The sequence below is a fragment of the Amycolatopsis vastitatis genome, assembly GCF_002234595.1.
Classification (GTDB): domain Bacteria; phylum Actinomycetota; class Actinomycetes; order Mycobacteriales; family Pseudonocardiaceae; genus Amycolatopsis; species Amycolatopsis vastitatis.
Map to the genome: position 1 here is coordinate 1 of NZ_NMUL01000057.1, position 55,814 is coordinate 55,814.

Consider the following 55,814-nt stretch of genomic DNA (forward strand, 5'->3'; position numbering starts at 1 on the left):
CTAACACTGTTTCTCACTCACGACCGGGAGCCGCAGGAGTCGCGGATCACCAGTTTCGTGGGCAGCAGCGCCGGTTCCGGCGCCTCCGCGTTCCCGATCATCGCCAGTATCGCGCCGGCCGCCGCCGTGCCGAAGCCGGGCTTGTCCTGGGCCACCGTGGTGAGGGCCGGGTCCACCAGGGAGGCGACCTCGATGTCGTCGAAGCCCACCACGGCCAGCTCCGCCGGCACCCGCAGCCCGGCCGCGCGGGCCGCGAGCAGTGCGCCGACCGCCATCTCGTCGCTGGCCGCGAACACGGCCGTCGGCGGGTCCTTGCGGGCCAGGAGCCGCCGCATGCCGACGAACCCGCTCTCGCGGTAGAAGTCGCCGCCGATCACGAGGTCCTCCGACACCGGCAGCCCGGCTTCGGCCAGGCCGCGCCGGTAGCCCTCGGTGCGGGCGGCGGCGGGCGCGTTGCCGCGCGGGCCGGTGATCGTCGCGATCCGGCGGTGCCCGAGGGCGGCCAGGTGCCGGACGGCCTCCGCCGCGCCCCCGGCGTTGTCCGAGGTCACGTAGGTCGCGCGCGGTCCGGACAGGGCCACGTCCAGTGCGACGCACGGCAACCCGGACTGGGCGAACGCCGTGAACGCCTCGGCGTCCGTCCCACTGTCGATGAGCACCAGCCCGGCCAGGTGGTGCCGCCGGGTCATGCCGACGTAGGCGATCGGGTCGGCCAGCGACACGCCGGGGTGGCGGTCGCGGGCGTCGTCGCTCGTGGCGAGCAGCAGCAGGTGGTAGCCGTGCGAGCTCAGCGCGGATTTGAGGCCCAGCAACAGGTCCTGCAGGAACGGGTGCCGCCAGCCGGGCCGCCGGTGGTCGGTGTCCCAGACCAGCCCGACCATCGCCGACTGCTGCCGCGACAGCGCCCGTGCCGACTCGTTCGGCGAAAAGTCGAGGTCCCGTGCGACGCGTTCGACGCGTTCGCGCGTCGCCGCGCTGACCGTGGCGGGGCGGTTGAAGACCCGTGACACGGTGGCGACGGAAACCCCGCAGAGCTGTGCGACTTCGCGGGCCGTGACCATGGCAAACCTCCGGTGTTGTAACCGGTTACATCTCTAGCACACGACCTCGGACTGCGTAAACGCCGAACGGCGTTACTATTTCGTTACTTGACGGCGACGGGCTGGGAGCGCTCTCATGGGACCCGCGTTTTCCCGACCGGCCCGCAGAACAACGGAGATCTCATGCGCCCGAAAACGAGGAACCGCCCGATCCGCCTGCTCGCCGCGGCGTGCGCCGCGCTGGCCGCGGTCACCGCGCTGAGCGCCTGCGGGGACAGCGGCGCCACCGGCGGCAAGATCAAGCTGAGCCTCGGCCTGTTCGGCAACTTCGGCTACACCGACCTGATCAAGGAGTACCAGGCAGCGCACCCGGACGTCGAGATCACCGAGCGGACCGCCGCCTACTCCGACCACCACAAGAACCTCGCCGCGCATCTGGCCACCGGCGCCGGCGCCGCGGACATCGAGGCCATCGACACCGGGTACGTCGCCCAGTTCAAGGCGACGCCGGACAAGTTCGTCGACCTCAACACCGTCGGCGGGGACAAGCTCAAGGACCGCTGGCTGAGCTGGAAGTGGGCGGCCTCGCTGGGCAAGGGCGGGCAGCAGATCGGCTACGGCACCGACGTCGGCGGCCTGGCCATCTGCTACCGCCGCGACATGTTCAAGACCGCCGGGCTGCCCGAGGACCGGGACGCCGTTTCCGCGCTCTGGCCGACGTGGCAGGCGTTCTTCGAAACGGGCAAGCGCTTCCAGGCCCAGGCGCCGAACGGCGTCAAGTTCATGGACGGCGGCCCGACCGTGCTCAACGCGATCGTCGGCCAGGCACCGGTCGGCTACTACGACCAGAACGACCAGATCGTCGTGGGCAGCAACCCGGCGCTGCGCCAGGGCTGGGACCTCGTGGCCGACGCGGTCAAGGCGAACCTGAGCGCCGGGCTGCTCTACAGCACGCCGCAGTGGAACACCGGGTTCACCCAGGGCCAGTTCGCGACCGTCACCTGCCCGGCGTGGATGATGACCAAGATCAAGGACCAGGCGCCGGACACCGCGGGCAAGTGGGACGTCGCGGCCGTGCCCGGCGGGGGCGGCAACTGGGGCGGCTCGTACCTGACCGTGCCGAAGTCGGGCAAGCACACCAAGGAAGCGGCCGAGCTCGCCGCTTGGCTGACCGCTCCCGAGCAGCAGGCGAAGGTCTTCACCAGCAAGGGTTTGCTGCCTTCCGTGCCGTCGCTGTACGACGACCAGAAGATCACCGGCTACACCAACCCGTTCTTCAACAACGCGCCGGTGGGCAAGGTGTTCACCGACGCGGCGAAGAAGCTGAACCCGCAGTACCAGGGCCCGAAGGCCGGGGACGTGCAGACCGAGTTCGGCAACGCGATGCAGCGCGTCGAGCAGGGCAAGCAGGACGGCGCGGCGGCGTGGCAGCAGCTGGTCGGTGACGTCGCGAAGATCAAGTGATGACTGCGGTCAAAACGCTGACCTTCGCCGAGCGGCGGCAGAAGTGGGACGTCAAGCTGTCGCCGTTCGGCTTCATCAGCCCGTACTTCCTCATCTTCGGCGTCTTCGGGCTGTTCCCGCTGCTCTACACGGCGTTCGTGTCGCTGCAGAAGCGGAACCTCATCGACGCCGAAGGCGCGCGGTTCATCGGGCTCGGCAACTACGAGCAGCTGCTGTTCCACGACCCGTACTTCTGGAACGCGATGGGGAACACGGTCAGCCTGTGGCTGCTGACCACGATCCCGCAGATCCTGTTCGCGCTCGGCATCGCGCACCTGCTCAACCGGCGGCTGCGCGGGCGGATGCTGTTCCGGATGGGGATGATCCTGCCGAACATCACCTCGGTGGCGGCGGTGACGATCATCTTCGCGCAGCTGTTCGGCCGGGACTTCGGGCTGGTCAACTGGGTGCTGAGCTGGTTCGGCGCCGGGCAGATCGACTGGCAGGCCGGCACGGCCAGCTCGCACACCGCCATCGCGTCGATGGTGGTGTGGCGCTGGACCGGCTACCACGCCCTGATCTTCCTGGCGTCGATGCAGGCGATCCCGTCGAGCATGTACGAGGCCGCCACCCTCGACGGCGCCAAGGGGTGGCAGCAGTTCTGGCGGATCACCGTGCCGCTGCTGCGGCCGCAGATCATCTTCTCCACGGTGATCGCGACGACCGGGAACATGCGGCTGCTCGCCGAGCCGCTGCTGTTCAACCCGGGCACGGCGGCCGCCACCGGCGGGTCGGACCGGCAGTTCCAGACCGCCGCGCTCTACCTCTACGAGCAGGGCTTCACCAAGTACGACTTCGGTTACAGCTCGGCGATCGCGCTGATCCTGGCCGTGGCCACGATGCTCGTCGCGGGCCTGTCGTACCTGGTGACCCGGCGCATCCAGACGGACTGAGGAGCGGACATGACCACCGTGCTGACCCCGGCCGCGCCCGCGCCGCCGTCGGCTTCGCCCGGCCGGATCCGGCGCATCGGCAGACGGGTCGCGAGCCCGTGGACCTACGCCGCGCTGATCGCGATCCTGGCCGGTTCGGCGTTCCCGGTGTACTGGTCGTTCGTCGTCTCCTCGCAGACGACGGAGGCGGTCGGGAGCGTGCCGCCCGTGCTCGTGCCCGGCGGGCACCTGTTCGAGAACATCGCCCGCGTCTTCGACGAGACGGACTTCGCGCTGGCGCTGGGGAACTCGCTGATCGTCGCGGGCACGATCACCGTCTCGGTGGTGCTGTTCTCGACGCTCGCCGGGTTCGCCTTCGCCAAGATGCGCTTCCGCGGGCGGACGGTGCTGCTGCTCGTCGTGGTCGCCACCCAGGCGATCCCGACCGAGCTGGGCGTCGTGCCGCTGTACATGATGATGGCCGACTTCGGGTGGGCCGGTGAGCTGCAGGCGGTGATCGTCCCGGGCCTGGTGACGGCGTTCGGGGTGTTCTTCATGCGCCAGTACTTCGAGCGGGCGCTGCCGCTGGAGCTGCTGGAAGCCGGGCGGATGGACGGCTGCGGCTCGCTGCGGCTGTTCTGGCACGTGGCCCTGCCGGCGGCCCGCCCGGCCGCGGCGGTGCTCGGGCTGTTCACCTTCATGCAGGCGTGGAACGACTTCTTCTGGCCACTGGTGGTGCTCGTGCCGGAGAACCCGACCGTCCAAACCGCACTGTCCACTCTGGCCAGTGGCTACACCACCGACTACACGCTCGTGCTCACCGCCGCGACCATCGGCACCGTCCCCGTCCTGCTCGTGTTCCTGCTGTTCGGCCGCCAGATCGTCGGCGGCATCATGCAGGGCGCGCTCAAGGGCTGACCCACCCGGAGCTCACCGTGACTTCCAGCAGTGACAACCGGGGCTTCGCCCCGGGCCAGGGGCTTCGCCACCCGGACCCCCGAAAAGCGAGTTTTCCGCCCGGCTTCCGCTGGGGCGTGGCCACTTCGGCGTTTCAGATCGAGGGCGCCACCACCGCCGACGGGCGCGGACCGTCCATTTGGGACACGTTCGCGACGCGGCCGGGCGCGGTGGCCGGCGGCGACACCGGGGAACCGGCGGCCGACCACTACCACCGGTGGCGTGCCGACCTCGACCTGCTCGCCGAGCTGGGCGTCGATTGCTACCGGTTTTCGGTGTCCTGGCCGCGGATCCAGCCGGACGGGCACCGCGTGGAGCGCCGGGGGCTCGGCTTCTACCGGCAGCTCGTGAACGGGCTGCGGGAGCGGGGGATCGAGCCGTTCCTGACGCTGTACCACTGGGACCTGCCGCAGGCCCTGGAAGACGCGGGCGGCTGGCGGTCGCGCGACACGGCGTTCCGGTTCGCCGAGTACGCGGCCTTGGTGCACGAGGAGCTCGGCGACGTCGTGGACCACTGGACGACGCTGAACGAGCCGTACCCCTGCGCGGTCGCGGGGTACGGCGAAGGTCGCCACGCGCCGGGAGCCCGGGAGGGGCACGGCGCGCTGGCGGCCGCCCACCACCTGCTGCTCGGCCACGGCCTGGCGGTCCGGGCGATGCGCGAGCAGGCGGCGCTGCCGCACCAGTTCGGCATCGTGCTCAACCAGTCACCGGCGGTCCCGGTGTCGTCTACGGCCGCCGACGCCGCGGCGGCCGCGCGTCAGGACACCCTGCTGCGCCGCCAGTTCACCGACCCGCTGTTCGGCGGCCGGTACGCACCGGGCCTGACGGCGATGTTCGACGGGGTCTCGGACTTCTCGTTCCGCCACGACGACGACCTGTCGATCATCGGCGAGCCTCTCGACTACCTGGGCGTGAACTACTACTACCGCCTGCACGTCGCGGACGCGCCGCACCGCGAGCCGGACCCGGCATCGCGGACGGTGGCGGACATCGGAGTGGACACTTCGCGGCTGCCGGACGTCCCGCGCACGGGCATGGGCTGGCCGGTGGAGCCGGAGGGCCTCACGGAAGCCCTAGTCGGCCTGCACAACCGGTACCCGGGCCTGCCGCCGGTGTACGTCACGGAGAACGGCTGCGTGTACGCGGACCGGAGTGATTTCGCGGACTACGAGCGCATCAGCTTCTTGAACGAGCACATCGAAGCGGCCCGCACGGCCGCGACGGCGGGCGTCGACCTGCGTGGCTACTTCTGCTGGTCCCTTTTGGACAACTTCGAGTGGGCGCACGGGTACAAGCACCGCTTCGGCCTGGTCCACGTGGACTACGAGACCCAGCGGCGCACGCCGAGATCGAGTTACCGCTGGTACCGCGACTTCATCGCGGCCCAACGGCTCCTCGAGTGACTACTTCTTGTACAGGCCCTCGATGTCGTCGGCGTAGTTCTTCGAGACCACGTTGCGCTTCAGCTTCAGGCTCGGCGTGATCTCGCCGCCCTGCTCGGTGAAGTCGTTGGCCAGGACCGTGAACTTCTTGATCGCTTCGGCCTTGGACACGGACTTGTTCGCCTCGTCGACCGCGGCCTGGATCTCCGCGAGCAGGTCGGCATCCGAGGAAAGGTCCGCGACCGTGGCCGACGCCGGCTTGCCGTGCTGGGACTTCCAGGACGGGAAGTACTCCTCGTCCACCGTCACCAGCGCCGCGATGAACGGCCGCTGGTCGCCGACCACCATCGCCTGGCTCACCAGCGGGGACGCCTTGATCGTGTCCTCGAGGCCGGACGGGGCGACGTTCTTGCCGCCCGCCGTCACGATGATCTCCTTCTTGCGGCCGGTGATCTTCAGGAACCCGTCCGCGTCCAGCTCGCCGAGGTCGCCCGTGTGGAACCAGCCGTCGGTGAGCGCTTCCTTCGTGGCCTGCGGGTTGTTGTAGTACGCCCGGAACACGACGTCGCCCTTGAGCATGACCTCGCCGTCGTCGGCGATGCGGACCGACGTGCCGTTGACCGGCTTGCCGACCGTGCCGACGCGGAACGCCGTCTGCGTGTTGACGTTCGCCGCCGCGGACGTCTCGGTGAGGCCGTAGCCCTCGAACACCGGGACGCCGATGCCGCGGAAGAAGTGCGCCAGCCGCGCGCCGAGCGGGGCGCCGCCCGACACGGCCGCGACGCAGCGGCCGCCGAGGGCCGCGCGCAGCTTGCCGTAGACGAGCTTGTCGAACGCCAGGTGCTTGAGCTTCAGCCCGAGCCCGGCACCGCCCTTGTCCTGGGCTTCGCTGTAGGCGACGGCGGTGGCCTCGGCGGCGTCGAAGATCTTGCCCTTGCCCTCGCTGTGGGCCTTCTGCTTCGCCGAGTTGTAGACCTTCTCGAACACGCGCGGCACGGCGACGACGAACGTCGGCCGGAACGTGCCGAGGTCGGCGACCAGGTTCTTCACGTCGGGGGTGTGCCCGAGGGTGACGCGGGCGGTCAGCGCGGTGACGGCGATCGCGCGGGCCAGCACGTGCGCCAGCGGCAGGAAGCACAGCAGCGAGTTGCCCTGCTCCATGAGCTGCGGGAACGCCTCGATGTCGGCGCGGATCTCGGCCAGCAGGTTGCGGTGGGTCAGCTCGACGCCCTTGGGGCGGCCGGTGGTGCCCGAGGTGTAGACGATCGTGGCGAGCTCGTCCGCGGAGACCTCGCGCCGCCGGTCGTGCAGCTCGTCGTCGGACAGCTCGGCGCCGAGGGCGGCGAGCATCTCGACGGCCGGGTTGTCGCCTTCGATCTGCCAGGTGTTCCGCAGGTCGGTCAGCCGGTCCCGGACCTGCTCCACCGCGCCGGCGTGCCCGTTCGTCTCGACGAACACGGCCTTGGCGGCCGAGTCGGAGAGGATCCAGTGCACCTGCTCGGCCGACGAGGTGTCGTAGATCGGGACGGTCACCGCGCCGGCCGCCCAGATCGCGAAGTCGATCAGCGTCCATTCGTAGCGGGTCTTCGACATGATCGCGACGCGGTCGCCGCGGCCGATCCCGGCCTTCGCCATCCCCTTGGCCACGGCCAGCACCTCGGCCGCGAACTCCTTGGCGGTCACGTCCAGCCAGCTGCCCTCGACCTGGCGGCGGAAGCTCACCACGTCGGAGAACCGCTCGGCGTTCGCCCAGACGACGTCGGACATGTTTTCGTCGTCGGCCACCGGCTTGCCGGCGGGAGCGCTGTATTCGCGCACGTGGACCTCCGTGTTCAACGCGTGCGGCAGGTGACACCGCTGTTACCCGCCAGTCAACTTAGCGTGGTGTGCACCTTAAGACCATGCTGATCGACCCTGCACGGCCAGGGCGTGACATTCTTCGCACGTGAACGCGCCACCTTCACTCGACATCGTCGACGAGACGTTCCTCGTGGTCCCGCCGTCGACCGTGGCCGCCGCCTTCGCCGATCCCGCGTCCTGGCCGCGCTACTGGCCCGACCTGGTCCTCGAGGTCTACACCGACCGCGGCGACCGGGGCCTGCGCTGGACGGTGCGGGGTGCCCTCGTCGGTACGATGGAGGTCTGGCTCGAGCCGGTGCTCGACGGCACCCTGCTGCACTACTTCCTGCGGGCGACACCCGCGGACGCGGCGGGGACGCCCCGTGCGCTGGCGCCGCGCGACCTGCGCCGGGAGTTCGACCGGCGTGCCCGTGCGGCGAAGGCGATCGCTCTCGGGCTCAAGGAGATCCTGGAGGACGGGCGCGAGCCCGGCGTTCCTCCGCGCGGCGAAGGCTAGGGGGCCAGGGGTGCGGGTACACGTCGTTTCGGACGTGCACGGCAACGCCGACGCGCTGAAGCGCGCGGGGGAGGGGGCCGACGCCCTGGTCGTGCTCGGCGACCTGATCGACTTCGTCGACTACCGCGACCACGACAAGGGCATCATGGGCGCCCTGTTCGGCGCCGAGAAGGTCGGCGAGTTCGCCCGCCTGCGCCGCGAGGGCACCCGTGACGAAACCGTTGCCTACTCGCGGACGCTCTGGGCGAGCCTCGACGACCCGGCCGGCGCGGTCGACGAGGCCATCCGCGCCCAGTACGCGACGCTGTTCGCGGCGATGACCGCGCCCACCTACGCCACGCCCGGCAACGTCGACACCCCGGCGCTGTGGCCGGAGTTCACCGGCGAGGGCGTCCGGGTGCTGGACGGCGAGGTGGCCGAGATCGGCGGCCTGCGGTTCGGGTTCGTGGGCGGCGCGCTGTTGCCCGACGGCGTCGTCCCGCGCCGCCGCAAGGGTGCCGCCTGGCGGCCCTACCTGCGGGATCGCGAGGACTACGACCGCGGGGTCGCCGCGCTCACCGGCGTCGACGTCCTCTGCACGCACGGGCCGCCCGCCCTGCCGGAGCTGACCTACGACGTCGTGGCGCGCCGCAGCGAGATCGGTTCGACGGCGCTGCTGGAGCTGATCCGGGCGCAGCGGCCGCGCTGGTCGGTGTTCGGGCACGTGCACCAGCCCCTGGCCGCCCGCGCCCGGGTCGGCCTGACCGAGTGCCGTAACGTGGGTCACTTCAAGGAGACCGGGCTGCCCTACGTGCTGCGCTGGTGACCAACCGCGGCGGCTACGCTTCGACCCATGGCCGAGCAGTCCACACAGTCCATCGAGGTCGACGCCGAGCCCAGCCGGGTGATGGCCGTGATCGCCGACTTCCCCGCGTACCCGGAATGGGCCAAGGCCGTCCGGCAGACCGAGGTCCTCGACACCGACGACGGCGGGCGGGCCAAGCAGGTCAAGCTGACCCTCGACGCGGGCCCGATCAAGGACGTCTACACCCTCGAATACGACTGGGACGACGACGGCCTCGGCGTCAGCTGGCACCTGGTCAAGGGCCAGATGCAGAAGGCGCAGAACGGCCGGTACGCGCTGGCCGACCTCGGCGGCGGCCGCACCCGCGTGACGTACACGCTGTCGGTCGAGCTGGCGCTGCCGATGATCGGCCTGCTGCGCCGCAAGGCCGAGAAGATGGTCATGGACACCGCGCTGAAGGAGCTCAAGAAGCGGGCCGAGGGGTAGGCGGGTGCGGATCCTGCTGTTCACCGGCAAGGGGGGTGTCGGGAAGACCACGCTGGCCGCGGCCACCGGCGCCGCCCTCGCCGCCCGCGGCAGGAAGACGCTCGTCGTGTCCACGGACCCGGCGCACTCGCTCGCCGACGCCTACGGTCACGCCCTCGGCGCGGAACCGTCCGAAGTGGACACTCTACTCGCCGGCGTGCAGGTCGACGCGCGGACGCTGGTGGACACCACCTGGCACCGGCTGCGCGCGGAGCTGCAGGCCGTCCTGGCCGGCGCCGGACTCGACACCTTGGACGCCGAAGAGCTCACCGTGCTGCCCGGCGTCGACGAGCTGCTCGCCCTGACCGAGGTCCGCCGGCTGGCCGAGGACGGCCGGTGGGACACCATCGTCGTCGACTGCGGGCCGACGGCCGAAACGCTGCGGCTGCTCGCCCTGCCCGAGGCCGTCTCGGGCTACCTGCCCCGCGTGTTCGGGCGCCGCGTCACCGAGCCGGTGCGCCGGCTCGGCGTCCACCTCGACGGCCTGCGCGCGCTGCTCACCGACCCGGCGGTGACGACGGTCCGGCTGGTGCTGACGCCGGAACGGGTGGTCGTCGCCGAGGCGCGGCGCACGCTCAGTTCGCTGGCCCTGCGCGGTATCGCCGTCGACGGCCTGATCGCGAACCGGCTGATGCCCGCGCCCGGGTTCTGGCGCGGCGGCGCCGCGGCGTGGCTGCGCACGCGCCGCGCGCAGCAGGACGCCGTGCTCGCCGAACTCGGCGCCACCGGGATCGCGCCGGTCGCGCGGGTCGAGCACCGCGCCGCCGAACCGGTCGGGCTGCCCGCGCTGCTGGAGATCGCCGCCGAGTTGTACCGCGGCGGCGACCCCCTGGACGGCAACGGGACTCCTGTCACCCCGCTGCTGCGCGTGCGGCGCGCCCCGGACGGGTACACCCTGCGCGTCGCGATCCCGCTCGCGCGGGACGCCGAGGTCGATCTCGCCCGCGTCGACGACGACCTGGCGATCACCGTGGACGGCTTCCGCAGGCTCATCGCCCTGCCGGAGTCGCTGCGGCCGTGCCGGATCACCGGCGCGGAATCCGACGCCGACGGCCTGGTCGTGAGCCTGGCCGGGAACCGGGGACGCGGGTGAGCGAAGAGGAACACGGGCCGCGCCTGGCGGAGGAGATCCGCCTGCTCGCCGAAATGGTCGTGGAGAAGGCGGCGCCGTGGCTCGAAGGCGTGCTCGCGGCCGGCCACGGCAACTTCTTTTCGGGGGTTCCGGGTGGCGGAGCCCCCGGCCCGGGGCGAAGCCCCGGTGGTTACGGGACCCCTGACGAGGGGAAACCGGACGGTTCGGCGTGCGGCTGGTGCCCGCTCTGTGCGATCGTCGCGGTGGTGCGGGGGGAACGGCCCGAGCTGGTCGCGCGGTTGGCCGAGCAGCTCGCGCAGCTGGTCGCCCTGCTGCGCGCGGTGCTCGCGGACCGCTGGGAGCCGCAGGAGGGCGTGCACATGCCCGGGTTCCGGCCCGCGCCGCGGCCCGCGGCGGACGCCACGGTGTCGGCCAGGGTGCAGCACATCGCCGTCCGCAGGCGCGACGAGTGGGAGAGCTGAGTGCGGACGATAGGGGTGGACGTCGGCGGGACGAGCATCCGGGCCGGCGTGGTGGACGAACGCGGCTCCCTGCTCGACACGGCCCGCGTCGCGACACCGACCGAGGAGGGCGCCCTCGAGGACGCTATCGCCGGCGTGGTCGAGGACCTGCGCAACCGGCACGAAGTGGCCGGGGTCGGCCTGGCCGTGGCCGGGTTCGTGGCGCGCGACCGCCGGTCGGTGATGTTCGCGCCGCACCTGGCGTGGCGCGGCGCCCCGGTCGCCGACCGGATCGAAAAGCGCGTCGGCCTGCCGGTGCTGCTGGAGCACGACGTCAATTCGGCGATCGTCGGCGAGCACCGCTTCGGCGCGGCCCGCGGCGCCCAGGTGGCGGCGCTGGTGGCACTGGGCACGGGCATCGGCGCGGGCCTCCTGCTGGACGGCAAGCTCTATCGCGGCGCGTACGGCGTGGCGCCGGAGCTGGGCCACCTGACGGTGGTCCGGGGCGGCCGGCCGTGCCCGTGCGGCAAGTACGGCTGCTGGGAGCGTTACTGCAGCGGAACGGCCCTGGCGGCGACGGCGGTGGAGCTGCTCGCGCGGCACCCGGGCCGGTCGACGGTGCTGGCCCCGCAGGTGGCGGGCGACCCGGGCTCGGTGACGGGCCGCCGGGTGGCCGGAGCGGCCCGCGACGGCGACCCGATCGCCCAGCTGGCCATGGCGGAGCTGGCGAAGTGGCTGGGCGAGGGCCTGGCCCTGGTCGCGGACGTGTTCGACCCGGAGATCATCGTGATCGGCGGCGGAGTATCGGAGTCGGCGCCCCTGTTCCTGGACGAGGCCCGCGAGCACTACGCGGGCGCGATCACGGGAGCCCGCCACCGCCCGTTGGCGAGGATCCGAACGGCTCACCTGGGCGACGACACGGCGATCGTCGGCGCGGCGGCCCTCGCCCTGGAAGCGGCCAAAGCACCCGTCTGACCCGCTGCCCGGCCGACCGGAACTGTCGGTGGCCCCCGGTAGCGTGGAAAACGGGGCTGCTCGGAACGGAGCACACCGGCGGTGTCACCCGTCCGTGAACCGGGTATCCAGGTTCCGGGAGGGGACAGTGGACCTGTGGATCGGCGTGGGTGGCGCGGTCTTGATCGTGGCCGGCGGTCTTCTGCTGCGGAAGGCGCGTCGCAAGTGGCTGAAGGCGATCGCGGCGTGGACACCGTTGGCCGGCTGGATGCTGGTGGCGCAGTTCTGGATCAAGCCGCTGGTGCCGAGCATGGTGCTGGCCTTCGTGTTGCTCGGCGGCATCGTGGTGGGCATCGCCTTGACGGCGATCATCGGTGGTCGGAGTGGCCGCCGGAAGCCCCCGGTCTGATCAGGCCCAGGGGAAGTTCGCCGCGGGCACGAGACCTTCGGCGAAGTCCCGGAACGTCGGCGCCAGCGGAAGTTCGGTTTCGCGGTCGGCGTCGAACCACGTCACGGCCGGGGTCGCCGATCGGCGGTAGTCGAGGCCGATCCACGTGTGCCCGTCTCCCGACAACAGCACGATCGAGGCGGGCAGGCCCCACTCGCCGACCAGGTAGGCCGAGTCCAGCAGGGAGATCCCGGCGCCGGAGCCCACGCCGTGGAGCAGGTCGAACGGAACGTGCGTCTCGCTCCAGGAGGTCGGCTCGCGGGTGGGAAAGGCGTCGCAGCCGTCGGCGACCGTCCCGCCGTCCCGCAGGCGCAGCAGCTCGGCCAGCTCGGCGGGCAGCCGGACACTCAACTCCCGTTCGGCGCGGGCGAGCGCGTCATCCGTCAGCGCTTCACCGGGGCCGTCCCGCCAGAAGGAGCTCTTGAGCTGATCGAAGCGGACCATGCCGCAGTGTGTCACGCTGGTCGGGTGAGCCGGCCGTCCGCGAGCGTGTTCGTCCGCTGCTCCTGCGGGCGGCTGCACTGGGGCCGCTACGGCGCCGCCGGCCTGCTGCTCGCCGACCCCGCCCGCGGTGTCCTGCTCCAAAGACGCGCCTGGTGGGTGCACCACGGCCGCACCTGGGCCTTGCCCGGCGGCGCCATCGAAGCCGGGGAGACCGCGAGAGGCGCGGCTGCCCGCGAAGCGCTCGAAGAGGCCGCCATCTCCGCCGAGGCCTTCCGCGCGGTCGCCGCGTCCGTGGTGGACCATGGGGACTGGAGCTACACGACCGTGCTCGCCCTGGCCGACGGAGCCGAGGCGCGGGCCGCCAACACCGAAAGTGCGGAGGTGCGCTGGGTGGACCCCGACGACGTGCCCGGGTACCGGCTGCACCGCGACTTCGCCGCCGCCTGGCCGGATCTGCGCGACCGCGTGGGCCAGGAGCTGGTCCTCGTCGTGGACGCGGCCAACGTCGTCGGCTCGCGGCCGGACGGCTGGTGGCGCGACCGGCACGGCGCCGCCGAGCGCCTCCGCGACCAGCTCGCGAAGCTCGCCGAAGCCGGTGTGCCGGACCCGGCCGACCCGGCGGTCACCTGGTGGCCCCGGATCATCATGGTCGTCGAAGGCAAGGCCAGGAACGTCACCGGGATCCCGGGCGTCGAGGTCGTCGCGGCGGACACCGACGGCGACTCGAAGATCGTCGAGGTCGTCGCGCACCAGAAGGCCAAGGTGCTGGTCGCGACCGCCGACCGGGAGCTGCGCCGCCGCGTGGAAGCGCACGGCGCGTCGATCCTCGGCCCCGGCACGCTCCGGACCCAGCTCGACGAGCTCTAGTCCTTCGCTATCCCGTCCCGCATCTCGGCGACCAGCGACGCCATCACGGCCTTGAGGCTGCCCTTGTGCCGTTCGCGAACCGCCCGCTGCCGCTGGTAGCTCGGCCCGTACCGCAGGATCGTTTCGACGTCGCGCAGCTCCGGGACGCAGCCGAGCCGCCGCGCCACCGGCTCCAGCCGGTCCAGCAGATCCACCACGTCGTCGGTGACCAGCCGCTCGCGCCCGGCCGCGTCCAGGATGACGATCGCGTCGGTGCCGTAGCGGGCCGCGCGCCACTTGTTCTCCTGCACGTGCCACGGCGGCAGCGACGGCAGGATCTCGCCGTCGTCGAGGCGCTCGCTGAAGTCGTCGACCAGGCACTGCGTCAGCGCCGCGATCGCGCCGACCTCCTCCAGCGTCGGCAGGCCGTCGCACACGCGCATCTCGATCGTGCCGAGCTTCGGCGACGGCCGGATGTCCCAGCGGATCTCCGAGAAGCTGTCGATCACGCCGGTGGTGAACATGTCCTCGACGTAGCTCTCCAGCTCCGCCCACTTCCGGAACTGGAACGGCAGCCCGGCCGTCGGCAGCTGCTGGAACATCAGCGCCCGGTTCGACGCGTACCCGGTGTCCTCGGCGCCCCAGTAGGGCGACGACGCCGACAGCGCCTGCAGGTGCGGCGCGTAGTTGAGCAGCCCGTCGAGGATCGGCAGCACCTTCTCGCGGTGGTCGATGCCGACGTGGATGTGGACGCCGTAGATCAGCATCTGCCGTCCCCACCACTGGGTCCGGTCGATGAGCTTGGCGTAGCGCTCCTTGTCGGTGACCTTCTGCTGGTACCAGTTCGAAAACGGGTGCGTCCCCGCCGAGAACATCTCGACGCCGAGCGGGTCGGCGACGCCGTGCACGACGTCGAGGGAGTCGTTCAGGTCGGCCTTGACCTCGGCGATCGTGTCGCAGACCCCGGTGATGATCTCGATGGTGTTGAGCAGCAGCTCCTGCTTGATCTTCGGGTGCTCGGCCGCGCCGTCCGGGCGGACGGCCTCGAGGATCTGCTCGGCGACCGAGGACAGCTCGCCGCTGCGCCGGTCCACCAGGCCGAGCTCCCACTCCGCGCCGACGGTCGATCGCCGCGAAGGGCTGAACTCGATGTGCATCGCCGTGCGCGTCAGACCTGGGCGCCGTTGCTGGGGTCGGCGCCGGGCGGCGGCCCCTGGCGGACGCGGAGCAGCAGCAGCGCGATCGACGTCGCGAGCGCGAGGATGCCCAGCGGCGTCGCCACCGTCGGGCCGACCCCGATCGCGCCGGGCAGGATCAGCAGGAACAGCCCGGACAGGAACAGCAGCAGGATGAGGAACGCGCCCATCTTCGGCCGCGGCAGCGGCGGCGGCTCCGGCGGGATGTAGTGCTCGTCGTCGTCCGCGGGGTCGTCGGAGAACATCGTGGCGTCCCACGACGTGCCGCCGGACCGCCAGCCGGGCTCCGGCGGGGTGTCCACGACCGGCGGCTCGGCGGGCCGCTCCGGCGTCTTCCGCGACTCGTTCTCCGCGCCCACCCCGGGCGCGGTGGCGGCGCCGGTGTCCGTGGTGTCCGCGGTGTCTTCTTCGGGGAGCCCGAACCCGCCGGCCCGCAGGTCGGCGACGATCTCGGCGAACGTCGCGTCGACGTCCTCCGGCCCGTCCTTCCCGCGGCTCATGCGGTCTCCTCCGGCTGGGCGGCGTGCGCCTTCGCGAACTCGACGCTGCGCGTGAAGATCACCTCGGCGTCGTTGTCCTGCGTCGCCACGTGGTAGCTGTCTTCGAGCACGACCTCGGTGACGTCGGTGCTCGACACGCCGTTCAGCACCAGCTGCGAGTTCACCGGCTCGACGACGTGGTCGACCGACGAGTGCAGCAGCAGCACCGGCTGCGTCACCTTGGCCAGGTCGGCGCGCACGACCGCCCACAGCCGCGCCAGGCTCGCCGCCGCGCGCACCGGGGTCCGCGGGTAGGCCAGCTCGGTCTCGCCCGGCTTCTTGATGTCGTTCGCGATCGCCGGCACCGACGGCACCACCCGGCCCAGCACCGGCAGCAGCCGCGTGTCCCACTTCAGCCGCGTCACGGACGGGTTGACCAGCACGATCCCGGCGATCCGGTCGCCGAACTCCTCGGCGAGGCGCAGCGTGAGGGTGCCGCCCATCGACAGGCCGCCGACGAAGACGGTCTTGCACGTCGCCAGCAGCGCGAGCAGCGCCTCGCGGACCGCGCCGTACCAGTCCTCCCACGTCGTGCGGTTGAGGTCCTGCCAGCGGGTGCCGTGGCCGGGCAGCAGCGGGCAGCGCACCGTGAACCCGGCCCCGGCCAGGTGGTCTCCCCAGGCCCGCATGCTCGCCGGGGTACCGGTGAACCCGTGGCAGAGCAGGAACCCGGTCTCGGCCGAACCGGTGTGGCCGAACGGTTCCGCGCCGGCGAGCACGCCCATGCGATCGCCTTCCATGTGAGCGGGGCAGTCCATCCATGCTCTCACGCCCGGCGAGCGTTGTGGGCGTCCGCCCGGGCCCGGAATTCGCTGTGAGATCGATCGCTGCGGAAGTGGTAACCGGGTGGTCTGCGTTGTGCGGCGGCCACCCGGCTTCGTAGGCTGTCCGACGCGGGTGAACAGGGGCTGCGGCTGCGATGGAGGACTGAGGCACCGGTGCTGTACTGGCTCATGAAGTGGGTGTTCCTCGGACCGCTGCTCAAGGCGCTCTGGCCGACCAAGGTCGTCGGCGCGGAGAACATCCCCGAGACCGGCGGCGCGATCCTGGCGGGCAACCACCTGGCGGTCGCGGACTCGTTCTTCATGCCGCTGCGGGTCAAGCGCAAGGTGACCTTCCCGGCCAAGTCCGAGTACTTCACCGAGCCCGGCTTCAAGGGCACGCTCAAGAAGTGGTTCTTCACCGGCGTCGGCCAGTTCCCGATCGACCGGTCGGGCGGCAACGCCGCGCAGGCCGCGCTCGACACGGCGATCCGCCTGGTTCGCGAGGGCCACCTGCTCGGTATCTACCCGGAGGGCACGCGCTCCCCGGACGGACGCCTGTACAAGGGCAAGACGGGCGTGGCCCGGATCGCCCTGGAGTCCGGCGGCGTGGTGGTCCCGGTGGCGATGATCGGCACGGACAAGGTCAACCCGATCGGTTCCAAGATGTGGTGGCCGCGCCGCCTCGAGGTCCGGTTCGGCAAGCCCCTCGACTTTTCGCGGTACGAGGGCCTCGCGGGCGACCGCTTCATCGAGCGGTCCATCACCGACGAGATCATGTACGCCCTGATGGAGCTGTCCGGTCAGGAGTACGTCGACATCTACGCGGCGAAGGCGAAGGAGCTCCTGGCGGCCGAGGCCGCGGGGGTGAAACCTTCGGTGCCCGCGCAGCCTGGCGCACGCGACGCGGCCCGGGTGCCGGACTCGAAGGTCGGCTGACCCACCTCTGGCTTCCTCCCGGCCGCCGCCCTCAACGGAGGCGCTTCGCGCCACTGCTAGTTTCCACCAGTGCGTTTTTTCTACGACACCGAGTTCATCGAAGACGGCGTGACGATCGATTTGGTGTCGATCGGAGTGGTGGACGAGCGGGGCCGCGAGTTCTACGCGGTGTCGACCGAGTTCGACCCGGCCCGCGCGGGAGCGTGGGTCCGCGACCACGTCCTGGACAAGCTGCCCTCGCCCGCGGACCCGGCCTGGCGCAGCCGCGAGAAGATCCGCACCGACCTGCTGGAGTTCTTCGGCAAGCCACCGGGCGGCATCGAGCTGTGGGCGTGGTTCGCCGCGTACGACCACGTCGCGCTCGCCCAGCTGTGGGGCCCGATGCCGGCGCTGCCCCGGCAGCTGCCGAGGTTCACGCGTGACCTGCGCCAGCGCTGGGAGGACGCGGGCAAGCCGAAGCTCCCGGCGGCCCCGACCGACCAGCACGACGCCCTCGCCGACGCCCGGCACAACCTGGCCCGCTGGGAAGTCATCGAGGAGTACTTCCACCACCACTGACCAGGCGGCGCGGCGCGGCTCTGGGGGCGCCCCCCGTTTTCCACGCTACCGGCAGGCACCGACACTTTCCGCGGCTTGCCGGGCCGCCGCGGCGCGAACGGTCCGCTCGTGCCGTTGACACGGTCCGAACGGTCCTTTCGCGCGGCTGCCGCAGCCTGAACGGTCCGTTCGTGCTGCCGCCGCGGCGTAAGTGATCGCTCGTACTGCCGCCGCGGGGCGAATCATCCGTCCGCGCTGCCGCCGGGGTTCGAACGGTCCGTTCGTGCCGTCGGCACGGCCCGAACGGACCGTTCGCACGCCCGGCCCCGGCCGCGGCGCCGATCCGCCCCGTCGCACGGCCCGGAACTGTCGGGGTCCCCCGGTAACGTGAAATCCGGGGGACCCCCAGGCCGGGGACCTCTCAGCGGCGCGCCCGCACGGCCGAGGCCAGCTCGTCGAGCAGCGGTGCCGTGTCGTCCCAGGCCAGGCACGCGTCCGTGATCGACTGCCCGTAAGTCAGCTCCGATGCGTGGCCCAGCGAAAGGTCCTGCCGCCCCGCCGCCAGGAAGCTCTCCATCATCAGCCCGGAAATCCCGCGCTCACCAGCGGAAATCCGCGAAGCCAGCTCGCGCACGACCGCCGCCTGCCGCACGTGGTCCTTGCCGCTGTTGCCGTGCGAAGCATCGATGATCACCCGCTCCGGCAGGCCCGCCTTCGCCAGCCGCGCCAACGTGTCCGCCACCGTCGAAGCGTCGTAGTTCGGGCCGCCGTTGTGGCCGCGCAGGATCACGTGGCAGTCCGGGTTGCCCGATGTCGTCAGCAGCGCCGCGAGGCCGTCGGTGTTGATGCCGGGGAACACGTGGCTCGCCGCGGCCGCGCGGGTCGCGTCGACCGCCACCTGGACGTCGCCCTCCGTGGAGTTCTTGATCCCCACCGGCATCGACAGCGCGCTGCACAGCTGCCGGTGCACCTGGCTCGCCGCCGTCCGCGCGCCGATCGAGCCCCACGTCACGATGTCGGAGATGAACTGCGGCGTGATCGGGTCGAGGAACTCGCACCCGACCGGCAGCCCCAGCTCGGAGACGTCGAGCAGCAGCTTGCGCGCCATCCGCAGGCCCTTGTTGACCGCGAAGGTGCCGTCGAGGTCCGGGTCGTTGATCAGGCCCTTCCAGCCCAGCGTCGTGCGCGGCTTCTCGAAGTACACGCGCATCACGATGTGCAGGTCGTCGTGCAGCTCGTCGGCCTTGGCGGCCAGCCGGCGGGCGTAGTCGAGCGCGGCTTCGGGGTCGTGCACCGAGCACGGGCCGACCACGACGAGCAGCCGGTCGTCGCGGCCTTCGAGGATGTCGACGGTGTCGGCGCGGCCCTGCCGCACGACCTTGGCGACGGCGGCGTCGACCGGATGGTCTTCGCGCAGCAGCGCGGGCGAAATGAGCGGACTGATCGACGTGGTGCGCGCGGCGTCGAGGTCACCGATGGTGGCCGGTCCGACGGAGAGTGTCATCGCGGGGGTGTTCCTTCCTGGTGGACACCGACCCGCGGGGGACTCGCCGAGCCGGTTGGAGATCCGGCTCGGGGTGGTGGTCAGCGCAGGTTCACGCCGCCGTGCCCACCCGGGGCCGACTTCGTAAACCAGAAATAGCGCTGCACGGGCTCAACGTAGCACAGGCCGGACCCGGACCGATTCGGCAGGTGGTGGGGGCTGCACCGATCCAGAGGAAAGCCGCTACGCTGGCACACGACGAAATGTGACTGTCATCTCCTGAGAACAGACGGAGGCTTCTCATGCGTGTCGGTGTGCTGACCGGCGGCGGCGACTGCCCGGGACTCAACGCGGTCATCCGCGCGGTGGTGCGTAAGGGCATCGAGGTGCACGGCTGGGACTTCGTGGGCTTCCGCAACGGCTGGAACGGCCCGCTCACCGGGGACAGCCGCCCGCTGGGCCTGAACGACGTCGAGGACATCCTCACCCGCGGCGGCACCATCCTGCGGTCCTCGCGCACCAACCCGTACAAGGTCGAGGGCGGTGTCGACAAGATCAAGCAGGTCCTCGCGGACCAGGGCGTCGACGCGCTGATCGCGATCGGCGGCGAGGACACCCTCGGCGTCGCGAAGCGGCTGACCGACGACGGCGTCGGCGTCGTCGGTGTCCCCAAGACGATCGACAACGACCTGGGCGCCACCGACTACACCTTCGGCTTCGACACCGCGGTCTCCATCGCGACCGAGGCGATCGACCGGCTGCACACCACGGCCGAGTCGCACCACCGCGCGCTGGTCGTCGAGGTCATGGGCCGCCACGCCGGCTGGATCGCGCTGCACTCCGGCCTGGCCGGCGGCGCGAGCGTGATCCTGGTGCCGGAGCGGCACTTCAACGTCGACCAGGTCGTCTCCTGGGTCGAGCGCCGCTTCGAGAAGGAGTTCGCGCCGATCATCGTCGTCGCCGAGGGCGCGCTGCCCGAGGGCGGCGAGGAGAAGCTGCTGACCGGCGAGAAGGACGCCTTCGGGCACGTCCGTCTCGGCGGCATCGGCACCTGGCTGGCCGACGAGATCGCCCACCGCACCGGCAAGGAGTCCCGCGCGGTCGTGCTGGGCCACGTTCAGCGCGGCGGTACCCCGACGGCGTACGACCGCGTCCTGGCCACCCGGTTCGGCCTCAACGCGGTCGACGCGGTCGCCGACGGCGATTTCGGCGTGATGGTCGCCCTCAAGGGCACCGACATCGTCCGCGTGAAGCTGTCCGAGGCGACGGCCGAGCTGAAGACGGTCCCGGTCGAGCGTTACCAGGAAGCCGAAGTCTTCTTCGGCTGAGTTCCCCGTTCGAAGGGCCGCTCCGGGAATCCCGGGGCGGCCCTTCGCGCGTTCAGGGCCGCTGGCGCACCGCGTCGACGATGCTCTGGCTCACCACCGAACCGGTCGTCCCGGCGCCTTGTTGGCAGAACGGGCGATCCGGGTTCACGCTAGATGCGGGCCAGCTTGTCCAGCACCCCGACGGCGGCGGCGATGTCCCCGGTGAGCGGCCGGTCTTCGACGCTCTCCTCCAGCACCGCCGACGCCGTTTCGAACGCGTCCCGCACCGGCAGCTCGACCAGATCGGCCTCCCGCATCCGCAAGGCGCGGACCGCCGCCACCAGCTCGCACGCCAGCACCTGCTGGTAGGCCGAACACGCCGCCGTCGCCGCGCGGGCCGCCTGCGTCGAGAAGCTCGCGTGGTCCTCGATGCCGCGGGACACCACCGCCGTGCCGAGCGTCGCCGGAAGGGCCGCTTGCCGCAGTTCCGTCAGGGCGTCGTGGGCGACGTACTCCAGGATCATCACGCCCGAACTGCCCGCCGGGCCCGCCGCGAGGAACGGCCGCAGCCCGGTGAACTCCGGTTCCACGAGGTCGCCCAGCCGCGCCACCGACAGCTCCGCCACCTGGTGGACGGTCGCCCGCGCCTGATCCAGCGCCGTCGAGACGTACGCCGTGTGGAAGTGCGCGTGGTGGTACGCGTCGCCGTGCGCCGTCGAGATCATCGGGTTCTCGGTGCTGGCGTTGATCTCCACCGCGAGGACGTCCCGCAGGTAGTGGATCGCGTCCAGCGCCGGGCCCTGGACCTGCGGGAACGCCCGCAAGCCGAACGGGTCCTGGATCCGCCGTCCCGGCTTCGGCGTCTGGTGCATGCCCAGCAGCCGCCGCATCTCGGCCGCGCACGCGACCTGTCCCGCGTGCGGACGCGCTTCGTGCACCGGCGTCGCGTACGCCTCGGGGTTGCCGTCGAGTGCGACGTACGTCAGCGCCGCGATGGCGTGGCTCGCGCGGGTCAGCGTGTCCAGCCGCATCGCCGCCAGCGTCGCTTCGGCGAGCGTGGCGGCGTTGCTGCTCATGAACGCCAGCGCGTCCCCCGCCTGCACCGGCACCGGCGGCACGTGCCCGGTCAGCCACGGCCGCTCGCCGGTGAGCGCGAGCGCCGTCTCGGCCAGTGGCGCGAGGTCGCCGGTGCCGATCGCGCCGAGCCGGTGCACCAGCGGCAGCGCGCCGGTCCGGACCGCGTCGGCCAGCGCGCCGATCAGCTCCGGGCTGATCCCCGACCGCCCGGTCAGCAGCTGGTTGAGCCGGATCAGCATCATCGCCCGCACCTGGCCGTTCGGCATCGGGTCCCCGCTGCCGCCCGCGTGGCTGCGCAGCAGCCGCAGCCCGTGGTCGGTCGAGTGCGCGACCGTGTCGTCCTTGTTGGCCCCGACGCCGGTGGTCCGGCCGTAGACCACCCGCCGGGTGCTCAGTTCGTCCGCGAGCTTCCACGCGTGCTCGGCCGCGCGCAGGGCGGCGATCGAGACGTCGATGTCCAGCGGACCCCCGGTGCGCGCCGCGGTCACCACGTCCGCGCACCGCAAGGTCCGGCCGTCGACCCGGATCAAGGGCAGCCTCCTTCCGACTGCCCTCACTATGCGGCTAGGGCGCCGGTGGCTGCCAGGGCGGCATCGTCCAGTCCCAGTGCGGCACGGGTTCGTGCGGGTTCGGCTCGGCCCCGGGGGCCGAGAAGAGCACGGCGAGCCGGCTGCCCCACTCGACGTAGCCCGCGAACGCGGCCCGGAACTCGGGGTCGGCGGGCAGGCCGGCCTCGTCGGCGGCGTCGAGCAGCAGGCTCACCCACCGGCGGCGCTGCTGTTCGGTGATCCCGCGGCCGAGGTGGCGGCCGATCATGTGGGCGTGGCCGCCGTGCTCGCCCGAGTAGGCGGCCGGGCCCCCGAAGACCTCGCCGAGCCAAACCGCGACGTGCTCGGCGTGGTGGGCGTCCATGTGACGGAACACCGGTTCGAGCAGCGGGTCTTCGAGGACGTGGCCGTAGAAGATCGTCAGCAGCCTTATGAGGGCGTCGCGGCCGCCCGCCCACTCGTAGAGCGTGGGAGTGGTGGTCTCGTACCGCTCGGGCTCACCGTCGGGCGTGAAGCCCTCGATGCCGGCGAAGGGGGCTTCGGCGCGCACGAGGTACCGGCCGGCGCCCCGCTCGAACCGGTGTCCGGCGGCGGCTTTTTCGAAGTCCGCCCGCGCGGTTTCTGGCACGGTGTAGCGGAGGTATTCGACGATCACCGGTCCAGGCAACCAGTGGTGGCCCGGCCGGGCAACCACGTACTTTCCGGTGCGTAGGGGAGAACGGGATGAAGCGCTACCACTGCGCGGCCGAGCTGGCCGTCGACCTGATCGGCGGCAAGTGGAAACCGGTGATCCTCGCGCACCTCAAGGAAGGCGCCCACCGCTACGGCGAACTGCGGCGCCGGATGCCGGGCGTGAGCGAGAAGATGCTGACCCAGCAGCTGCGCGAGCTGGCGGCGGACGGCATCGTCCGCCGCGAGGAGTTCGACGGCCGGGTCCCGCACGTCGAGTACCACCTGACGGAGGTGGGGGAGGAGCTCCGCCCGGTCCTGCAGGCGCTGTACGAGTGGGGCGAGCGCCGCGCGGCCGACCGCGGCATCACGTTCGACCGGCCCTGAGCGAGTACTGGCCCTCCGAAACGTCATGAACGACTCTTTCCTGTCGTCCGACGACAGGAAAGAGTCGTTCATGACATCCGGGGCCCGTCAGCGCGGGTCGGTGGCGTCCAGGCGGCGCTCCAGCGCGTCGAGGCGGTCCGACCAGAAGCGCCGGTACGGCGCCAGCCAGGCGTCGACCTCCGCCAGCGGCTCGGGCCGCAGTGCGTAGCACCGGCGCTGCGCCGCCACCCGCACCGTGACGAGCCCCGCTTCGCGCAGCACGCGCAGGTGCTTCGACACCGCCGGCTGGCTCAGGTTCAGCTCGCCGACCAGCTCGCCCACCGAGCGCTCGCCGTCCCGCAGCAGGTCGAGGATGGTCCGGCGCCGGGGTTCGGCCAGCACGTCGAAGGTCCGCATCACCCCTGAAATGTGCTCCGCGGGGCATATTCCTGTCAAGGAATGTCGGCCTCCGGGCCGGAACCTGTCGGTGCCCCCGTTTATCGTCGCGGGCGTGACGTTCAGCGGATTCGGCGAGTACGCCATCGACTTCTACGACGGCCTGGTGGAGGACAACTCCAAGCCCTACTGGGACGACCACGTCGAGACCTACAAGACCGACGTCCGGGCGCCGATGGAAGCCCTGCTGGCCGAGCTGGCCCCCGAGTTCTCCGACGGCTTCGGCGACCCCAAGGTGTTCCGCCCCTACCGCGACGTCCGCTTCGCCAAGGACAAGACGCCGTACAAGACGCACTGCGGCGCGGTGATCGAGCAGGGCCGCGGCGGCGGCGCGTACTACGTCGAAGTCGGCCCGGACGGCCTGCGCGTCGGTGGCGGCTGCTTCCACCTGGAGCCCGACCAGCTCGCCCGGTTCCGCCAGGCCGTCGACACCGAGCTGCACGGCGAGGCGCTGCGGAAGATCCTCGCGAAGCTCGAACGCGCCGGCTGGGAGATCAAGGGCGACCGGCTGAAGTCGAAGCCCCGCGGGTTCGACGCCGGCCACCCCCGGCTCGACCTGCTGCGGCACCGGTCGGTGTACGCCGTCCGGGGCTGGGAGCCCGACGACGTCCTCCACGAGCGCGCCGCCCTCGACCGCGTCCGCAAGGCCTGGCGGCAGCTGCGCGAGTTCAACGAGTGGGCCCGCGACCGGGTCGGGCCGAGTGAGCGGCCACGCCGTTAGCGGGGTTGACCTGGGGAGTGTCTGAACACTTTCTTGAACATTCGGTATCGGTACAGACGAACGCGCGAAGAGGGACTACGCTATGCGGACGTGAGCCGACGCGCGAAGATCGTTTGTACCCTGGGCCCCGCCACCGCCACGCCCGAGAAGATGCGTGCGCTCGTGGACGCGGGGATGGACGTGGCAAGAATGAACTTCAGCCACGGCAGCCACGGTGACCACAAGGAGGTCTACGACCTCATCCGGGCCGCGGCCGCCGAGAGCGGCCGGGCGGTCGGCATCCTCGCCGACCTGCAGGGCCCGAAGATCCGCCTGGGCACGTTCGCCGGCGGGCCGGTCGAGTGGCACACCGGCGACGTGGTCCGGATCACCGTCGAGGACGTCGCGGGCACCCACGACCGGGTCTCGACCACCTACAAGGGCCTGGCGAAGGACGCCAAGCCCGGTGACCGGCTGCTCGTCGACGACGGCAAGGTCGGCCTGGTGGTCAAGGGCGTCGAGGGCCCGGACGTGGTCTGTGAGGTGACCGAAGGCGGCCCGGTCAGCAACAACAAGGGCGTCTCGCTGCCCGGCATGGACGTCTCCGTGCCGGCCATGTCCGAGAAGGACATCGAGGACCTGGAGTTCGCGCTCGAGCTGGGCGTCGACTTCATCGCCCTGTCGTTCGTGCGCTCGCCGGCCGACATCGACCTCGTCCACCAGGTGATGGACCGCGTCGGCAAGGGCAGGCTGCCGGTCGTCGCCAAGATCGAGAAGCCCGAGGCCGTCTACAACCTCGAGGCCATCGTGCTGGCCTTCGACGCGGTGATGGTCGCCCGCGGCGACCTCGGCGTCGAGCTGCCGCTGGAGCAGGTCCCGCTGGTGCAGAAGCGCGCCATCCAGATCTGCCGCGAGAACGCGAAGCCGGTCATCGTCGCGACGCAGATGCTCGAGTCGATGATCAACAACTCCCGCCCGACCCGCGCCGAGGCCTCCGACGTCGCCAACGCGGTGCTCGACGGCGCCGACGCGCTGATGCTGTCCGGCGAGACCTCGGTCGGCCGGTACGCGATCGAGGTCGTGCAGACGATGGGCCGGATCATCGAGGCGGTCGAGACCGACTCGCCGATCGTGCCCCCGCTGACGCACGTCCCCCGCACCAAGCGCGGCGTGATCTCCTACGCCGCCCGTGACATCGGCGAGCGGCTCAACGCGAAGGCGCTGGTCGCGTTCACGCAGTCCGGCGACACCGTGCGCCGGCTCGCCCGGTTGCACACGCGGCTCCCGCTGCTGGCCTTCACGCCCGAAGAGTGCGTGCGCAGCCAGCTGTCGATGACCTGGGGCACCAACACCCACATCGTGCCTCGGGTGGACTCGACCGACCAGATGATCCAGCAGGTCGACCACGCGATGCTCGACATGGGCAAGTACCAGAAGGGCGACCTGGTCGTCATCGTCGCGGGCTCCCCGCCGGGCACCGTGGGCTCGACCAACCTCATCCACGTGCACCGCCTCGGTGAAGACGACCACGCTTGAGAGACCGACCGCTCAGTATGGACGTAAAGTCCGGGCATGACTGAATTGGCCAGGACGGCCGCCACCGAACTGGAGTTCCCCGGTGGCGGCCAGCCGGTGCTCGACCGCCTGATCGCGCTGCTCGACCTGGAGAAGATCGAAGAGAACATCTTCCGGGGTGTCTCGCCCGCCCACTCGCCGGTGCGGGTGTTCGGCGGGCAGGTCGCCGGCCAGGCGCTGGTCGCGGCCGGGCGCACGGTCCCCGAGGAACGCCGGGTCCACTCGCTGCACGCGTACTTCATCCGCGGTGGCGATCCCAGCGTGCCGATCGTGTACGAGGTCGACCGGATCCGGGACGGCCGGTCGTTCACCACCCGCCGGGTCGTCGCCATCCAGCACGGCAAGGCGATCTTTTCGCTCTCGGCGTCGTTCCAGAAGGACGAACCGGGCATCGAGCACGCCGAAGCCATGCCGGAGGGCGTGCCGGAGCCGGAGACGCTGCCGACGCTGATGGAACGCGCCGAGGGCTACGCGATCGGCGCGCACGCCCGGCCGCGGCCAATCGACGTGCGGTACGTCAACGAGCCGCCGTGGATCACCCGCGAAACCGGCGAGCGGCCCTCGCGCAACCAGGTGTGGATGCGGGCCGACGGCAAGCTCCCCGCGGACCAGCTGCTCCACGTCTGCGTGCTCACCTACGCCTCGGACATGACCCTGCTGGACTCGGTGCTCGCGCGCCACGGCGTCTACTGGGACACCGACAAGGTGCTCGGCGCGAGCCTCGACCACGCGCTGTGGTTCCACCGGCCGTTCCGCGCCGACGAGTGGTTCCTCTACGACAGCGCGTCACCCACCGCGTCCGGAGCCCGCGGCCTCGCCACCGGCCGGTTCTTCGCCGCGGACGGCACGCTCATCGCGACGGTCGTCCAAGAAGGACTGTTGCGCGTCTTGTGAAGTTCGCCGGGAAATCACCCTTTCGAGCGATGAATACTTCGAATATTCGTGACCGGAAAAGGGCATCCGGCTCGGGCGTCGGGGGCCGGGACCGATCGGGGGACGGCCCCGGACCCCTTCGCCGAATGACCGGACGGCACTTCCGGCGATCATCGTCTACCCTGCTCAGAGGCCGGTCGTGACCACAGGGGACAGAGTGTCCGCCGTGGTCGCGCCGCCCTTCGCAGTGCAGGCTGCGAGGATACAGAAGCATTCTGCAAATTGCAGATCCGGAGCCGGGAATCGACACAAGTTAATGCTCCACCGGGTTCACGCCCGGCTGGTTAGATGCAGGAAGCAAGTGAACGGCCACGACGGCCGTCGACATCCGGAGGTACCGCGATGGCAAGGGGACAGAGCCCCACGGTCCGCCGCCGGAGGCTGGCCGGCGAGCTGCGCCGGCTCCGCGAAGCCGCGGACCTCACCATCGACGAGGTGGGCGAGAAGCTCGAGTGCTCCGCCTCGAAGATCAGCCGCATCGAGACCGGCCACGTCGGGGTCACCCCGCGCGACGCCCGGGACATGCTGGCCCTCTACGGGATCACCGGTGACGAGCAGGAGGCGCTCGTCCAGCTGGCCAGGGAGGCCCGCAAGCGCGGCTGGTGGCACGCCTACAACGAGGTCTTCACCGGCACCTTCGTCGGGCTGGAAGCCGACGCGAGCTCACTCTGCGCGTTCCAGGCGCTGCTGGTGCCAGGGCTGCTGCAGACCGAGCGGTACGCCCGCGCGGTGATCCGCGCGCTGCGGCCGGACGCCGACGACGCCGAGATCCGGCGCCGCGTCGCCGCCCGGATGGCCCGCCAGGAGCTGCTGTCCGAGACGCCGCCGCCGGAGTACTGGGCGGTGATGGACGAAGCCGTGCTGCGCCGGGTCGTCGACGGCCCCGAAGTGATGGCCGAGCAGCTCTACCGCATGGTCGCAGTCGCCGAGAAGCCGAACGTGACCGTCCAGGTCGTGCCGTTCGGGGCCGGCGCGCACCCCGGCATGGAGGGCCCCTTCCTGATCATGGGCTTCCCGGAGCAGGCCGACCCGGACGTCGTCTACGTCGACGACAGCACCTCCAGCGGCCTCTACCTGGAAGAACCCACAGACGTCCGGCGCTACGGGCTGATGTTCGACCATCTGCGCGCGGCCGCACTGAAGCCGGACGACTCGGTGGCACTGATCGCCGAGGCAGCCGGACGGTTCGCCGAACAGGCGGCCGTACCGGCTCCGGTGCACCAACTGGAACCGAGGACAGAGTAAGGAGTGGGGACCATGGAAGCCGAACTGTCCGGGGCGCGGTGGCGCAAGAGCAGTCACAGCGGCGGCGGCAACGACTGCGTCGAGGTCGCGTTCGTCGCCGGTGGTGCCGCGGTGCGCGACTCGAAGGACCCCGAAGGGGGTGCGTTCCGCCTGCCTTCGTCGGGCTGGCGGGGGCTGCTGGCCGTGGTGCGGACCGGCGGCCCGGCGCACGACTGAGGCACTGGGAAAGACCCCTTACCCCCGCCGAGCTGGGCTCGACCGGGAGTAAGGGGTCTTTTCGCGGTCAGGCCTGCGTGATCACCCGATGCCTGAGGTGCCCCCTCAGGACGAACCTGAGTACTACCAAACGGAGAACTCAGGGACAGGGGAACACGATGCACAGCGATCTGCTTCTGGACGCGGTCCGAGCCGAAGCCGCCTACCGGGCCGAGGAACTGCGGAAGGCCGGGCGCAGCGCCTGGGCCGCCCGCGCCCGCCGCGCCGCCCGCCACTTCAGGGCCGCGAGGACGGATGTCGAGGTACCGGCGCAGCAGCGCCGGGAGGCCACGCGGGCGACCGCCGAAACCGCGCGGTAGGGCGGGCGATGGTGTCGAAGGCGATAAGCGGTCGGAAACTGTCGGTGCGGTAGGCAACAATGCTCCTCGTGCCCCGACTCGGTTCCGGAATCCCGCTCGTCGCCCGTACCCACGAGATGCGGCGGCTCCGCGCCGCCTTCGCCAGGGCCGAACGTGGCGAAGCCGGCGCGGTGCTGCTCTCGGGGGACGCCGGGGTCGGCAAGACCCGGCTGCTGACCGCGCTCGGCGAGCACGCCGAGGCGGGCGGTGGGCTGGTGCTCACCGGCCGCTGCATCGACGTCCGCGAGGGCGGTCTTCCTTATCTACCGTTCGCCGAAGCGCTCGCCCCGCTGGGCAGCGCGGCGGACCCGGTGGTCGCCGCCGCGGTGCGCGCCCGGCCCGCGCTCGGGCGGCTGCTGCCGCAGGGGCAGGGCTTCGAGGAGCCCCGGGCGGCCGAACACCCGCCGATGACCTCCAACGACCGGGAGACCATGGTGCGTCCCCGGCCGGAGCAGGACCTCGGTCAGCTGCAGTTGTTCGACGCGGTACTGGGGGTGCTGACCGAGATCGCGGAGTCGCGCCCGGTGGTGATCCTCCTGGAGGATCTCCACTGGGCCGACGCCTCGACCCGCAACCTGCTGTCCTTCCTGCTCAGCAGGCTGCGGGCGCAGCGGCTCCTGGTCGTGGGCAGCTACCGCGAGGAGGACGTCCACCGGCGCCACCCGCTGCGCGGGCTCCTCTCGGAACTGGTCCGGCTCGCCACGGTCGAGCGCGTCGACCTGCACCCCTTCGGCGCCGTCGACGCCCGCAAGTTCGTCGAAGCTCTGGCCGACGAGCCGCTGCCGCCGGACGTCGTGGCCGACATCGTCAGCCGCTCCGAAGGCAACCCGTTCTTCGCCGAAGAGCTGCTCGCCACCAAGACCGAGTGCAACGACCTGCCCGCCGGGCTCGCCGAGGTGCTGCTGTCCCGGCTCGAGCGCCTCTCCTCGGACGCCCGCCGGGTGGCGCGGGTGATCTCGGTGGCCAACGAGCCCGTCATGCACGCGGCGCTCGCCGACGTCTCCGGCCTCGGCGACCTCGAACTCGACGAGGCCCTGCGCGAATCCGTCCAGCACCACGTGCTCGTGGTGCTCTCCGACGGCTCCTACACGTTCCGGCACGCGTTGCTGCAGGAAGCGGTGTACGGCGACCTGTTGCCGGGAGAGCGGTCGCGTACGCACGCGGCTTATGCCGCCCGCATCAAGGCGCGGCCGCAGGGCCGCGGGCACGACGCGAAGCTGGCCTACCACTCGTTGCAGAGCAGCGACCTGGTCACCGCGTTGCCGGCGTTGCTGCGCGCGATGAACGAAGCCGAGAAGCTGGGCGCGCCCGGGTCGGCGCTGCAGCACGTCGAACAGGCGCTGTCCATCTGGGACGCCGTCACGCCGGCGGACCGGCCCGAAGGGGTCGACGAGCTTCAGCTGCTGTACGAAGCGTCGTACTTCGCGGGGACGTCCGGCGAGCCCGAGCGGGCCGCCGCGTTCGCCCGGTCGGCCACCCAGGCGCTGAGCCCGGAGGTGCCGAACGACCGGGCCGCGAAGGTGTGGCGGCGGCTGGCGGACGCCCTGCTCGCGCTGGAGGGCACCCTGGACGAGGCGGTCGCGGCCATCGACCGGGCCTGGGACCTGGTGAAGGACACCGATCCCAGCTCCGCGCGCGCCTGGGTGCTGGCCAGCCGGGCCGGGTTCCTCCGGATCCTCGACCAGCCCGAGGCGGCGCTCGACAGCGCGCTCACCGCGGTCGCCGACGCGCAGGCCGTGGGCGCGACGGGGGCGGAGGCGTCGGCGCTGGTCACCCTGGGCACGCTGGCCGATTCGCGGGGCGACGCCGCCGAGGCCCGGGAGCGGCTGCGGCAAGCCCAGCGCAAGGCGCGTGACGTGGGTGCGTACAACACCGAAATCCGCGCGACGTACTTCCTGGCGTTGAGCCACGACGACCAGGGCGAGTTCACCGAAGCGCTGGAGCACGCCACGCACGGCGTCGCGCGGGCCGAAGAAGCCGGGCTGAGCTGGAGCGTCTACGGGCTGGAGCTGCGGGCGCGGCAGCTGATGCTGCGCTACCTGATGGGCGACTGGCCCGACGAGAGCGCCGGCCGGGCCGGGCGCGGGGTGTCCAGCGCCGTCGCCGCGCGGATCCTGGCCATCTGGTCGCTGTTCGTCGTCGCCCGCGGCGGGTTCGACGAGGCCGCGAAGCTGCTCGTCGGGCTGCGGCAGCACTGGGCGGCGGACATCCAGATCCCGCTGTCGGCCGGTGGCGCCGGCATCGAGCTGGCGTACTGGCGAGGGGAGCACGCCGAGGCCGTGCTCCAGGCCGAGGACCTCATCGGCTGGCTGGAGCGCATCGAACCCGGCTTGCTGGCCGGCATCCGGGCCGCCGCGCTCGGCGTGTCCGCCGCGGCCACGCTGGCCGCCGACGCCCGGGTGCGCGGTGACCAGGCCGCGGCCGACGCCGCGGTGGCGGCGGGCGAGCGGATGCTGGCGCACGGCCGGATGTGCTCGGTCGTCGGGCAGCCGCGGTCGGGAACGCTCGGGCCGGAGGGCCGGGCGTGGCTGGCCCGCCTGGAAGCGGCGGCATCCTGCCTGTCCGGCCGGGGTGACGCGGCGAAGTGGTCGGCCGCGGCGGCGGCGTTCGGCTACGGCGCCGTGTACGAGCAGGCGATTTGCCACTGGCACGAGGCCGAAGCACTGCTGGCCGCGGACGCCGACGCCGGTGTGGCCCTCGAAGCGGCCCACGCCGTGGCGGTCCGCCTGGGCGCGATCCCGCTGCGCGACGCCGTCCGGGACCTGGCACACCGCGCCCGCGTCGAGCTGGCGGGCGCGGAGCCCGCGGCCCCGGTCCGCGCGGTCACCGACCCGCTGACCGACCGCGAGCGCGACGTCCTCGAGCGCGTCGCCCTGGGCCGCACGAACCGCCAGGTCGGCGAAGAGCTGTACATCAGCGAGAAGACGGTGAGCGTCCACCTCTCCCGAGTGATGGCGAAACTCGGCGCAAGCCGCCGCGCGGAAGCGGTCGCCATCGCCTACGACCGAGGCCTCCTCACCGCCCCCACCGCGTGACCAGAAGGTCAACTCACGTGATCAGAGGGTCGACACGCGTGATTGAAGGGTCGACACGGCCCGGCTTGCCGGTTCCGCCGTGTCGGCCCTCAAATCACGTGAGATGACTCTTCAATCACGCGTACTGACCCTTCAATCACGTCAGCGGGGGAGGCGGCGGAGGGCCTTGAGGCCGAACGTCATGCCGCGGGACCACAGCGAGCCCGGGATCGCGCGCGGCGGGCGCAGGGCCAGGCCGCGCTGCAGCGCGATCGACTGGGACTCCGTGTACTTCAGCAGGCCTTCGGCGCCGTTGCGGCGGCCGACGCCGGACTCCTTCATGCCGCCCATCGGGACGCCGACGCTGCCGAACGTCGCCGCGTAACCCTCGTTGACGTTGACCGTCCCGGCCTTGAGGCGGGCCGCGACCTCCCAGCCCGCGCGGCCGTTGCGGGACCAGACGCTGGCGTTGAGCCCGAACGGCGTGTCGTTGGCCCGGTCGATGGCGTCGGTGACGTCGGTGTAGCCGTAGATCGACACGACCGGCCCGAACGTCTCCTCCGCGAACGGCAGCATGTCGGGGGTGACGTCCGAAAGCACCGTCGGCTCGTAGAACAGCGGGCCGAGGTCGGGCCGGGCGCGGCCGCCGGTGAGCACCGAAGCGCCCTTCGCGCGGGCGTCCTCGACGTGCGACGACACCGCGGCGAGCTGCTCCTCCGACGTCAGCGAGCCCATCTGCGCCTGGTAGTCCAGCGCGCCGCCGAGCTTCAACGCGGCCGTGCGGGCCACGAACGCCCGGGTGAACTCGTCGCGGATGTCCTCGTGGACGTAGATCCGCTCGACCGACACGCACAGCTGCCCGGCCGAGGAGAAGCACGCCGTCACCGCGCCCGTCGCGGCCTTCGCGACGTCGGCGTCGGGCAGCACGATCATCGGGTTCTTGCCGCCGAGCTCCAGCGAGTACGACGTCAGCCGCTTCGCCACCTGCCCGGCCAGTTCCTTGCCGGTCGGCGTCGAGCCGGTGAAGCAGAGGTAGTCCGACTCCTCGACCAGCGCGGTGCCGATCTTCGACCCGCGGCCGAGCACGATCTGCCAGGTCCCGGCCGGCAGCCCGGCCTCCTCGGCGAGCTCGTGCAGCCAGAGTGCCGAGAGCGCGGTCTGGTTGTCCGGCTTCTGCACCACGGCGTTGCCGGCGGCCAGCGCCGGGAGGACGTCCATCGCGGTGAGCGCGAGGGGGTAGTTCCACGGCGAGATGATCCCGACGACGCCCTTCGGGTGCCGGATCTCGCCCGCGCGGGTCAGGCCGGGGATGACGCCGGCGACGCGGCGCGGGGCGAGGATCTTCGCGGCGTGCTTGCCGTAGTAGGCCGCGACGAGCGCGGTCGCGCTGACTTCGTCGAACGCGTCGAGCCGGGCCTTGCCCGCTTCGACCTGGACCAGGTCGAGCACCTCGTCCTGGCGGGCGAGCACGAGGTCGTGCAGGCGGGTGAGCACCCGGGCGCGCTCGGCGGGGGAGCGGTCCGCCCAAGTCCGCTGGGCGGTCCGCGCGCCGGCGAACACCCTGCGGACATCGGCGTCGGTGGCCTGGGGCAGGGTCGCGATCGGCTGCCCGGTGAAGGGCGCGCGCATGCGGATCGGCGCCGAGTCGGCGCCACCCGCCACGCGGGCGACGAGCCGGGCCGCCCGCGCCGAGTCCGGCGCCCCGGCGACTCCGCCGACGGTCGGCGGCAACGGGGTGGCTTCGGTGGCGTTCGCGGGGGTCGTGCTGGTCATGACGTCTCCGTTCCGCGGCGTCCGGAGTCCGCGCGGACGCCGCGCAGGGGTTACCGACGAGTACACCATACCGTCGGTACGTCAGATGTCCAGCCTGATGTGAATAAGATTCACGTATTGGGTGGGCGCAGGGGCGGCAGCTGGTAGTTCGGTTCGGTCGGCGACGTGGGCGGCTGCTGCGCCGGATGCGACTGGGCCTGCGTGACGCCGCCGTAGGGGTCGTCGAGCCGCGGCGTGACGCCGCCGGGCTGAGCGGGGAAGGGCTGCGACGGCGGACCGGACGGCTGTGCCGGCTCGCCGGACTGGGCCGGGAACGGCTGGGACTGCGGTGCGAAGGGCGGCTGCCCGCCTGGATACGGCGCACCGCCGGCCTGCGCGGGGAACGGTTGCGACGGCGGGTAGGACTGCGTGCCCGGGTACGGCTGAGCCCCCGAGAACTGCTGCGGTGGCCCGGGATAGGGCTGCTGCTGCTGGTACGGCCCCGGTGGCCCGGCCGGGGCCGCGGCGGGTGCCCGCCGTCCGGCCAGCACGGCGAACGCGAGCGCCAGCAAGGCGAGGACCCCGCCGCCGAGCAGCATCCAGAATCCTGTCCCGGTCGCGTACTGCGTCTTGATCGAGCCTTCGTCGGACGTATAGGTCAAGGTCGCCGAGACGTCCATGCCGAGCATCCACACCGCCGCGGTCACGCCGGCGCCGCCGGCCACCAGCGCCGTCCGCGCGCCCGAGCGCAGCCCGCCCCCGGCCGAGCGCCGCGCGCCGGCGAAGGCCAGGCCGGCCCCGGCCAGCAGCACCACCGCGCCCGCGGTGAGCGGGATCCCGTAGCGCGCGACGTGGGTCTTGTCGTAGAACTTCTTCGCCTCGGCGTCGGGTTCGACGGCGAACGAGCGTGACCAGGCGCTGACCGTCTGGTTGCTCTCGGTCTTGCCGTCGATGACCTGCTCGAACGACGTCTGGGGCAGGAACGACCCGGCCAGCACGAGCACCGCGGCCAGGACACCGAGGATTCCGGCGAGCAGCCGGAACAGTGCGCCCGGGTCGGCGGCCGGACGTGGTGGCTGCGCCGGGGGCGGGCTGTACGGGTACGGATACGGGGTGGCGGCGGTCATCGGGACTCCCCTCTGTCCGGGGGATTGGACCACGAAATCCACCTGCCGGATAAGGGGTAGCGCAGCTCTGGTGCCGGTGCCGCCCGCTGTGCTAGTCAGCTCGGCTCAGTGGTGGCGTCCTGGTAGAGCAGGACGGCGATGCGCTTCCACTCGTCCAGCAGCTGACGGCGCCGGTTCGGGTCGCCGCCGAGCTCGGCGTCCAGAGCCAGCCCACGGGTCAGGTTGACGGTGAGCCAGAACAGCATCTCGGCGCGTTCGGGCGGGAGCTCGCCGGCGACCTGGGTGACGTGCTCGAGGGTGGCGCGGCCGAGCGCGCGGTCGACCGGGCGGATGGCCGCGCGCAGCTCGGGGTCGGTGCGGGCGGCGACCCACAGCTCGGTGACGGCGGTCGAGAGCGTGCCGGAGTAGCCGGCCCACAGCAGGTCGATCGCCGCGGCGACGCCCGTGCCGCCGCCGGGCAGGTCGGCCAGCGAGGCCGCGAGCCGCCGGCGCAGCTTCGTCGTCAGGTGCTCGACCGCGGCCGCCATCAGCTCGGCCTTCGCGGTGAAGTGGTGCTGCACCGCGCCCTTCGACACGCCCGCGCGGGCACAGATCTCCTGGACCGAGGTGCGCGCGTAGCCGACCTCGACCAGCGAGTCGATGGTCGCGTCCAGCAGGGCCGTGCGGGTCTGTTCGCGCCGCTGCGCCTGCGTCCGGTGCGCCGTCTCGGTCACCGCGGCCTCCCTGCTTTACCTACCGCCCGGAACGGATGTACATTCCGACCAGAACTTACATGCCGTTCGTCATGTTTTCCAGCAGGAGGGTCCCGTGCCGCTGCAACTCCCGAAGAGCTCGTGGAGCACGACCGAGCTCGAAGACCTCCGCGAGCTGTCGCGGTCGTTCCTGCAGAAGGAGGTCACTCCGCACCAGGAACGCTGGGCGGCGGAGAAGAAGGCCGACCGCGAGCTGTGGACCAAGGCCGGCGAGGTCGGCCTGCTCTGCCTGTCCATCCCCGAGGAGTACGGCGGCGGTGGTGGCACCTTCGCCCACGAGGCCGTGCTCTACGAAGAGCAAGCCCGCGCGGGCGACAGCGCGTGGGGCGTCACCGTCCACAATGGAATCGTCGCGCACTACCTGCTCGCCTACGCTTCGGAGGAGAAGAAGCGGGAGTGGCTGCCGAAGCTGGCCACCGGCGAGATGGTCGGCGCGATCGCGATGACCGAGCCCGGCACCGGCTCCGACCTGCAGGGCATCAAGACGCGCGCGGTGCGCGACGGCGACCACTACGTCCTCAACGGCGCGAAGACCTTCATCACCAACGGCTTCCACGCCGACCTGGTGATCGTCGCCTGCAAGACCGACCCGGACGCCGGCGCGCAGGGCGTCTCGCTGCTCGTGGTCGAGACCGCCACGCCGGGCTTCCGCCGCGGCCGCCTCCTCGACAAGGTCGGCATGAAGGGCCAGGACACCTCCGAGCTGTTCTTCGACGACGTCCGCGTGCCCGCCGCCAACCTGCTCGGCGAGGCCGAAGGTCAGGGCTTCGTCCAGCTGATGCGGCAGCTGCCCCAGGAGCGGCTGATCATCGCCGTGACCGCGGTGGCCGGGCTGGAGGCGGCGGTGGACCTCACGCTCGAGTACACCAAGGAACGCACGGCGTTCGGGCGGCCGATCTTCTCCTTCCAGAACACCAAGTTCACCCTCGCCGAAGCCGCGACCGAGGCCGCGGTGGCGCGGGCGTTCCTCGACCAGTGCGTCGAACGGCACCTCAAGGGCGAGCTCGATGTCCAGGGCGCGGCGATGGCGAAGCTGTGGACCACCGAGCGGGTCAACAAGGTGATCGACGACTGCGTGCAGCTCTTCGGCGGCTACGGCTACATGACCGAGTACCCGATCGCGCGGGCCTGGGCCGACGTCCGTATCTCCCGGATCTTCGGCGGCACCAGCGAGATCATGAAGGAAATCATCTCCCGCTCGCTCTGAAAGGACCGACTATGAAGGCAGGTCCGCTCAGCGGCCTGAAGGTGGTGGAGCTCGCCGGTCTCGCGCCCGGCCCGTTCGCCACGATGATCCTCGCCGACCTCGGCGCCGACGTCGTCCGCGTCGACCGCGCGCAGCCGGGGGAGGACATCCTCGGCATCGGGACCGATCCCCTCGCGCGCGGCCGCCGGTCGGTGGGCATCAACACCAAGACGCCCGAAGGCGTCGAGCTGGTGCTGAAGCTGTGCGACACCGCCGACGTGCTCATCGAGGGCTTCCGCCCGGGCGTCGCCGAGCGGATCGGGCTCGGGCCCGACGTCGTGCACGCCCGCAACCCGCGGCTCGTCTACGGCCGGATGACCGGCTGGGGACAGGACGGTCCCCTGGCGAAGGCGGCCGGGCACGACATCAACTACATCGGCATCGCCGGCGCCCTCGAACCGATCGGCCGCGCGGGGGAGCGGCCGGTGCCGCCGCTCAACCTCGTCGGCGACTTCGGCGGCGGCGGGCTCCTGCTGGCGATGGGCATCCTCGCCGCGCTGTACGAACGGAACACGTCGGGCCGCGGCCAGGTGGTCGACGCGTCGATGGTCGACGGCGCCGCGCTGCTCACCACGAGCCTGCACGGCATCAAGGCGGCCGGTCTCTGGTCGGAAGAGCGCGGCGAAAACATGCTCGACGGCGGCGCGCCGTTCTACGACACGTACAAAACCCTGGACGGCAAGTACGTCGCCGTCGGCGCGATCGAGATGCGGTTCTGGGGCGACCTGGTCCGCGTGCTGGGGCTCAACGCCGACGAGCTGCCGCTGCACGTCGACAAGACGCAGTGGCCGAAGCTGCGCGAGATCGTCGCCGAGGCCGTCGCCCAGCACACCCGCGACGACCTCGTCGCGCGCGCCGAAGGCACCGACGCGTGCCTGACGCCGGTGCTCTCACCCACCGAAGCGCCGTCCCACCCGCACAACGCCGCCCGCGGCACGTTCGTCGAGATCGGCGGCATGGTGCAGCCCGCGCCGGCCCCGCGGTTCGACCGGACGCCGCCGGACACCCCGGAAGCCCCGCACGCCAAGGGATCCGACACCGAGGCCGTGCTCGCCGAACTGGGTGTCACGGACCTCAGGGCGCTGCGCGAGGCCGGGGTGATCGCCTAGCTCTTCGCGAGGTCGGAGCGCACGACCGAGTAGACGACGCTGTCACGCCACTCGCCGTCTCGAAAGCCGTAGCCGCGAAGGACTCCTTCGCGCGTGAAGCCGGCTTTTTCGAGCGAGCGCTGTTCGGCGCGGTTGCCGACCTCGGTCGTCGCTTCGACGCGGTTCAGCTGCGTGTGCGCGAAGAGGTATTCGACGAGCAGCCGCTGGGCCTCGGTGCCGTAGCCGTGGCCGCGGGCTTCCGGGGCCAGGACGAGGCCCATGTTCCAGCAGAAGGACGTCGGCCCGGTGCGGGTGCGGTGCCAGGAGACCAGCCCGAGCACGCGGCCGCCGAGCGTCGGCACCAGCATGCCGTTCTCGGTGGTGAGCATCCCGGTCTCGTGCCACCGGCGGCGCAGGTAACCGGGGTCGTGCCAGCCGAACCACTGGTGTTCGCCGGTCGCCGCGGGATCGTTGGTCAGCCGTTCGAGCAGGTCGAGATCGGCCTCGGCCACGGGCCGGAGCACGACTCCGGAGACCTCGTCGTCCATCCGGCGACCTTATCGGCCGCTTGACCGGAACCACGGCACCACGCGCAAAACCGCCCGGTCGAGCCATGACCCGTGACTGAGCGGTCATGACCCGTGATTCGGGGGTCGACACGCGTGATCGTGGTCACCCCGGCGTCCCGCTGGACGAGCACGCTGCCGCTCCTCGGGTTGATCGAGGTGTCTTCCTGACACGCCTTCCCTAGAGTGTTGGGGTGGCCACTCCCAGGACGGGGACGGCGAGCCGGGGAGGAAGCACATGTCGGGCGGCGTGAAGAAGATCCTCATCGTCGGTGTGGTCGCGCTCGTGCTGTTCTTCCTCATCACCCAGCCCCACCAGTCCGCCGACTTCGTGCACCGCGTCCTCGGCTGGCTCAAGGACGGCGCCGAAGCGATCGTCACGTTCTTCCGGGCGCTCTTCTCCTGACCTGCGACACCCGTGCGCCGGCACCGCTTCGAGCGGTGCCGGTGGCTACCCTGCGTGTTAGCGGACGGTAAATCACCCAGCGTCACCAATCTCGGATTTCGGACTTCACGCTCGACCATCCGGGTGGATTGCGGCTCAAAACACGCAGGTCGGCGAATTCGTGGCAGCCGGGGTCTGGCGAAGACGACCACCCCGGCCCTACGGTGCTCACATTGCGTGATCGGGTGGTTCGCCACCCCCTCGGAGAACCCCGATACGCAGGCAGTTTCCACTCAGCAAGGTGCAGGTTGGTGCGTGCGGCACCACTGCGTGGGACAGGCGTCAGGGCCTGTCCGTCGGGGACCTACCAAGGAGGCAGGGATGACCGGAGATCCCGGAGTGGACGCGTTGATCCGGCAGTGGGCCGCCGAGCGCGAGCGGACCCCGGAGGAGCAAGAGGTCGACCGCATCGCGTCCGCGTGGCTGGCCGACGCTCCCCCAGCCGCCCCGGGCATCCCCGGCCAGCGCGCCCGGTCCGGACCGTCGCGCTTCGTCCCGGTCGAATCGGCCGACCCCGGTTACCTCGCGGCGATGCGCAGCCGGCTGCCGGAGGTGCCCGAAGAGCTCCTCACGGCCGCCGCGGGCTGGTGGCAGATGGTCGGCGGGGTCGCCGAGGCCGAGGAGTGGTGGGACGCCGGCATCAGCCCGCTCGACCAGCGGGCCCTCGACTACCGGGCGGCCGGGCTCGCGCCGTCCGACCTGAGCCGCCGGCTCGGGCCGATGACCGTCCTGCAGCACCTGCGCCGCGGCAGCGCCCCGGCCTGGTGCGTGGCGCGGCTCGCGCGCCAGCAGAAGTCTGCTTGATTCCGACACGGCCGGGTGAACCGGCGTGGTGAGACGATCTCGGCGGCCCGCGTAACGCTAACCTGCGCGGGCTCGTTGAGCAGTCGTCGACATCACGCCGGAGAACCGGGAGTTTCGTGCGCAGGAGTACCGGAAAGACCGAGGACGACCGGATCGACGCCGTCGACCAAGCCGCCCCCGCCGCCCCGGCACCGTCGCCGCGCTCCGCGGGTGTGGCCGTCCTCACCCGGCTGGCCGTCGTCCTCGCCGTGCTGGCGGTCGCCGGCGGCGGCGTCTGGCTCGTCACCCGTGCTTCGACACCGGAGGCGAGCCCGACCACCACCGAGATCCCCGCTTTGCAGGTCAAGGCGGCCGACGTCCGCCCGGGGTCGGTCGCCCCGGCCGGCGCGGTGGCCGGTGGCGCCGACCAGCAGACCACCCCGCAGCAGGCCCGCTCGCGCGATACCGGACCGGCGACGCTCGCGCAGTGGGCGAGCCAGGTCGCGGCGGTCACCGGCGTCCCGGCGCGGGCACTGTCGGCGTACGGCAACGCCGAGCTGGCGATGCGCGCGGACCAGCCGAACTGCCGGATCTCGTGGGCGACGCTCGCCGGCATCGGCCGGATCGAGTCCAACCACGGCCAGTACGCCGGCGCGGTGCTCGGCGCGGACGGGCGGCCGTCCAAGCCGATCGTCGGCGTCCCGCTCGACGGCTCCGCGGGAGTCCAGGCGATCGGCGACACCGACGGCGGCCGCTACGACGGCGACGCGGGCGTCGACCGGGCAGTGGGACCGATGCAGTTCATCCCGGGCACGTGGCGCAAGTGGGCGTCCGACGGCAACGGCGACGGCCTCGGCGACCCCCAGCAGATCGACGACGCCGCCCTGGCGGCGGCTCGTTACCTGTGCGCGGGCGGGCGGGACATGGCGAGCCCGTCGGGCTGGTGGGCGGGGATCCTGTCGTACAACAACTCGACCGAGTACGCCCAGAAGGTGTTCGGCCTCGCCGACGGCTACGCCAAGGCGGCCCAGTCGATCCACAAGCAACGCTGAATGTGGACAACTCGGCGGTGTCCGGTTGCTGAGGGCCGGATTGTCGGGCGCTGCCGATAAACTGGACTTGGGGACGCCCCCCAGGGCGGGTGGGGGAGGTTTCCGGCGGGGGCTTCGGCGAAGTCGGGCTCCGGACGGATCCGCGGTGTCGTGAATGACTCTTTCCTGTCGCCGGACGCCATGAATGAGTCATTCACTACATCCGACCACCACGAAGCCGACCGTTAGCCCGTCGAACCATCGCGCATGTGACGCAGCCCCGCTGAGTGCCTGCCTGTTCGCGCAGGACAGGCGGAACCGGCTGGGCGGCGCCCCTTGGGACCCGGGTGACAATGTCTCGACCCGGACCGGGCGAAGCCGATTACTGCGGGCGTCACGCCCGGCTCGGGCGGCCGGTCGGCGCGGCCCGCCGACTTTGCCGGAACCCTGCTCGGAGCGGGCGGGGGTTGGGGTCTCTCAGGCGCCCAGTGCTAGCGTCAAAGCCGTGCCAGCATCCCCTCCGCCGGCGGGATCCCCCTGGGGCCGCCGGATCGCGATCGTCGCGACGTGCCTGGTGAGCCTGCTCGTCTGCTGCGGGCTCGCCTGGTGGCAGTGGGACCGCTTCACCTCGGCGAACGGCACCTTCCAGAACCTCGGCTACGTCCTGCAGTGGCCGCTGTTCGGGCTGTTCCCCGCCTTCATGTTCTGGCGGATCCGCAAGCTCCGGCAGAAAGCCGAGGCCGAGGGGGCCCTGCCGGAGACGCGATCGCCGGAGGCGCCCGCGGCCGAGGTGCCCGCCCCCCGCCCCCGTCCCGATCTTCCGGACGGGGACGAGGACGAGGACGACGAGCTGGCCGCGTACAACCGTTACCTGCGCGAGCTGAACGCCCGCGACCAGCAGGCCGCAGAGTGAGGACGACCCGATGACCACCAGCACCGAAGGTGCCGCGCAGACCGCGGTGCCGCTTTCCGGCCCCCTGGTCCGGTTCCGCACCGCCGCCTACGTCACCGGCGTCGGCCTGCTCGGCCTGTGCTTCGTGATGGTGCTTCGCTACGCCTTCGGCAACCCGACGCCGTCGGCGATCTACTCGCCGATCCATGGCGTGCTCTACATGATCTACCTGGTGCTGACCATCGACCTGGCGATCAAGGCCCGCTGGTCGATCAAGGGCACCGTGCTCGTGCTGCTGGCCGGCTGTGTCCCGTTCGTCTCGTTCCTCGTCGAGCGCCGGGTGACCCACAAGGTCAAGGCCGGGCAGAAGCTGTAGCCGCGACCTGACGGCGGAAGGTCAGCGCCACGAGGACCGTGCACGCCGCGAACACCGCGGACGTGGCGAACGCTGCGGTCATCCCGTCGACCGTGAGCTGAGCGCCGGTCGAGCCCGACGAGCGGGTCACCGAGCCGAACACCGTGATCAGGACGCCCAGCCCGAGCGTGCTGCCGACCTGCTGCATGGTCTGCAGCACGCCGCCCGCGGCACCCGCGTCGTCGGTGGGCACGGTGGCCATCACGATCACGTTGAGCGGAGCGAACGACAGCCCGCCGCCGAGTCCCATCAGCAGCAGCGGCCCGAGCAGCGCCGGGAAGTACGTGCTGTCCGTGGTGAGCAGTGCCAGCCAGGCGACGCCGGTGACCATCAGCAGGGACCCCGTGACGGCCAGCGGCTTCGGCCCGTAGCGGGGGAGCAGCCGCGGCACGAGCCGGCTCATCGCGAAGATCAGCGCCGCCATGGGGAGGAACGCGAACCCGGTGGCCAGCGCGGCGAAGTGCCGGATGTCCTGCATGAACTGGGTGAGGAAGAAGAACATCGACATCATCGCCATCGGGCCGAGGAAGAAGTTGACGTAGGCCGCGCTGCGGTTGCGGTCGGCGAACAGCCGGAGCGGGACCAGCGGCATCTCGCTGCGGGCTTCGATGGCGACGAACCCGGCGAGCACCACCAGGCCGGTGGCGAGTGTGCCGAGCGTCACGGGGTTCCCCCAGCCGTCGGACGCGGCGTGGGTGAAGGCGAACACCAGTGAGGCGACGCCGAGCGTGCCGGTGATCGCGCCGGGCAGGTCGAGGTGTGCCCGGCGGCGCTGGGGTTCGGGGACGAAACGCGGCGCGAGCAGGACGATCGCCAGGCCGAACGGGACGTTGATGAACAGCGCGGCGCGCCACGAGATCCACTCGGTGAGCAGGCCGCCGACGATGAGGCCGATCGCGAACCCGCCGCTGGACATGGCGGAGAACAGCGCCAGCGCCCGGACGCGCGCCTTGGCCTCGGTGAACGTCGTGGTCACCAGGGCCAGGGTGCTCGGACCCGCCATGGCGGCGCCGACGCCCTGCAGGGCACGGGCGGCGATGAGCAGCGCGGCCGAGTCGGCGAGGCCGCCGGCCAGCGAGGCGAGGGTGAACAGGGCGGTGCCGGCGACGAACATGCGGCGGCGGCCGAACAGGTCGCCCGCCCGGCCGCCGAGCAGCAGGAGACCGCCGAAGACCAGGCTGTAGGCGGTCATCACCCAGGACAGGCCCGTGGCGGAAAAGCCCAGGTCGGACTGGATGCGCGGGAGCGCGACGTTCATCACCGTCGCGTCGAGGATGAGCATGAGCTGGCAGGTCAGGATGATCGCGAGGATCAGCCCGCTGCGCCGGCGTGCGGCCGGTGCGAGCGCGCGGTCGAGCGTTTGTTGCGACAAGGGATACTCCCCCACGGAGTAAGAGAAGAAGCGGAGATGTTCTCCACTTGCGTGCGATCCGATAATATGGAGAGCGTCTCCGGATGCGCAAGTGAATTCGGAGAATCTCTCCGGTTAGTGGCGAGGAGGCCGGGATGCCGGGTGGGACCACGGAGCGTCCGATGCGGGCGGACGCGCGCCGCAACTACGAACGCATCGTCGCGACGGCGAAGGACCTCTTCGCGACGCAGGGCGCCGACGTGCCGCTCGACGACGTCGCCAAGAAGGCCGGCGTCGGCGCGGGCACGCTCTACCGGCACTTCCCGACCCGCGAGAAGCTGTTCGAAGCGGTCTACCGCGACGAGATCACGGTGCTCGCCGACCGCGCGTTCGTCCTGCACGACGAGCTGGGCCCGTGGGAGGCGCTCGAAGCCTGGCTGCTCGCCCAGGTGACCTGGGTGGTCGAGCGGCACAAGCTGGCGACGATCCTCAAGGAGTCCATCGACGCCGGCTCCGAGACCTTCGTCTACTGCCAGAAGCACCTGCGCGAGGCGACGGGCACGCTCGTCGAGGCCGCGCAGGAGGCGGGGCTGGTCCGCCAGGACGTCACGGGCGCCGACGTCCTGCGGCTGGGCCACGGCGCCGGCATGGCGGTCCGCAACTGCACGCCCGAAGACGGGAAGCGGGTGCTGGACGTGATCCTCGACGGACTCCGCGCGACGCCGTAGCCGATCGGGAGGTCAGGCGGTCAGGTCCCGATCCCGGTCATCGACCGGACCTCCATCTCCGCCTGCTTCTCCGCGTCCGCCTTCGGCCTGCCGACCAGAGTGCCCACGAACCCGCACAGGAACGAGAACGGGATCGACGCCAGCCCCGGGTTCTTCAGCGGGAACCAGGCGAAGTCGACGCTCTTGAGGATCGCGTCCGGGGCACCCGAGACGACCGGTGAGAAGAGCACCAGCACCAGGCACGCGATCAGGCCGCCGTACATGCCCCACAGCGTGCCCGTCGTGTTGAAGCGCTTCCAGAACAACGAGTACAGCAGGGTCGACAGGTTCGCCGACGCCGCCACCGCGAACGCCAGCGCCACCAGGAACGCGACGTTCTGCCCGTTCGCCAGCACCCCGCCGACGATCGCCAGCGCGCCGACCACGACCGCGGTCAGCCGCGCCACCCGGACCTCGTCCTCCGGTTCGGCGTTGCCGCGCTTGAAGATGTTCGCGTACACGTCGTGGGCGAACGAGGCCGACGCGGTGATCGTCAGGCCGGCCACCACCGCGAGGATCGTCGCGAACGCCACCGCGGCGATGACGCCCAGCAGCAGCGTCCCGCCGATGTGCAGGGCCAGCAGCGGGGCCGCCGAGTTCTCCCCGCCCGGCGCGCTCTTGATCTCGTCCGAGCCGACCAGCGCGGCCGCGCCGAAGCCGATCACCAGCGTGCACAGGTAGAAGACGAGCATGCACACCGTCGCCCAGACCACCGAGCGCCGCGCCTCCAGGGAGTTCGGCACGGTGTAGAAGCGCATCAGCAGGTGGGGCAGCGAGGACAGGCCCAGGATCAGGGCCAGTGCGAGGGACACGAAGTCGAGCTTGGTGGTGTCGTCCTTGCCGTACGAGCCGCCCGGTTCCAGCAGGTGCTCACCCAGCGGGCTCTTCTCGGTCGCGGCCGAGAGCAGGTTCGAGAAGCTGAAGCCGTACTTGCCGATCAGGAACACCGCGATCAGCACCACGGCCAGCATCAGCACGCTGGCCTTGACGATCTGCACCCACGTGGTGCCCTTCATCCCGCCGACCAGCACGTACAGCACCATGACCAGGCCGACCACGCCGATCACCAGCGCCTGCCCGAGCCGGGTGTGGATGTTCAGCAGGAGGGCGACCAGGCCGCCGGCGCCCGCCATCTGCGCCAGCATGTAGAACAGCGAGATCACCAGGGTCGACGTCGCCGCCGCGGCCCGGACCGGGCGCTGGTTCATCCGGAAGCTGATGACGTCGCCCATCGTGAACCGGCCGGTGTTGCGCAGCAGCTCGGCGATCAGCAGCAGGTCGACCAGCCACGCGACCAGGAAGCCGATGGAGTAGAGGAAGCCGTCGTAGCCGTGGACGGCGATCGCGCCGGCGATGCCCAGGAACGACGCCGCCGACAGGAAGTCCCCTGAGAGGGCGATCCCGTTCTGGCGTCCGGTGAAGGCGCTGCCCGCGGCGTAGTAGTCCGACGTCGAGGAGTTCCGGGCGCCGGCCCGGTAGACGATGTACAGCGTGATCGCCACGAACAGGCCGAACACGACAGTGTTGACGATCGGGTCGCTGGCGGGCGTCCCAGCGGCCGCGAGCGCGGTCATCGGCGCTTCTCTTGTGGCAGGCCGGCCCGGATTCGCAGCTCGGCGACCCGCGGGTCGAGGCGGCGGCGCGCGTAGCGCAGGTAGAGCCACGTGACCAGCGCCGTGCTGACGAACTGGCCGAGGCCCAGCAGGATGGCAACGTTGACTTGGCCGAACACCTTGCGGCTCATGAAGTCGTGCGCGTAGGCGGCCAGCAGGACGTACGTCATGTACCAGGCGAAGAAGGCGAAGCTCAGCGGGAAGACGAACCAGCGGAACCGGCGGCGCAGGGCCTTGAACTCGGGGCTGGCCTGGATTGCCGGGTAGTCGGGGCCCGTGCGGGTGGCGGGCTGGTGGTCGGGCTGGTGGTACTGGACGCCGGACGGGCGGTCGCCGGTGAACAGGGCCGGCAGCTGGCCGGTCTCCTCGAGGGCGTTGCCCGTCGCGGGACGCGCGACGTCGTACATGGTGCCTCCGGCAGGTGCCTCCGTGGCGGCGGGTCCGGCGCCTGCGGACAGGCCCCGGGCCGCCCTTGCGGGCTGCGAGCGAACATCGTAACTACGCCGGTTGGCGGGTACCGAAGGTGGCCTTCGTCGTGCCGTCCGGCCCGAAAGGTGGTATTCGTTTTGCCGTCGACCACGTCGAATGCGCACCGACGGCAAGACCGTGGGCGGAACACCGGTAATGCGGAAAAGAATTGTGACGGGACGTTGTCGGATCCGGTGCGCGCTGCGGCGAATGGGGTAGTTGCGCCGTTTGGACCCGCCCGATGGTCACGGAGCGTGTCCGAAACTCCTCGCGGGTGGCGGCCATGAGGGTTGCGCGACCGCGATGAATGGGCGAAGATCCACTGGTCAGTGCTGGGTTTCGAAAGAAATCACCGGGTCGGGGCAGGGTGTGGCGCAACGCCACAACATCGGGCACACCTTGGGACTTGACCCACTCGTTGGAGGCACGGAGGGTAGATCGTCCGAGGGATGCTGCTACCCTTGATGGACTAATCGGGTGACGACCGGATGTCCCTGGCCCACGCGTCCGGTAACCGGAATTCCCGCTTCGGGCCCGGTGAGGCGGAATGGGATGGTCCGTGTCCGATCGCGAAAGCGCTTTTCGCAGGTCAGCGCCCGGATGGGGAACACAATTGACCGGCCGTGCTCCGGGGGTACGATTCTTTGGCCCAGCTGACCGCAGCGATCGATTGGCACCGATTAAGTTGATCTCGACCCCCGTGCACAACGCAACTTGCGACGTGCACGTGCAGAGTCCCGGGCAGGGGACGGCGAGGTGGTGTTCGCCCGGCGACGGGCGCGCGGACGGCGGGGCAGCCGGGGACGAGCGCGGGCGCCCGGGAAGCGGCAGGGTGGGGACGGCACGTCCGTCCGACGGCCCGCCGCGAGCCGGGACGCCGCGCCGCCGACGCGGATCCATGACGCCGGACAGGGAGTCACCTACGTGACCGTTGCAGGAGAAGGTCAGGTGCCCGTCGGGGAATTGCTCGGCCGAGCACCCCGGCGGTCGAAGGGGAAGGCCCTGTGGCGCGCGCTCGTGCAATGGCGCGACTGGAGCCTGCCCGTCAAGCTTTCGGCCGTCACGGTCGTGCCCATCGCCCTCGCCCTGGTGCTCGGCATCACCACGATCGCCGCGCAGGTCGGCCGCTCGGACGACTACCAGCGGCTCGACCGGCTCGTCGCGCTCGGCGGCGGGGTGCGCGCGCTCACCGGTGCGCTGCAGCAGGAGCGCACGGTCACCGCCGCGATGCTGACCGACGGCACCGTCGGCGGCACCCCCGAGCTGGCCGCGGCCCGCAAGGCCACGGACGCCGCGGTCGGGCCGTTCACCGCGGAGCAGGCCCGAGCGGCCGAAGCCGAGCCCGGCGTGGCCGGGGCGGCGGGCGCGGCCACCGCGCAGGTCGGCAACCTCGCCTTCCTGCGCCGCCAGGTCGACGGCGGCCAGCTCGGCCCCAGCCAGGCCGTCACGGCGTACGCCGCCCTCACCGGCTCCCTCATCGGCCTCGACACCGCGGCCACGGCGGGTGCCGGCGACGGCACCCTCGGCGGCACGCCCGCCGGGCTGCACGAACTCCTCGTCGCGGGCGAGCAGGTGTCGCTCAGCCAGGCACTGGTTTCCTACGGCATCGGCCGCGCCGGGCTGACGCCGAGCGAGCTCGCCACGCTGCGGGCCGCCGAGCTGCGGCTCGCCGACCGGCTCGTGGACTTCCGGTCCGCGGCGGGCGACACGCTGCAGCGGGACTTCGCGGCGATCGCCGAAGGCGCCCAGGCGCAGAGCCGGGCCCGGATGGTCGAAACGGTGGTGAACGCGCCGGCCGGCGCGACGGACAACGCGTTCCGCGCGCTGTCCGCCGCGGACTGGAACGCCGCCTCCACGGCGCTGCGCACGCAGATCGGCCAGGTCGCCGACCGGCTCGGCGCGTCGGCGTCGCAGCGGTCGGCGGAGCTGGTCGACTCCTCCAGCAGCGGCGCCGGCCTGCTCGCGGTGCTGCTGTTCGCCACGATGGTGCTCGCCGTCGCGGTCGTCTTCCTCATCACCCGTCAGCTGCTGCGCTCGCTGAGGGTGCTGCGCCGCAGTGCCCTCGACGTCGCCGAGACCGCGCTGCCGGAGGCGGTCCGCAACATCCAGGAGGGCCGCGCGCAGGGCACCGACGTCCGGCCGGTCCCGGTGCAGACCGACGACGAGGTCGGCGAGGTGGCGCGGGCCTTCGACAAGGTGCACCACCAGGCGCTGCGGCTGGCGACCGAGCAGGCGGCGATGCGCACCGGCTACGGCAGCGTCTTCGTCAACCTCTCGCGGCGCAGCCAGAGCCTGGTGCAGCGGCAGCTGCAGCTGATCGAGCAGCTCGAACGGGACGAAGAGGACGCCGACCAGCTGGCGACGCTGTTCCAGCTCGACCACCTCGCCACCCGGATGCGGCGCAACAACGAGAACCTGATGGTGCTCTCGGGCGCCGAGCCGGGACGGCGGTCCGGGAAGCCGGTCGGCACCACCGACATGCTCCGCGCCGCGGTCTCGGAGATCGAGCAGTACCAGCGGGTCCAGGTGCAGCCGCCGCCCCCGGCCCGGATCGTCGGGTACGCCGCGAGCGACCTGATGCGCCTGGTCGCCGAGCTGCTGGACAACGCCACCGCGTTCTCCGCGCCGGAGACGTCGGTCACCGTGGCGTCGCGGCTGGGCGAGGACGGCTCGCTCAACATCGACATCCTGGACAAGGGCATCGGGATGAACGGGTGCGAGGTCATCGAGGCGAACACCCGGCTGACCGAGGCCGGATCCGTCGACCTGGTCACGTCACGGCGGATGGGCCTGTTCGTCGTCGGCAGGCTGGCCAGCAGGCACCGGATCGGGGTGTCGCTGCACGGCGGCAAGGACATCGTCGGCGTCCGCGCCACCGTCGTCGTCCCGCCGGACCTGGTGATGCCGGTGACCGACGGCCCGGTGACCGGCCCGATCGGCGCGGTGCAGCAGCACCCGACCAGTCCCGCGGCGGGCAACCAGCTGCCGCGCCGCCCGGTCAACGGCAGCACGCGCCCCCGGCCGGTGGTGCCCCCGCAGCCGGCGATGGGGGAGGAGCGGTGGCCGTCGGCCAGCGACCTCGCCGGGCTGTCCGGCGTCCGCCCGCCGTCGGACCTGGAGATCTCCGGGACGGCGTTGTTCGCCCCCATCCCGAAGGACGGCGAGGTCCCGCCGCAGCGTCCCGCCGTGCCGCAGGTGCCCGCGGCGCTGCCGCTGCCCCAGCGGCAGCCGGACCGGCCGCGGGAGCAGCCGCCGCGCGCGGGCGACCTGCCCGCGGGCAAGGACCTGTTCTCCGCCAACGAGACCACGCTCAGCGACTGGTGGCAGCAGGCGACGACCGCGGCCCACCCGGCGTCGGCTCCGCCCACCCCGGCCACGGACCGCTCGGAGACGACGCCGATCTTCGACGAGATGCTGTCGGCGTGGTTCCGCGAGGACAAGCCGGCCGCCGAGGAGAAACCCGCTGCTTCGGAAGAAGCGGCGACGGAGGCCGCGGAAGCCGAGCCGCAGGAGCAGCGCAGCTGGGACTTCGCGAGCGACGAGAACTGGCGCACGGTCCAGGCGGTCACGCAGGCCGCGCCGACGGCGTTCACCGAGGCCGGGCTCCCGCGCCGCCGCCGGGGCGAGCAGCTCCTGCCGGGCAGCGCGATCCCGGCGGCGGCCCCCGCCGAGCCTGCCCCGGCCGGCCCGGAGCTCCCGGTCCGCGACCCGGCGGACGTCCGCAGCCGGCTCAGCAGCTTCCAGCAGGGCGTGAGCCGCGGCCGCCGCCAGACCCGCCGGCCGGCCAAGCCGCAGTCCGCCAGGACGACCGGGCAGCCGCCGACACCGCAGTCCGGCGTGCCCGGGCTGGGCACCAGCCAGACCGCGTTCGCGCCGCAGCAGGCCGCGCCGGCTCAGGAGCCGGTCACGCAGGCGCCGGATGCCGGCCAGGCCGCGGCCGGGGCGCCGGGAGCGTCCGGAGACTCGCAGCCGGTCGCGACGGCTCGGGGATCGGCTGTTCCGGAGGCATCGCCGCAGGCCGGTTCCGCGCGGAAACCTGACCCGCAGGAGTCACCCGCGGCCGGTGCGGAGTCCGGTGTCCTGCCCGAGCCCGATCAGGCCGAGGCGAAGTCCGGTGTGCTGCCGCGGCGTGGCCAGGCCGGTTCCGGGTCCGGTGTGCTGCCGCGGCGTCAAGCCGGTTCCACCTCCGGTGTGCTGCCCCAGCCGGGCGACGCCGGGTCGCCGAACGGCCTGGACCCGGCGGATCCGGGCCGGCAGACCTGGTCGGGACGGCTGCCCGTCGCGGACGGCCGTCCCGCCACCCCGCCGTCGTCGCTGCCCTCCCGTCGGCCCGCGGCTCCGGAAACCCCCGCCCCGCGCGACGAGGAATCCGCGGTGGAGGCCACCGCGGAGTGGAACTTCGGCACGGACGAGGGCTGGCGCGCGGTGCAAGCGGTGTCCCAGTCGACACCCGCGACATTCACTTCGGCAGGATTGCCCCGTCGCCGTCGCGGGGAGCAGCTGCTCCCGGGCAGCGCCGGACCGTCCACCGGGGCCACGGCCCCCCGACCACAACGGGACGCACACGACGTGCGGGGCCGCCTGCGGAGCTTCCAGCAGGGCATCGAGCGCGGACGCCACCGCACCGCACAGGCGGCCGAGACCAACCACGAGACACTGGAGGGTGAATGACCTCGCCGGGTAACGCTCAGCCGACGCAGAATCAGTTCGGCTGGCTGGTGAACGACTTCGCGGAGCGGGTGCCGGGTGTGGCGCACGCCGTGGTCGTCTCGGCGGACGGCTTGCTGCTGACCGCGTCGAACCGGCTTCCGCTCGATCGGGCCGACCAGCTCGCCGCGGTGGCTTCGGGCCTGGTCAGCCTCACCCAGGGCGCCGCCCGCTGCTTCGAGGCCGGGGCGGTCAACGAGACCGTCGTCGAGATGGAGCTGGGGATCATGGTGCTGATGTCGATCAGCGACGGCTCCTGCCTGGCCGTGCTCGCCGCCCCCAACTGCGACATCGGCCAGGTCGCCTACGAGATGACGATGCTCGTCGACCGGGTCGGCCAGATCCTGACCCCGGAGCTGCGCGCCCAGCTGCAGGGATCGGGCGGGTCGCTGATCGGTGAGCCGGTGGGATGATGGCGCGATGAGCACGGGGTCCGGATCTTTCGGTGAGCCACCGGAGGCGCACGACGCTGCCTTCGGCCGGCGGGACGACGACACGTTCGCCGACGTCCTGAACGGCTTCACCCTGGATTCCGGCCGTGCCCGCCGGAAGCGCAAGAAGAGCAAGGAGTCCCCGCCACCCCCGGCCGCCGGTGCGTACCCGGCCGCGGAACCGCCGGCGTCCGCGCCGTCGGCCGACCAAGGAGATCGTGTGACCTCTTTAGTCTCTCCACCCGGCAGTACCGACTCCGACGGTCCCCGGCCAGGGGGGTTGTTCGACCCGGGCCCGCCCAGCGGCGAGTTCGTGATGCCCGCGGTGTTCGAGCAGCCGGCCGCGCACGAGGACCTGACGGCGATCGTCCGGCCGTACGCGCTGACCGGCGGGCGCACCCGGGCCAATTACGCCCTGGAGCTGGAGACACTGATCTCCGCGAAGGACTACGCTTCCACCGGTGGCTTCCCCGAGGTGGCCGCGGAGCAGATCGAGTGCGTTGCGATCATGGAAGAGTGCCGGACCCCGCGTTCGGTCGCCGAGATCGTGGCGGCTCTGCGGGTGCCTCTGGGCGTGGCCCGGGTGCTGATCAGCGACGCGGCCGACGCGGGGCTGGTCACGGTGCACAAGACGGTTACGGGCAATGACGGCGCCGAGGCACATCTGGTGTTGATGGAAAGGGTTTTGAGTGGACTCCGTCGGCTTTAAGGCACCGCGGGACACCGCGCCCCCCACCATGACTTCCGCCAAGATCGTGGTGGCGGGCGGGTTCGGTGCGGGGAAGACGACGTTCGTCGGGTCGGTGTCGGAGATCGTGCCGCTGACCACCGAGGCGATGATGACCGACGCCAGCGTCGGCGTCGACAACCTCGACCACACGCCGGGCAAGTCGACGACGACGGTGGCGATGGACTTCGGCCGCGTGTCGCTGGACGCGGACCTGATCCTCTACCTGTTCGGCACGCCCGGGCAGCAGCGGTTCTGGTTCATGTGGGACGACCTGGTCCGCGGCGCGATCGGCGCGGTGGTGCTGGCCGACACGCGCCGGCTGGCCGACTCGTTCGCCCCGATCGACTTCTTCGAGGACCGGGGCCTGCCGTACATCGTCGGGATCAACACGTTCGACGGCGTGCTGGAGCACGACATCAACGACGTCCGCGAGGCGCTGTCGATCGACCCGAACATCCCGATCGTCCGCTGTGACGCGCGGGACCGGGAGTCGACGAAGCAGACGCTGATCACGCTGGTCGAGTACGCCATGCGGCAGTGGATCGCGCTGCGGGCGGCCAACGCCCGCTGACACGCCGGGGCCCGGGACACGCCCGGGCCCAGCGCCGCGGTGGCGCAGCAGCACGACGCGTCCGTCGAAGGTGCGCGACCCGGCCAGTTCGAGGCCGAGCCGCGCGGTGCCCTCGGCGAACGGGCGCGTCCGCGAGAACTTTCAGTACTCGTCGTGGCGCCGCCACCAGGAGCTGGGCGCGTCGTCGCCGCGGCTCTCCTCTTCCCATGCCTCCTGCCGGCCCAGCGGCGTGATGTCGAGGTAGCGATGTGACGCGAGGAACATCTCGCCGCCCCGGCCGGAGGTGAAGTACGTCCGGTAGACGTCGTCGCCGTCGCGGAGGAAGACGCTGACGCCGAAGCCCTTGCCGACGCCGCAGTCGTCCGGGAACGTGGTGCCGTGTGCGGACACCCACGGGACGTCCCACCCCATGCGCTTCTTGTACCGCTCGATCTCGGCGAGCGTCGCGGGCGCGACCACCGTGAACGTGACGTCCCGGGCGTGCAGGTGCGCCAGGTGCGGGACGTTGTCGACGATGAGCGAGCAGCCGGGGCAGCCCGCCTCGTCGCCCGGGTGCAGCATGAAGTGGTAGACGATCAGCTGGCGGCGGCCCTCGAAGAGTTCCAGCAGCGACACCGGCCCGGCCGCGCTGTCGAACGTGTACTCGCCGAAGCGGACCATCGGCAGCCGCCGTCGCTCGGCGGCGAGGTGGTCGGCCGCCTTCATGTGCGCCTTCTCCTTGGCCAGCAGCGCGTCGCGCTCGGCTTGCCATTCCGACGGCGAGACGATCCGGGGCAGGGTCATCGCGGTTCCTTTCCGTGGAGGTGGCCGGCCAGGCGCTCGAAGCACTCGGTCCAGCCGGTGTGGTGGCCGTCGCGGTCTCCGCCGGTGGGGAAGCCGCGCTGGGTGAACGTCATTTCGGTCTTGCCGCCGGCGTCCGCGAAGCCGATGCTCACGAGCGTCTCCGCCCGCAGGTCGCCCTCGGTTTCCCAGACGAAGCCGAAGACGATCCGCGACGGCGGGTCGAGCTCGCGGTAGACGCCGCGCATCCAGTGCTCGTCGCCGTCGGGCGAGGTGATGCACGCCCGCCAGAGGCCGCCGGGCCGGGCGTCGACGGTCACCGCGGACCCGGTGAACCCCCGCGGCCCGAGCCAGCGCGCCAGCTGGTCGGGGTCGGTCCACGCGGCGTAGACGAGCTCGCGCGGCGCGTCGAAGAGCCGCGTGATGGTCAGCTCAGCCATCGGTCCTCCCCTGCAGCTCGCGCAGGTGCTCCTCGAGGCGGTCGAAGCCGTCGTCCCAGAACCGGCGGTAGGCCGCCACCCAGCCGGCGACGTCTTCCAGGGGTTTCGCCTCCAGCCGGCAGGGCCGCCACTGGCGGGTGCGGCCGCGGGTGATCAGCCCGGCCTGTTCCAGCACCTTCAGGTGCCGGGATACCGCGGGCAGGCTCATCGGCAGTGGCTCGGCGAGTTCGTTCACGGTCGCTTCGCCTGCCGACAGACGGGCGAGGATGGCGCGCCGGGTGGGGTCGGCGAGGGCCGAGAACGTCCGGCTCAGCGTGTCGGTCATTTCACCATCCTGTTAATTAACGTACTCGTTAAATATAGGCGCGAGCTGGGACTTGTCAAGTTCTCCGGGTAGCCCTGAGAGCCGCGTCACTGGTCCTCGGGTTTCCAATAGTAGGAAGGCAAAGTATTTTGGAGGGATGAGCAGCGAGCTGTACCGCCCTGGGCACCCCGTCCGGTTCGTCACCGCGTCGAGCCTCTTCGACGGCCACGACGCGTCGATCAACATCATGCGGCGGATCCTCCAGTCGCAGGGCGCGGAGGTCGTGCACCTCGGCCACAACCGGTCGGTCGACGAGGTCGCCACCGCGGCCATCGCCGAGGACGTCCAGGGCGTCGCCATCTCGGCTTACCAGGGCGGGCACGTCGAGTACTTCTCCTACCTGGTCGAGCTGCTGCGCGAGCGCGGCGCCGGGCACATCAAGGTCTTCGGCGGCGGGGGCGGGGTGATCGTGCGCGAGGAGATCGAGCTGCTGCACTCGCGCGGCGTCGCCCGCATCTTCTCGCCCGAGGACGGCTACGAGATGGGCCTGCCGGGCATGATCAACCTGATGATCAAGGCCTGTGACGTCGATCTCGCGGCCGAGGCTCCCGCGCTGGACAAGGTGCTCTCCGGTGACGTCGCCGCGCTCTCCCGCGTCATCACCCAGCTGCAGGCGGAGCGGCTGCCGGGCGAGCTGCTCAGTGGCCTCACCGACGCCGCGGCCAAGCGGGAGGTGCCGGTCCTCGGCATCACCGGCACCGGCGGCTCGGGCAAGTCGTCGCTCACCGACGAGCTGATCCGCCGCTTCCGCCTCGACCAGGAGGACAAGCTGCGGATCGCGGTGCTCGCCGTCGACCCGTCGCGGCGCAAGGGCGGCGGCGCGCTGCTCGGCGACCGCATCCGGATGAACTGCCTCGACGGCTCTCCGGTGTACTTCCGCTCGCTGGCCACGCGCACGACGTCGGGGGAGATCCCGGCCGGCCTGCGCGAGTCGATCCTGGCCTGCAAGGCCGCCGGCTTCGACTTGGTGATCGTCGAGACGCCGGGCATCGGCCAGGGCGACGCCGGGATCGTCGACTTCGTGGACCAGTCGCTGTACGTGATGACGCCGGAGTTCGGCGCCGCGTCGCAGCTGGAGAAGATCGACATGCTCGACTTCGCCGACGTCGTCGCGATCAACAAGTTCGAGCGCCGTGGCGCCGAGGACGCCCGCCGCGACGTCGCCCGCCAGCTGGTGCGCAACCGCGAGGCCTTCTCGTCCGCGCCGGAGGACATGCCGGTGTACGGCACGAGCGCGGCGAAGTTCAACGACGATGGCGTCACCGCGCTGTACCAGCACCTGCGCGGCATGCTCGCCGAGCGGGGCCTTGGCGTGTCCGCGGGAACCCTGCCGCGGGTCGAGGGCAAGGTTTCGACCGACGCGTCGACGATCATCCCGGGCAACCGCTCCCGGTACCTGGCCGAGATCTCGGAGACCGTGCGCGGTTACCACGCGAAGACCGGGCAGCAGGTCGCCGCGATCCGCAAGCGCGACGCGCTGGCTGTCGCGCGCGAAGAACTGTCCAAGGTGGACGCCTCGACCGACGCGCTGGACGGCCTGCTCGCCGCCGCCGAGTCCGATGTGGACGGCGAGTCGACAAAGCTCCTCTCGCGCTTCCGTTCGCTCGCCGAGGAATACCGCCAGGACGAGCTGGTCGTGAAGGTCCGCGACAAGGAGCTGCGCACGCAGCTGTGGCGTGACACGCTGTCCGGCAACCGGATCCCGCGCGTCGCGCTGCCGCGGTACGCCGAGTCCGGCGAGCTGCTTTCGTTCCTGCGCCGGGAAAACCTGCCGGGCTACTTCCCTTACACGGCGGGCGTTTTTCCGTTCAAGCGCGAGGGCGAGGACCCGGCACGCATGTTCGCCGGCGAAGGCGACCCGTTCCGCACCAACCGGCGGTTCAAGCTGC

56 protein-coding genes (1 of these 56 running past the window's edge) are annotated in these 55,814 nt (G+C 71.5%); 36 read left to right on the forward strand and 20 right to left on the reverse strand.

Going from position 1 to position 55,814, the window contains the following annotated elements:
• Window positions 1–17 precede the first annotated feature (17 nt).
• On the reverse strand, window positions 18–1,061 hold the full coding sequence (locus CF165_RS41010; protein WP_093952980.1) for a LacI family DNA-binding transcriptional regulator: 1,044 nt from the start codon (window positions 1,059–1,061) through the stop codon (window positions 18–20).
• A gap of 162 nt (window positions 1,062–1,223) precedes the next feature.
• Here CF165_RS41010 and CF165_RS41015 point away from each other — a divergent pair, with 162 nt between their 5' ends.
• Genes CF165_RS41015 through CF165_RS41030 form a run of 4 tightly spaced genes read left to right on the forward strand, consistent with a single transcriptional unit; the run spans window position 1,224 to window position 5,778 of the window.
• Window positions 1,224–2,504 carry an extracellular solute-binding protein gene (locus tag CF165_RS41015; RefSeq protein WP_093952981.1) on the forward strand — a complete coding sequence of 427 codons (1,281 nt, stop codon included), beginning with the start codon at window positions 1,224–1,226 and terminating at the stop codon, window positions 2,502–2,504.
• Window positions 2,504–3,436: a carbohydrate ABC transporter permease gene (locus CF165_RS41020; protein WP_093952982.1), complete on the forward strand. Its 933-nt coding sequence runs from the start codon at window positions 2,504–2,506 to the stop codon at window positions 3,434–3,436. The genes CF165_RS41015 and CF165_RS41020 overlap by 1 nt, the downstream gene beginning before the upstream one ends.
• Before the next feature lie 9 nt (window positions 3,437–3,445).
• Window positions 3,446–4,333, forward strand: a complete 888-nt coding sequence (locus CF165_RS41025; RefSeq protein ID WP_093952983.1) for a carbohydrate ABC transporter permease — start codon at window positions 3,446–3,448, stop codon at window positions 4,331–4,333.
• 17 nt (window positions 4,334–4,350) lie between these two features.
• Entirely contained in the window at window positions 4,351–5,778 is a 1,428-nt protein-coding gene (locus CF165_RS41030) for a GH1 family beta-glucosidase (protein ID WP_276209764.1), read from the forward strand.
• On the opposite strand, the gene CF165_RS41035 is transcribed toward CF165_RS41030, so the two are convergent.
• Window positions 5,779–7,575, reverse strand: coding sequence for an AMP-dependent synthetase/ligase (locus CF165_RS41035; protein ID WP_093952985.1), 1,797 nt, complete (start codon window positions 7,573–7,575; stop codon window positions 5,779–5,781).
• A gap of 127 nt (window positions 7,576–7,702) precedes the next feature.
• On the opposite strand from CF165_RS41035, the gene CF165_RS41040 reads away from it, so the two are divergent.
• From CF165_RS41040 to CF165_RS41070, 7 genes are all read left to right on the forward strand, one after another.
• Window positions 7,703–8,113: a polyketide cyclase / dehydrase and lipid transport gene (locus CF165_RS41040; RefSeq protein ID WP_093952986.1), complete on the forward strand. Its 411-nt coding sequence runs from the start codon at window positions 7,703–7,705 to the stop codon at window positions 8,111–8,113.
• Window positions 8,114–8,123: 10 nt separating this feature from the next.
• Complete coding sequence (locus CF165_RS41045) at window positions 8,124–8,918, forward strand: metallophosphoesterase family protein (protein WP_093952987.1); 795 nt, start codon at window positions 8,124–8,126, stop codon at window positions 8,916–8,918.
• A gap of 27 nt (window positions 8,919–8,945) precedes the next feature.
• A complete protein-coding gene (locus CF165_RS41050) occupies window positions 8,946–9,383 on the forward strand; it encodes an SRPBCC family protein (RefSeq protein ID WP_020644935.1) in 438 nt (145 codons plus the stop codon).
• A gap of 4 nt (window positions 9,384–9,387) precedes the next feature.
• On the forward strand, window positions 9,388–10,515 hold the full coding sequence (locus tag CF165_RS41055; protein ID WP_093952988.1) for an ArsA family ATPase: 1,128 nt from the start codon (window positions 9,388–9,390) through the stop codon (window positions 10,513–10,515).
• Window positions 10,512–10,976 (forward strand): hypothetical protein, encoded by a 465-nt coding sequence (locus CF165_RS41060; protein WP_093952989.1) that lies wholly within the window; start codon window positions 10,512–10,514, stop codon window positions 10,974–10,976. Before CF165_RS41055 ends, CF165_RS41060 begins: the two co-directional genes overlap by 4 nt.
• 15 nt (window positions 10,977–10,991) lie before the next feature.
• The gene (locus tag CF165_RS41065; protein ID WP_093952990.1) at window positions 10,992–11,930 is read left to right on the forward strand and encodes an ROK family protein; all 939 of its coding nucleotides are present in this window, start codon (window positions 10,992–10,994) and stop codon (window positions 11,928–11,930) included.
• 127 nt (window positions 11,931–12,057) lie between these two features.
• Complete coding sequence (locus tag CF165_RS41070) at window positions 12,058–12,318, forward strand: hypothetical protein (protein WP_093952991.1); 261 nt, start codon at window positions 12,058–12,060, stop codon at window positions 12,316–12,318.
• Here the strand turns inward: CF165_RS41070 and CF165_RS41075 are convergent, their stop codons facing one another.
• Window positions 12,319–12,801 (reverse strand): SMI1/KNR4 family protein, encoded by a 483-nt coding sequence (locus CF165_RS41075; RefSeq protein ID WP_093953077.1) that lies wholly within the window; start codon window positions 12,799–12,801, stop codon window positions 12,319–12,321. It lies immediately after the preceding gene.
• 24 nt (window positions 12,802–12,825) lie between these two features.
• On the opposite strand from CF165_RS41075, the gene CF165_RS41080 reads away from it, so the two are divergent.
• A complete protein-coding gene (locus tag CF165_RS41080) occupies window positions 12,826–13,668 on the forward strand; it encodes an NUDIX domain-containing protein (protein ID WP_093952992.1) in 843 nt (280 codons plus the stop codon).
• Here the strand turns inward: CF165_RS41080 and CF165_RS41085 are convergent.
• From CF165_RS41085 to CF165_RS41095, 3 genes are read right to left on the reverse strand one after another with little or no spacing between them, the layout of a single operon-like run.
• A complete protein-coding gene (locus CF165_RS41085) occupies window positions 13,665–14,804 on the reverse strand; it encodes a glutamate--cysteine ligase (protein WP_093952993.1) in 1,140 nt (379 codons plus the stop codon). The genes CF165_RS41080 and CF165_RS41085 overlap by 4 nt on opposite strands.
• Before the next feature lie 11 nt (window positions 14,805–14,815).
• The gene (locus CF165_RS41090; RefSeq protein ID WP_093952994.1) at window positions 14,816–15,343 is read right to left on the reverse strand and encodes a hypothetical protein; all 528 of its coding nucleotides are present in this window, start codon (window positions 15,341–15,343) and stop codon (window positions 14,816–14,818) included.
• Window positions 15,340–16,107, reverse strand: a complete 768-nt coding sequence (locus tag CF165_RS41095) for an alpha/beta hydrolase (RefSeq protein ID WP_093952995.1) — start codon at window positions 16,105–16,107, stop codon at window positions 15,340–15,342. Before CF165_RS41095 ends, CF165_RS41090 begins: the two co-directional genes overlap by 4 nt.
• Before the next feature lie 213 nt (window positions 16,108–16,320).
• On the opposite strand from CF165_RS41095, the gene CF165_RS41100 reads away from it, so the two are divergent.
• Together CF165_RS41100 and CF165_RS41105 are read left to right on the forward strand one after the other, a co-directional pair.
• On the forward strand, window positions 16,321–17,082 hold the full coding sequence (locus tag CF165_RS41100) for a lysophospholipid acyltransferase family protein (protein WP_093952996.1): 762 nt from the start codon (window positions 16,321–16,323) through the stop codon (window positions 17,080–17,082).
• 69 nt (window positions 17,083–17,151) lie between these two features.
• Window positions 17,152–17,640 carry a polyadenylate-specific 3'-exoribonuclease AS gene (locus tag CF165_RS41105; protein ID WP_093952997.1) on the forward strand — a complete coding sequence of 163 codons (489 nt, stop codon included), beginning with the start codon at window positions 17,152–17,154 and terminating at the stop codon, window positions 17,638–17,640.
• A gap of 400 nt (window positions 17,641–18,040) precedes the next feature.
• On the opposite strand, the gene CF165_RS41110 is transcribed toward CF165_RS41105, so the two are convergent.
• Window positions 18,041–19,123, reverse strand: coding sequence for a 3-deoxy-7-phosphoheptulonate synthase (locus CF165_RS41110; RefSeq protein ID WP_093952998.1), 1,083 nt, complete (start codon window positions 19,121–19,123; stop codon window positions 18,041–18,043).
• Window positions 19,124–19,404: 281 nt separating this feature from the next.
• Here CF165_RS41110 and CF165_RS41115 point away from each other — a divergent pair, with 281 nt between their 5' ends.
• Window positions 19,405–20,430, forward strand: coding sequence for a 6-phosphofructokinase (locus CF165_RS41115; protein WP_086845267.1), 1,026 nt, complete (start codon window positions 19,405–19,407; stop codon window positions 20,428–20,430).
• 149 nt (window positions 20,431–20,579) lie between these two features.
• On the opposite strand, the gene CF165_RS41120 is transcribed toward CF165_RS41115, so the two are convergent.
• Entirely contained in the window at window positions 20,580–22,016 is a 1,437-nt protein-coding gene (locus CF165_RS41120; protein ID WP_093952999.1) for an aromatic amino acid ammonia-lyase, read from the reverse strand.
• 34 nt (window positions 22,017–22,050) lie between these two features.
• Complete coding sequence (locus tag CF165_RS41125) at window positions 22,051–22,689, reverse strand: group II truncated hemoglobin (protein ID WP_240522040.1); 639 nt, start codon at window positions 22,687–22,689, stop codon at window positions 22,051–22,053.
• 68 nt (window positions 22,690–22,757) lie between these two features.
• Between CF165_RS41125 and CF165_RS41130 the strand changes: the two genes are divergently transcribed.
• Entirely contained in the window at window positions 22,758–23,090 is a 333-nt protein-coding gene (locus CF165_RS41130) for a winged helix-turn-helix transcriptional regulator (protein ID WP_093953000.1), read from the forward strand.
• Between the two features lie 87 nt (window positions 23,091–23,177).
• Here CF165_RS41130 and CF165_RS41135 read toward each other — a convergent pair whose 3' ends face one another.
• On the reverse strand, window positions 23,178–23,486 hold the full coding sequence (locus CF165_RS41135) for a metalloregulator ArsR/SmtB family transcription factor (protein WP_205661131.1): 309 nt from the start codon (window positions 23,484–23,486) through the stop codon (window positions 23,178–23,180).
• A gap of 94 nt (window positions 23,487–23,580) precedes the next feature.
• On the opposite strand from CF165_RS41135, the gene CF165_RS41140 reads away from it, so the two are divergent.
• From CF165_RS41140 to CF165_RS41170, 7 genes are all read left to right on the forward strand, one after another.
• Window positions 23,581–24,246, forward strand: a complete 666-nt coding sequence (locus CF165_RS41140) for a DUF2461 domain-containing protein (protein ID WP_093953002.1) — start codon at window positions 23,581–23,583, stop codon at window positions 24,244–24,246.
• Window positions 24,247–24,336: 90 nt separating this feature from the next.
• A complete protein-coding gene (pyk, locus tag CF165_RS41145; RefSeq protein ID WP_093953003.1) occupies window positions 24,337–25,761 on the forward strand; it encodes a pyruvate kinase in 1,425 nt (474 codons plus the stop codon).
• A 36-nt stretch (window positions 25,762–25,797) separates the two neighbouring features.
• A complete protein-coding gene (gene tesB / locus CF165_RS41150; RefSeq protein WP_093953004.1) occupies window positions 25,798–26,694 on the forward strand; it encodes an acyl-CoA thioesterase II in 897 nt (298 codons plus the stop codon).
• A 381-nt stretch (window positions 26,695–27,075) separates the two neighbouring features.
• A complete protein-coding gene (locus CF165_RS41155; protein ID WP_093953005.1) occupies window positions 27,076–27,978 on the forward strand; it encodes a helix-turn-helix domain-containing protein in 903 nt (300 codons plus the stop codon).
• A 12-nt stretch (window positions 27,979–27,990) separates the two neighbouring features.
• Complete coding sequence (locus CF165_RS41160) at window positions 27,991–28,194, forward strand: DUF397 domain-containing protein (RefSeq protein ID WP_093953006.1); 204 nt, start codon at window positions 27,991–27,993, stop codon at window positions 28,192–28,194.
• 158 nt (window positions 28,195–28,352) lie between these two features.
• Entirely contained in the window at window positions 28,353–28,553 is a 201-nt protein-coding gene (locus CF165_RS41165; RefSeq protein ID WP_093953007.1) for a hypothetical protein, read from the forward strand.
• Between the two features lie 59 nt (window positions 28,554–28,612).
• The gene (locus tag CF165_RS41170) at window positions 28,613–31,627 is read left to right on the forward strand and encodes a helix-turn-helix transcriptional regulator (protein ID WP_093953008.1); all 3,015 of its coding nucleotides are present in this window, start codon (window positions 28,613–28,615) and stop codon (window positions 31,625–31,627) included.
• 141 nt (window positions 31,628–31,768) lie between these two features.
• Here the strand turns inward: CF165_RS41170 and CF165_RS41175 are convergent, their stop codons facing one another.
• The 3 genes from CF165_RS41175 to CF165_RS41185 all read right to left on the reverse strand — a co-directional run bounded on the left by CF165_RS41175 (window position 31,769) and on the right by CF165_RS41185 (window position 35,198).
• Window positions 31,769–33,379, reverse strand: a complete 1,611-nt coding sequence (locus CF165_RS41175) for a succinic semialdehyde dehydrogenase (RefSeq protein WP_093953009.1) — start codon at window positions 33,377–33,379, stop codon at window positions 31,769–31,771.
• A 110-nt stretch (window positions 33,380–33,489) separates the two neighbouring features.
• Window positions 33,490–34,485: a hypothetical protein gene (locus CF165_RS41180; protein WP_093953010.1), complete on the reverse strand. Its 996-nt coding sequence runs from the start codon at window positions 34,483–34,485 to the stop codon at window positions 33,490–33,492.
• 95 nt (window positions 34,486–34,580) lie between these two features.
• Window positions 34,581–35,198 (reverse strand): TetR/AcrR family transcriptional regulator, encoded by a 618-nt coding sequence (locus tag CF165_RS41185; RefSeq protein WP_093953011.1) that lies wholly within the window; start codon window positions 35,196–35,198, stop codon window positions 34,581–34,583.
• A gap of 94 nt (window positions 35,199–35,292) precedes the next feature.
• Here CF165_RS41185 and CF165_RS41190 point away from each other — a divergent pair, with 94 nt between their 5' ends.
• Complete coding sequence (locus CF165_RS41190; protein ID WP_093953012.1) at window positions 35,293–36,444, forward strand: acyl-CoA dehydrogenase family protein; 1,152 nt, start codon at window positions 35,293–35,295, stop codon at window positions 36,442–36,444.
• An 11-nt stretch (window positions 36,445–36,455) separates the two neighbouring features.
• Window positions 36,456–37,592 (forward strand): CaiB/BaiF CoA transferase family protein, encoded by a 1,137-nt coding sequence (locus tag CF165_RS41195; protein WP_093953013.1) that lies wholly within the window; start codon window positions 36,456–36,458, stop codon window positions 37,590–37,592.
• Here the strand turns inward: CF165_RS41195 and CF165_RS41200 are convergent.
• Entirely contained in the window at window positions 37,589–38,119 is a 531-nt protein-coding gene (locus CF165_RS41200) for a GNAT family N-acetyltransferase (protein WP_093953014.1), read from the reverse strand. The two genes, CF165_RS41195 and CF165_RS41200, sit on opposite strands and share 4 nt — an antisense overlap.
• Before the next feature lie 256 nt (window positions 38,120–38,375).
• On the opposite strand from CF165_RS41200, the gene CF165_RS51905 reads away from it, so the two are divergent.
• The 5 genes from CF165_RS51905 to CF165_RS41220 all read left to right on the forward strand — a co-directional run bounded on the left by CF165_RS51905 (window position 38,376) and on the right by CF165_RS41220 (window position 41,664).
• Window positions 38,376–38,543 carry a hypothetical protein gene (locus tag CF165_RS51905; protein ID WP_167441725.1) on the forward strand — a complete coding sequence of 56 codons (168 nt, stop codon included), beginning with the start codon at window positions 38,376–38,378 and terminating at the stop codon, window positions 38,541–38,543.
• 360 nt (window positions 38,544–38,903) lie between these two features.
• A complete protein-coding gene (locus CF165_RS41205; protein WP_093953015.1) occupies window positions 38,904–39,386 on the forward strand; it encodes a transcriptional regulator in 483 nt (160 codons plus the stop codon).
• A 116-nt stretch (window positions 39,387–39,502) separates the two neighbouring features.
• Window positions 39,503–40,417: a lytic transglycosylase domain-containing protein gene (locus CF165_RS41210; protein WP_093953016.1), complete on the forward strand. Its 915-nt coding sequence runs from the start codon at window positions 39,503–39,505 to the stop codon at window positions 40,415–40,417.
• 484 nt (window positions 40,418–40,901) lie between these two features.
• The gene (locus tag CF165_RS41215) at window positions 40,902–41,309 is read left to right on the forward strand and encodes a hypothetical protein (protein ID WP_439098544.1); all 408 of its coding nucleotides are present in this window, start codon (window positions 40,902–40,904) and stop codon (window positions 41,307–41,309) included.
• A gap of 10 nt (window positions 41,310–41,319) precedes the next feature.
• Complete coding sequence (locus CF165_RS41220) at window positions 41,320–41,664, forward strand: DUF3817 domain-containing protein (RefSeq protein ID WP_020644968.1); 345 nt, start codon at window positions 41,320–41,322, stop codon at window positions 41,662–41,664.
• On the opposite strand, the gene CF165_RS41225 is transcribed toward CF165_RS41220, so the two are convergent.
• Window positions 41,642–43,075: an MFS transporter gene (locus CF165_RS41225; protein WP_093953018.1), complete on the reverse strand. Its 1,434-nt coding sequence runs from the start codon at window positions 43,073–43,075 to the stop codon at window positions 41,642–41,644. The two genes, CF165_RS41220 and CF165_RS41225, sit on opposite strands and share 23 nt — an antisense overlap.
• A gap of 134 nt (window positions 43,076–43,209) precedes the next feature.
• Between CF165_RS41225 and CF165_RS41230 the strand changes: the two genes are divergently transcribed.
• Entirely contained in the window at window positions 43,210–43,782 is a 573-nt protein-coding gene (locus CF165_RS41230) for a TetR/AcrR family transcriptional regulator (RefSeq protein ID WP_093953019.1), read from the forward strand.
• Between the two features lie 20 nt (window positions 43,783–43,802).
• On the opposite strand, the gene CF165_RS41235 is transcribed toward CF165_RS41230, so the two are convergent.
• Both CF165_RS41235 and CF165_RS41240 read right to left on the reverse strand, forming a co-directional pair.
• Window positions 43,803–45,395: a monocarboxylic acid transporter gene (locus tag CF165_RS41235; protein WP_093953020.1), complete on the reverse strand. Its 1,593-nt coding sequence runs from the start codon at window positions 45,393–45,395 to the stop codon at window positions 43,803–43,805.
• Window positions 45,392–45,841 carry a DUF485 domain-containing protein gene (locus CF165_RS41240; protein ID WP_093953021.1) on the reverse strand — a complete coding sequence of 150 codons (450 nt, stop codon included), beginning with the start codon at window positions 45,839–45,841 and terminating at the stop codon, window positions 45,392–45,394. Before CF165_RS41240 ends, CF165_RS41235 begins: the two co-directional genes overlap by 4 nt.
• A 1,009-nt stretch (window positions 45,842–46,850) precedes the next feature.
• On the opposite strand from CF165_RS41240, the gene CF165_RS41245 reads away from it, so the two are divergent.
• From CF165_RS41245 to CF165_RS41260, 4 genes are read left to right on the forward strand one after another with little or no spacing between them, the layout of a single operon-like run.
• Complete coding sequence (locus CF165_RS41245) at window positions 46,851–50,573, forward strand: sensor histidine kinase (RefSeq protein WP_093953022.1); 3,723 nt, start codon at window positions 46,851–46,853, stop codon at window positions 50,571–50,573.
• On the forward strand, window positions 50,570–51,022 hold the full coding sequence (locus CF165_RS41250; RefSeq protein ID WP_093953023.1) for a roadblock/LC7 domain-containing protein: 453 nt from the start codon (window positions 50,570–50,572) through the stop codon (window positions 51,020–51,022). The genes CF165_RS41245 and CF165_RS41250 overlap by 4 nt, the downstream gene beginning before the upstream one ends.
• A 7-nt stretch (window positions 51,023–51,029) precedes the next feature.
• Window positions 51,030–51,749 carry a DUF742 domain-containing protein gene (locus tag CF165_RS53045; RefSeq protein ID WP_240522041.1) on the forward strand — a complete coding sequence of 240 codons (720 nt, stop codon included), beginning with the start codon at window positions 51,030–51,032 and terminating at the stop codon, window positions 51,747–51,749.
• Between the two features lie 28 nt (window positions 51,750–51,777).
• Entirely contained in the window at window positions 51,778–52,341 is a 564-nt protein-coding gene (locus CF165_RS41260) for a GTP-binding protein (protein ID WP_004561255.1), read from the forward strand.
• Between the two features lie 141 nt (window positions 52,342–52,482).
• Here CF165_RS41260 and CF165_RS41265 read toward each other — a convergent pair whose 3' ends face one another.
• From CF165_RS41265 to CF165_RS41275, 3 genes are read right to left on the reverse strand one after another with little or no spacing between them, the layout of a single operon-like run.
• Window positions 52,483–53,124, reverse strand: a complete 642-nt coding sequence (locus CF165_RS41265; protein WP_093953024.1) for a DUF899 domain-containing protein — start codon at window positions 53,122–53,124, stop codon at window positions 52,483–52,485.
• Window positions 53,121–53,561: an SRPBCC family protein gene (locus CF165_RS41270; RefSeq protein WP_093953025.1), complete on the reverse strand. Its 441-nt coding sequence runs from the start codon at window positions 53,559–53,561 to the stop codon at window positions 53,121–53,123. Before CF165_RS41270 ends, CF165_RS41265 begins: the two co-directional genes overlap by 4 nt.
• A complete protein-coding gene (locus CF165_RS41275) occupies window positions 53,554–53,886 on the reverse strand; it encodes an ArsR/SmtB family transcription factor (RefSeq protein ID WP_093953026.1) in 333 nt (110 codons plus the stop codon). The genes CF165_RS41270 and CF165_RS41275 overlap by 8 nt, the downstream gene beginning before the upstream one ends.
• Before the next feature lie 136 nt (window positions 53,887–54,022).
• On the opposite strand from CF165_RS41275, the gene icmF reads away from it, so the two are divergent.
• Window positions 54,023–55,814 carry the 5' portion of a fused isobutyryl-CoA mutase/GTPase IcmF gene (icmF, locus tag CF165_RS41280; protein WP_093953027.1) on the forward strand. Its footprint extends 1,442 nt past the window's final position, so 1,792 of the gene's 3,234 nt are visible here — the first part of the coding sequence; it begins with the start codon at window positions 54,023–54,025; its stop codon lies off the right edge, out of view.

What these genes read in the sequence shown, in the direction of transcription:
- CF165_RS41010 (WP_093952980.1), bottom strand. Translation starts at nt 1,061, where the DNA reads ATGGTCACGGCCCGCGAAGTCGCACAGCTCTGCGGGGTTTCCGTCGCC.
- CF165_RS41015 (WP_093952981.1), top strand. Translation starts at nt 1,224, where the DNA reads ATGCGCCCGAAAACGAGGAACCGCCCGATCCGCCTGCTCGCCGCGGCG.
- CF165_RS41020 (WP_093952982.1), top strand. Translation starts at nt 2,504, where the DNA reads ATGACTGCGGTCAAAACGCTGACCTTCGCCGAGCGGCGGCAGAAGTGG.
- CF165_RS41025 (WP_093952983.1), top strand. Translation starts at nt 3,446, where the DNA reads ATGACCACCGTGCTGACCCCGGCCGCGCCCGCGCCGCCGTCGGCTTCG.
- CF165_RS41050 (WP_020644935.1), top strand. Translation starts at nt 8,946, where the DNA reads ATGGCCGAGCAGTCCACACAGTCCATCGAGGTCGACGCCGAGCCCAGC.
- CF165_RS41075 (WP_093953077.1), bottom strand. Translation starts at nt 12,801, where the DNA reads ATGGTCCGCTTCGATCAGCTCAAGAGCTCCTTCTGGCGGGACGGCCCC.
- CF165_RS41085 (WP_093952993.1), bottom strand. Translation starts at nt 14,804, where the DNA reads ATGCACATCGAGTTCAGCCCTTCGCGGCGATCGACCGTCGGCGCGGAG.
- CF165_RS41090 (WP_093952994.1), bottom strand. Translation starts at nt 15,343, where the DNA reads ATGAGCCGCGGGAAGGACGGGCCGGAGGACGTCGACGCGACGTTCGCC.
- CF165_RS41095 (WP_093952995.1), bottom strand. Translation starts at nt 16,107, where the DNA reads ATGGGCGTGCTCGCCGGCGCGGAACCGTTCGGCCACACCGGTTCGGCC.
- CF165_RS41110 (WP_093952998.1), bottom strand. Translation starts at nt 19,123, where the DNA reads ATGACACTCTCCGTCGGACCGGCCACCATCGGTGACCTCGACGCCGCG.
- CF165_RS41115 (WP_086845267.1), top strand. Translation starts at nt 19,405, where the DNA reads ATGCGTGTCGGTGTGCTGACCGGCGGCGGCGACTGCCCGGGACTCAAC.
- CF165_RS41130 (WP_093953000.1), top strand. Translation starts at nt 22,758, where the DNA reads ATGAAGCGCTACCACTGCGCGGCCGAGCTGGCCGTCGACCTGATCGGC.
- CF165_RS41135 (WP_205661131.1), bottom strand. Translation starts at nt 23,486, where the DNA reads ATGCGGACCTTCGACGTGCTGGCCGAACCCCGGCGCCGGACCATCCTC.
- tesB (WP_093953004.1), top strand. Translation starts at nt 25,798, where the DNA reads ATGACTGAATTGGCCAGGACGGCCGCCACCGAACTGGAGTTCCCCGGT.
- CF165_RS41155 (WP_093953005.1), top strand. Translation starts at nt 27,076, where the DNA reads ATGGCAAGGGGACAGAGCCCCACGGTCCGCCGCCGGAGGCTGGCCGGC.
- CF165_RS41160 (WP_093953006.1), top strand. Translation starts at nt 27,991, where the DNA reads ATGGAAGCCGAACTGTCCGGGGCGCGGTGGCGCAAGAGCAGTCACAGC.
- CF165_RS41165 (WP_093953007.1), top strand. Translation starts at nt 28,353, where the DNA reads ATGCACAGCGATCTGCTTCTGGACGCGGTCCGAGCCGAAGCCGCCTAC.
- CF165_RS41170 (WP_093953008.1), top strand. Translation starts at nt 28,613, where the DNA reads ATGCTCCTCGTGCCCCGACTCGGTTCCGGAATCCCGCTCGTCGCCCGT.
- CF165_RS41175 (WP_093953009.1), bottom strand. Translation starts at nt 33,379, where the DNA reads ATGACCAGCACGACCCCCGCGAACGCCACCGAAGCCACCCCGTTGCCG.
- CF165_RS41180 (WP_093953010.1), bottom strand. Translation starts at nt 34,485, where the DNA reads ATGACCGCCGCCACCCCGTATCCGTACCCGTACAGCCCGCCCCCGGCG.
- CF165_RS41195 (WP_093953013.1), top strand. Translation starts at nt 36,456, where the DNA reads ATGAAGGCAGGTCCGCTCAGCGGCCTGAAGGTGGTGGAGCTCGCCGGT.
- CF165_RS41200 (WP_093953014.1), bottom strand. Translation starts at nt 38,119, where the DNA reads ATGGACGACGAGGTCTCCGGAGTCGTGCTCCGGCCCGTGGCCGAGGCC.
- CF165_RS51905 (WP_167441725.1), top strand. Translation starts at nt 38,376, where the DNA reads ATGTCGGGCGGCGTGAAGAAGATCCTCATCGTCGGTGTGGTCGCGCTC.
- CF165_RS41205 (WP_093953015.1), top strand. Translation starts at nt 38,904, where the DNA reads ATGACCGGAGATCCCGGAGTGGACGCGTTGATCCGGCAGTGGGCCGCC.
- CF165_RS41220 (WP_020644968.1), top strand. Translation starts at nt 41,320, where the DNA reads ATGACCACCAGCACCGAAGGTGCCGCGCAGACCGCGGTGCCGCTTTCC.
- CF165_RS41230 (WP_093953019.1), top strand. Translation starts at nt 43,210, where the DNA reads ATGCCGGGTGGGACCACGGAGCGTCCGATGCGGGCGGACGCGCGCCGC.
- CF165_RS41235 (WP_093953020.1), bottom strand. Translation starts at nt 45,395, where the DNA reads ATGACCGCGCTCGCGGCCGCTGGGACGCCCGCCAGCGACCCGATCGTC.
- CF165_RS41240 (WP_093953021.1), bottom strand. Translation starts at nt 45,841, where the DNA reads ATGTACGACGTCGCGCGTCCCGCGACGGGCAACGCCCTCGAGGAGACC.
- CF165_RS41250 (WP_093953023.1), top strand. Translation starts at nt 50,570, where the DNA reads ATGACCTCGCCGGGTAACGCTCAGCCGACGCAGAATCAGTTCGGCTGG.
- CF165_RS53045 (WP_240522041.1), top strand. Translation starts at nt 51,030, where the DNA reads ATGAGCACGGGGTCCGGATCTTTCGGTGAGCCACCGGAGGCGCACGAC.
- CF165_RS41260 (WP_004561255.1), top strand. Translation starts at nt 51,778, where the DNA reads ATGACTTCCGCCAAGATCGTGGTGGCGGGCGGGTTCGGTGCGGGGAAG.
- CF165_RS41265 (WP_093953024.1), bottom strand. Translation starts at nt 53,124, where the DNA reads ATGACCCTGCCCCGGATCGTCTCGCCGTCGGAATGGCAAGCCGAGCGC.
- CF165_RS41270 (WP_093953025.1), bottom strand. Translation starts at nt 53,561, where the DNA reads ATGGCTGAGCTGACCATCACGCGGCTCTTCGACGCGCCGCGCGAGCTC.
- CF165_RS41275 (WP_093953026.1), bottom strand. Translation starts at nt 53,886, where the DNA reads ATGACCGACACGCTGAGCCGGACGTTCTCGGCCCTCGCCGACCCCACC.